We start from the raw sequence: 57,671 nt of genomic DNA, 5'->3' as shown, positions 1-57,671 counted from the left end.
AGAAGCAGCTACGCCTCACGGGGCTGCTCGCCGACGGCTGTTGCACAGCAAAGCGCCCTAGGGCTCAACCACTATTTCGCGCGAAACGCAGTGGCTGGCCACGCACGCCTGCGAGCCGTAGCCGCGCATGCTGAAACGCACCAGATAGGTGCCGGCCCGGCGAAAAACGTGCTGGGCCGTGGTACCTTTTACCACCGTGCCGTCGCGGAAATCCCAGATGTACTGTACGTTCTGGCAGCTCAGGAGCTGGGCTTCGGGGGCGGCGAAGGCGACGGGCTGGCCCACGCGCACGCGGCTGGGCGAGGCCGTGAAATCGACCACGTCTTGCTCCACCAAGTGGACCGGAATGTATTTCTGGCCGCGGCGGATTTCGCCGGTTTTGTCGACGATGACATCAAGCTGGACCACGTAATTTTTGCGTTCCTTGTAGCAATAGGTTACTACCGGGCCGGTAAGGGTGGTGCCGTCGCCCATTTGCCACTGGTAGGTGAACGGCCCGGAAGGCTCATCAATGGACGGCCGGCCATCGAGGTCGACGCACATCATGCGCGCTTGTGGCGGGCCGCAGCTAACACTGGTGGTATCGCCGGCTTGCTGGGCTTGGGCGGCAAAGCCAGTCAGCAAGAATAACCACAGCGCGGAAAAAGAGGACAAACCGCGAGAACTTGCCAAGGAAAAGCGCATAGCAGAACAAAAGCGTTAAAAACGAGAAGTAAGGCCCGCTGAAGGCGAGGGGTAAGCGTTAGAATTTGTTGAGGCGCTGCAATACATCGCGCAGGTAGGTTTGGCCCACGGGGATGAATTTACCTTCTACTACCACCGAATTGTCTTCCAGGGCCTGAATCCGGTTGATGTTGACGATGAAGGAGCGGTGCACGCGCACAAAGCGGGCGCTTGGAAATTTCTCCTCCACGGCCTTCATGGTGCTGTACACAATAAGCTTGCTCTGGCCCGTCACGATGTGGACGTAGTCGCCGAGGGCTTCCACATACCGCACCTCATCGAAAGCCACGCGTACGAGCTTATTATCAACCTTTACGAAGGTGAATTCGGCATCGGCACCAGCGGTTTGGATGGTGTCGGCGCTGCTGGCGTTGGGCTGGCGTTCGGCCGCGTCCAGGGCCTTTTGAGCGGCTTGCAGGAAGCGCGGGTAGCTCACGGGTTTCACCAGGTAGTCGACCACGGCCTGCTCGAAGGCCTGCACGGCGTAGTCTTTGCTGCTGGTGATGAGCACCACAAGCGGCGGGTGCTGGAGGGTGCGGAGCAATTCGATGCCGGAAAGCAGCGGCATTTCCACGTCGAGAAACAGCAGGTCGACGGGGTTGGTGCGCAGCGATTCGGCCGCTTCGACGGGGTTGGTGAAGCTGCCGACGGCCGTCAGAAAGGGCGTATTCGCAATGCAATTAAGCACTACCTGTACCGAAAGCGGGTCATCATCAACAACAAGGCAACGCAAGGAAGCAGCAGACATAGCAAGGCGTAAATTGGAAGTTAAGCAGGCGAATGTAGGCGGTATGGTTTGTTTCTCAAGTTCCGGCGCGCTCCTCCAACTGCGGGTACAGGTCGGCCAGTTGCTGGCGAATGCTGTCGAGCAGCGGCCCGCAGTAAGGCTGGGCCGGGTGGCGGGCGGCGCGCTCCAGCTCGTCGAGCTGGGTATGCAGCACGGGCACACCGAAATAGGCTACCTGCCCCTTCAGCTTATGCGCAGTGCTGGCCAGGGCGGCAGAGTCGTGCGGGAAAGTGGCCGTCATGATTGCCTCCAGGGCAGGCGCTTCGGTGAGGAAGGTGCCAATAATCTGCCGCAGAAAATTCTCGTTGCCACCGGCAAGCTCTTCCAGCAACTGCCAATCGGGCTTCATTTTAGGGGTGGCAGGGTAGGGGGGCGCGAGGGCAGGGGCTGGCTGGGTTTCGACGGCGCTGGCCGGCGGAACCATTTCAGCCGTTCCCGCCTGCTCTGAACCGGAGCGGCCCGTGAAATACGCCAGCCGGGCGTAGAGCACGGCGGGCTCGAAGGGTTTGGCCAACGTATCGTTCATGCCCGCGGCCAGGGCCAGCACCCGGTCTTCGGGCAGCACCGAAGCTGTGAGGCCGATGATGGGCAACTGCGCCTCGTCGGGGAAATGTTGGCGGATGCGGCGGGCGGCCTCGTAGCCGTCCATTTCGGGCATCTGCACATCCATAAACACGGCGTCGAACGGCTCGGTGGCTTCGGTGACGGCTTCCACGGCTAGGCGGCCGTTTTCGGCGATGACCACCTGCACGTTCCAGACTTCCAGGGTTTTGCGGGCTACCAGCTGGTTGAGGGCGTTGTCTTCGGCCACCAATACCCGCAACGCCGGTTCGAAGGGCGCCAGCAGGCCGGCGTGGGCCTCGGGCTGGGCGGCGCTGGCGTCGGCTACTTCGTAGGGCAGCTCGAAGAAGAACTCCGAGCCCTGGCCTTCTTCGCTGCTCACGCCGAGCTGGCCGCCGTGCAACTGCACGAGGTTGCGGGCAATGCTCAGGCCCAGGCCGGTGCCACCAAACTCGCGGGTAGTGGACGTGTTGGCCTGCGAAAAGTCCTCGAAAATAGCCCCCAGCTTGTCGCTGGGAATGCCAATGCCGGTGTCGCGCACGGCGAAACGAACCGGGGCGTGGCCATGCAACTCAGCCGGCGGCATAGCCTCTACCGTGACGGTGACGCCCCCGGTGCGCGTGAACTTGATGGCATTGCCCACCAGGTTTACTAAAATCTGGTTTAGGCGCACCGGGTCGCCGAGCACGGCGGCGGGCACGTTGTCGGCCACGTTGACTTTCAGAAATAGGCCCTTGCTTTCGGTGGCGAACTTGAACATGGCCGAAAGCCGCCGCACAGCCTCGGGCAGGCGGAAGGGTACCTGCTCCAGGGTGAGCTTGCCGGCCTCCATCTTCGAGCTGTCGAGGATGTCGTTGATAATCACCAGCAGGTTTTGCGACGACGACTCGATGGCCGTGAGGTACTCGCCCTGCTCCTGGGTGGGGCGCGTGGCTTGCAACAGATTGGTAAGGCCGATGACCGCATTCATCGGGGTGCGAATTTCGTGGCTCATGTTGGCCAGAAACTGCGCCTTGGCCCGGCGCGAGGCTTCGGCGGCGTCGCGGGCCACCACCAGGTCAGCGTTGATGCTTTCGATGTGGGCCTTTTGCCGGCGCAGCTCAGCGGTGCGCTTGTTCACGGTGCGCTCCAGCACATACTGCGTGCGCCGCAACGCCCGCTCCCGAAACCGCAGCAGCCCATAGCCAAGACCCAGCAGCAGCAGCAGGGCCATCAGCCGGAACCACCACGTGCGCCAGAATGGCGTAGCAATGCCAAATTCTGAAGAAGCCACGGGGCTCCACGGGCCCGCCGTGCCGCGCCGCGCCCGCACCTGCAGCACGTACCGGCCGGCGTCGAGGCTGGCAAACTGCGCTTCGCCGGCGCGACTGGGGCGGCTCCACTCATCGGAGAGGCCACGCAAGCGGTACTGGTACATGAGGTCATCGCCGGTGAGCAGGCTGATGCCCTGGAAAACAAAGCTGACGCGGTGACGCGTGGCCGAAAGCCAGCCCAGCGCCTCGGCGGGCCGGGCCTCGCCGTCCACTTCGGCACTGGTCAGGGCCAGGCCGGGCGGGCGGGCCGCCAGCTGCCGCAGCGCCGGGGCCAGGTCAAGGCGCAGGAGACCGGCGCGGGTACTCAGCCACGCCACCTCCCCAGCCGGCCCGGCAGTGCTGAGGGCAGTCGGGCCGAAGCAGTCACGCACTAACGGGTTGTCGGCAGCCGCCAGCGGGCTAAAGCTCCGAGTGCGAACATCGAGCACGGTGAGGCCCTGGCGGTGCACCAATAGCAGGCGCGGGCTCTGGCCGGGCCGGGTGGGCAGCGGCAGCAGGCCGTAGATGTAATCGGAAGGCAGCTTACTGGCGGCGGTGAACTGCTGCCACTGACCACTGCGCTGGCGGCAATACAGGCTCTGGCCCTCGGTGCCCACCCACAGGCGGCCGTCGGCATCTTCGGCCAGGGCGGTGGCATCGAGGCCTTCGGAACCCAGCCGGTAATGCACAAACTCGTCCATCACGGGGTCGTAAGCCCCAATGCCGGTACCATGGGTTGCTACCCACACCCGGCCGTTGCGGTCGGCCAGCAGGGCGTAAATGGTGTTGTGCAGCAGGCCATTGGCCGTGGTGAAGTGTCGAACGGGCCGCGACGAATCGGCCGGCAGCAGGTAGATGCCCGCCGCCGCCGTGCCCACCCACAGGCCCGAGCCGGGCGCATACGCCAGCGCAGTAACGTCGATTTCTGCATTGTGCGAGAGGCCCGCCACGGCCTGCGCGGGCTGGCCGGGGGCTGCCACGGCCCACACGCCCGCGCCGGTGCCCAGCCAGAAGCCGCCGCCCAGCCGCGCCGGACGGGGCACCAGGGCCCGCACCGGCGCACCCGGCAGGGGCGCATTGCGGCCATTGCCAATAACAATGGGGGCTGCGCCGTGGGCTTTCAACTCCAGGAAGTTATTGCCGCCAAGGGTGCCCCAGGCTTCGGCCTGGCCTTTCAGGTGCACCGAAGCCAGGGCGGGTGCCTGGCTCGACCGGGCGCCGGGCGTGCTTTCCAGCCGCAAAAACCGGTCGGAATGCCGCAGCAGGCCCTGGCCGGCGGTGCCCAGCCAGGCGTTGCCTTCCCGGTCCTCGAGCAAGCAGGTAGGCGCGGTATCGGCGGGCAGGTGCAGCTGGTAGCGGCGCAAGTAGCGGCCGATGGCGGCGGTATCGACAGGCGGCGGGCCGTTGGTGTGCAGGTGCAGGCCGGCGGGCACGGCGGACCGTGAAGCGGGCGCGAAAGAACCGGAAAGCCGTTTTCTTACCGAAATGCTGCCCTGGTAGTGGCCCACCCAGAGCCGGCCGGTAGCGTCCTCGCGCAACGACACCACAAAATCCTCAGCCAGCCCGTCTTTTTGAGTGAAGGTGATGAAATGAGAGCCGTCGTAGCGCACCAGGCCCTCGCCAGTGCCCAGCCAGAGGTAGCCCTGCCGGTCCTGCGCAAGGGCATACACAAACGTTGGCTGGAAGCCTTCCGTCGGCCCGAACTGGCGCAGGTAAGCCTGCTGGGCACCGGCCGGACGCGCCAGCAGGAGCAGACTCAGCAGTGCCAGCAGGAGCAAGCCCGGCCGTCGGGGATGGAAGAGGTGCAGTACGAGTAATTTCAAACTTAGGGCAGCTGTATAGAAACCGCAAGGTAAAATACCCGGAGGCCCCAGTGGCCGGTTTCCGATTACCAGCGTTCAACAGCCGATGAACAGCCGCCTTTGCCCCGCCGGGCTATGCTACTTGGCCGTCACCTTAAACTCGGTCCGACGGTTGAGCTGGCGGTTGGCTTTGGAGGTGTTGGGCACCACGGGCTGGGTTTCGCCGTAGCCGGCCGCCGTGAGGCGCGCGCCCGCGATGCCGTGCTGCGTCAGGTACGTGACCACGGCCTGGGCGCGGCGCTTGCTCAGGTCCTGGTTCATGGCGGCCTCGCCCACATCGTCGGTGTGGCCGGCCATTTCCAGCTTCAGGGCCGGCGTTTCGGTGAGGAGCTTTTGCAGGCGCTCCAGCTCGGCGGTGCTTTCGGGCCGCAGGGTGGCCTTGCCGGTGTCGAAGAAAATGTTGCGCAGCACAATGGTGGTGCCCACTTCGAGGCGCTTCAGGGCAATGTCTTTCACTACTTCGGCAAAGGCGGCGCCGGCGGGCAGGTCGAAGTTTTCGGAGTGAAAAAGGTAGCCTTCCTGCCGCACCACAATGCCGTAATTGGTGCCCGAGGGCAGGCTGACGAGGTATTTGCCCGAGGTGGCGTTGCTGCGGAACGTGGCAATGGTTTGGCCGCTGGCGTTGTCGATGAGGTCGATGGCCGCATCGAGCGGCTGCTTGGTGGCGTTGTCCGTCACGGTGCCTTTCAGAATGGTAACCTGGGCGGTGGCCACGGCCACTGCGGGCGCCAGCACGGTTTGCTTCACCGGGTTCAGGCGCGAGGCCAGCAGCTGGTCTTCTTCGCTGAGCACGGGCTGCTTCTCGGGCCCCAGAAAGGTGATGCGGTAAATGTCCTTAGCGCCCAGGCCGCCGGGCCGGTCGCTGCTGTAGTAGCCGTGCCGCCCCGAGGCCGAGGTCACGAAAAACACGTCGTCGTCGGGCGTGTTGATGGGCCAGCCCAGGTTTTCGGGCTCGCTCCACTTGCCGTTTTCAAACACCGATTTGAAGATGTCGTAGCCGCCCATCGTGTTGTGGCCTTCCGACGAGAAGTACAGCGTCTTGCCATCGGGCGCCATAAAAGCGCCTTCTTCGCCATAGGCTGTGTTGATGGTGGCGCCCAGGTTCACGGGCTGGTTTTTGCCATCCAGGTCCACTTTATAAATGTCGGAGCCGCCCGCGCCCCCCGCCCGGTCGCTCACAAAGTAGAGGTAGCGGGCGTCGGGCGAGTAGCTGGCCGACGTTTCGTGGCTGCTGGTGTTGATGCGGCTGTTTAGGCGGTGGGGCTTGTCCCAGGCCACGCCGCTGAGGGTGGTCTCGAGCAGGTCGCCGCCGTTGGTGCCCACGTACACCAGCATGCGCTGACCGTCGGGGGCCAGGCCCACGGTGGCGTTGTGGTCGTCGGTGTTCACGGGAGCACCCAGGTTGGTGGCCTTGCCCCAGGTTTGGCCGTTCCAGGTGGCCTGGTAAATGTCTTCGAAGTAGCCGTTGCCTTCCGGGTCTTTTTTGCCACCCGTCGAGCCTTCGCGGCGCGAGGTGATGAGAATGGTCGACTCATCGGCCGACACCACCGGCCCGTAGTCCGAAGCCGGGGAGTTCAGTTGCGGCCCGGCGTTGTCGATGAACACGCGGGTGGGGTGGGCCATCAGCTGCCGGCCGTTGAGGCATTCCTGCACGCGGCGCTGCAAGTCGTTTACGGTCACGGTGCCGGCCTCGCCGTTGCGGGTGTTGCTGCCGATGGGCGTGGCCTTCTGGTATTCGGCCAGGGCTTCGCGCCACCGGGCGTTCAGGTGCAGGGCGCGGGCCAGCAGGTAGTGCGTGCGGGCATCGGCCGTCACATCAAGCTTGGCGGCTTTTTGCAGGTAAGGCAGGGCGGCGGTTTTCGAGGCAGAGTTGAGGTAGCAGTCGCCGATTTTGACGTTCAGGGCCGCGTTGTTGGGGTTGAATTCCTGGGCCGCCAGGAAATGGGGCAGGGCCTGGGCATAACGCGGCGGGTCGGCGCGGTATTCGTCATCGCCGGCCTTCAGTTCGCGGTTGGCTTCGCGCAGGCCGTCTTTGTTATTACCGAAATTGTCTTTGGTGAAGGCAATGCTTTGGGCGGCGGCCGGCAGGGCCGTGCTGAGCAGGATGAGCAGCAGACAGCGAGGAAAGGACATAGGGAATTGAATTATAAGGCCGTCATGCTGAGCGTAGCCGAAGCATCTCTACTGCTTCGTTGCAGTCAGCATTGATTTACTACTGCGGTAGAGATGCTTCGGCTGCGCTCAGCAGGACGTTCTAGTATAAATTGCTGCCTAACTATTCCGCGGCCTGGCCTGTGCAGCCGGCGGCGGCGGCGTAGTTATCACAGACTGCGATGCCCAGCTCGGCGGCTTTGCGCCAGTCCTGGCAGGCTTCGTCGGCCTGGCGCAGCATTTCGCGGGCGTGGCCCCGGTTGAGGTAGGCCTCGGCGTAGTCGGGCTTCAGCTTGATGGCCTGGGCAGCGTCGGAGGCAGCGTCGGCGTATTTTTCGAGCTTGAGTTGGGCGGCGGCGCGGTTGTTCCAGGCAAAAGCGTACTTCGGGTCGAGCTGCAGGGCCTGGCTGAAATCGGCGATGGCGCCGGCGTAGTCCTTGTTTTCGAAGCGGGCGCTGCCCCGGTTGTTGTAGGCCAGCGGGTTATCAGATTTTTTGGCCAGATAGGCGTCGTAATCTTTCAAGGCCAGGGGCAGCTCGCCCGTGTGCCGCTCGGCGGTGGCCCGGTTGAGCAAGGCCGACAGCAGCTCCGGTTGTAGCGCCAGGGCTTGGGCATAGTCCTGAGCGGCGGCGGCGTAATTACCCAATTTTCCCTGGGTGCTGCCACGGTCGTGGTACGCATACGCCATTTGGGGGTCGGCCTTGATAGCCCCGTCAAAATCAGCCTTTGCCGCCGGGAAATCGGCTTTTTCAAAGCGCAGTACGCCGCGGTTGTACCAAGCGGGGGCGTAGTCGGGCTTGGCTTTGATGGCCTCGGAATAATCCTGGTCGGCTTCCGGAAGTTGGTTCTGGGCCTCGTGCACACGCCCCCGACCGAAATAGCTGGCGTAGTTGCCGGGTTCCAGCTTCAGCGCTTGGTCGTAGTCGGCCAGCGCCTGGGGGTAGTCTTTCAGCTCGTAGCGTGTGGCGGCGCGGTTGGTGTAGGCCGCTGCGAAATCGGGTTTGGCGGCGATGGCCTGGTCGAAGCTGCGTAGCGCCGCCGGGTAGCTCTGGGCCTGAAAACTGGCCAGGCCGCTGTTGTACGCTTTCTCGGCCAGCTGGGGGCCCGGTAGGGTACTGGCCCGTACCGTGTCGACCTGCGCCTGGGCAAAAGCGGGTATCCCAAGCAACACGAAGAAAAGTAGAGATTTTTGTATCATAGCAATAATGGATACCAAATGCACAGCGTATAGAGCGAAGATATAGGATTTTTTATTTCAGTCAATAGACTGGATGTAAAAAAGAACGTCATGCCACGCTAAGCGGCATGACGTTCCGTAGCCACTGCACCAACCTACTTTTTTTCTGCTTTCGCCTTTCCGAAAATGCTCTTTGGCAATAGCATGTGCGCGCCTCGCGTGCCGTCTACCACTTGCGTGGCATCGAGGTCGCCGGCCACGCTGCACAGCATGTAGGCGTCGTCGCGCGTGAGGTGCTTCTCAGCGACCAAGAAGGCTATCATTTCGCGTACGGCGTCTTTAGCGGCCAGGGTCAGGTCCTCGTTCAAGCCCATGCTAATGTAGTGCGTGGGCGTTTCGGCCCGCGGCAAGGTCAGGTGCATGTCCTTGCGTACGATGAACTGCAGCGTGCCCGAAAGCGAGGTTTCCAGGGCGGTTATGTCGACCTCACCGTTGCCCTGGCCGGCGTGGCCGTCGCCCACAAAAAACAGTGCCCCCGCCGCGTGCACCGGCAAGTACAGCGTGGTGCCCGCCACCAATTCCTTGTTGTCGAGGTTGCCGCCGTGGATGCCGGGCGGCGCGCTGTTCACGCGGCCCGCGGCGGCCGGCGGCGCCACGCCCATGCTCCCAAAAAACGGCCGCAGCGGCACGTCGATGCCCGGCGCAAAGTGCGCGACCATCTTCTTTGCATCGAGCGGAATAATCTTCATCTTGGCATAGCCAAAATCCTCCGGAATTAAGCCGCTTTTGGCCCCAAACGCATTGTAGGCGTAGGGAATGGCCAGCTTAATAGACTGAATGCGTACTTCCAGCACGTCGCCGGGCTCGGCGCCCTCCACGAAAATGGGGCCGGTGAGAATGTGGCCTCCCGGGCCCTTATTGGTCACCTTTTCCACAATCTCGCGCAGGTTGGGCTCCACTTGCGCGGGCGGTACGCCGGCCCCTTCCAGGCGGGTAGGAGTGGAGGTGATGAGCGTGTGCACTTCCACCGTTTCGCCGGATTTGATGCGTAGCACGGGCGGCGCGGCGGCATCGTAGTAGCCCCAGGCGGCGGTGGCGGGCGTGATGGGCAGCTGGTGCGTGGCGTGTTGGGCCTGCGCGCTCAGGGTCAGGCTCATGGCCAGGGCCAGGCCGAGGCTGGCGTGGCGGGCCAGCGGGTTACGGGTTTTCATGACAGCAAGTACGCCACGGACAGTTGATGTCGGGCACGGTGGACGCGGCTTTTTGTGCGCCGCTTGTTATTCGGGGAGAATGCGTAGATTTGGGTATAAACTTTAGGGGTGTCCGGCTCGCTCGGACTGAGAGTATACCCTTTGAACCTGCTCCGGCTGATACCGGCGAAGGGAAAAGTATCGGTGCCCCGGCTGCCTTCTCGGCGGCTGTCACCTCTATTGTTTATGGAATCGATTCGTTGCCAACTTTTCCAGTTGCCATGGTCTGCTACGTAAACAATTCGCCTCAGGAAACCTCCGACGCCCAGACACTTACCCAACTCCTCGCCGACCTGGCTTTGGCCGAGCAGCGCGGCCTCGCCGTGGCCGTGAACGACGAAGTGGTGCCGCGTGCCGCGTGGCCCGCGCACGAGCTGCGCGAGCAGGACCGGGTTACCATCATCCGCGCCACGCAGGGCGGGTAGGGGCCTTGCGTCTGTCATCCTGAGCGTAGCGAAGGACCTTTTCACCGATGAATAATTATTTCTCCAACTGTGATAAGGTCCTTCGCTACGCTCAGGATGACAGCAGTCAAAAACAGCTAATTAGAAACATTTCACCGCTACACTTTTCAATAGATGAAAAAGAAAGACCAGGCCCCGCAGCAGACGCTGGTGGAGCGCCAGCCGCTCACCGGCTCCCGCAAAATTTACGTGCCCGGCAAGCTGCACCCCAATATCCGGGTGGCCATGCGCGAAATCGCCCTGGCCGACACTGAGCGCAAGTTCGATTTCGGCTTCCCCTCCGAGCAGAACGCGCCTGTGACGGTGTACGACACCAGCGGCCCCTACACCGACCCCAACGTCGAAATTGACCTGAAAAAAGGCCTGCCCCGCCTGCGCCAGCAATGGATTCTGGACCGCGGCGACGTGGAGCAACTCACCGGTACCACTTCCGAGTACGGCCAGCAGCGCGCCGCCGACGCCAGCCTCGACCACCTGCGTTTCGAGCACATCGCGGCCCCGCTGCGCGCCAAGCCCGGCTACAATGTGAGCCAGATGCACTACGCCAAAAAGGGCATCATCACGCCGGAGATGGAGTACATCGCCATCCGCGAAAACCAGCGCTTCGACGAACTGCCTGCCGACGACCCGCTGCGCACGCAGCACCGCGGCCACAGCTTCGGCGCCAACACGCCCGAGGGCCACATCACGGCCGAATTCGTGCGCCAGGAAGTGGCCGCCGGCCGCGCCGTCATCCCGAGCAACATCAACCACCCGGAGAGCGAGCCCATGATTATCGGCCGCAACTTCCTGGTGAAAATCAACACCAACATCGGCAACTCGGCCGTGACTTCATCCATTGAGGAAGAAGTAGATAAGGCCGTGTGGAGCTGCCGCTGGGGCGGTGACACGCTGATGGACCTGAGCACCGGCAAAAACATTCACGAAACCCGCGAGTGGATTATCCGCAACTGCCCCGTGCCGGTGGGTACCGTGCCCATCTACCAAGCGCTGGAAAAGGTGAACGGCAAGGCCGAGGACCTGACCTGGGAGCTGTTCCGCGATACGCTGATTGAGCAGGCCGAGCAGGGCGTCGACTACTTCACCATCCACGCCGGCGTGCTGCTGCGCTACGTGCCGATGACGGCCAAGCGCGTGACGGGCATCGTGTCGCGCGGCGGCTCCATTATGGCCAAATGGTGCCTGGCGCACCACAAGGAGAGTTTCCTCTACACGCATTTCGAGGAAATCTGCGAAATCATGAAGGCCTACGACGTGGCTTTCTCGCTGGGCGACGGCCTGCGCCCCGGCTCCATTGCCGACGCCAACGACGAAGCCCAGTTTGCCGAGTTGGAAACCCTGGGCGAGCTCACCAAAATTGCCTGGAAGCACGATGTGCAGGTGATGATTGAGGGCCCCGGCCACGTGCCCATGCACCTCATCAAGGAGAACATGGACAAGCAGCTGAAGGAGTGTCACGAGGCACCCTTCTACACGCTGGGGCCGCTCACGACGGACATCGCCCCTGGCTATGACCACATTACCTCGGCCATCGGCGCAGCCATGATTGGCTGGTTTGGTACGGCCATGCTGTGCTACGTGACGCCCAAGGAGCACCTCGGCCTGCCCAACAAACAGGACGTGAAAGACGGCGTAATTGCCTACAAAATCGCCGCCCACGCCGCCGACCTGGCCAAAGGCCACCCGGGCGCGCAGTACCGCGACAACGCCCTGAGCAAGGCTCGCTTCGAGTTCCGATGGGAAGACCAGTTCAACCTCAGCCTCGACCCCGACACGGCCCGCGAATACCACGACGAAACCCTGCCCGCCGAAGGCGCCAAAGTGGCCCACTTCTGTTCGATGTGCGGCCCGCACTTCTGCTCGATGAAAATCACCCAGGAAGTGCGCGACTACGCGGCGGCCCAGGACTTGACCGCCAGCGAAGTGCTGGCCAAAGGGATGGTGGAAAAGTCGCGGGAATTTGTGGAAAAAGGCAGCGAGATTTATTTCTAACGCTTAGCTACACAAAAAAATATTAGAAGAACGTCATGCTAAGCGCAGTCGAAGCATCTCTACCGCGCAATGCAATCCAATCGACTGAGTTTACTGCAGCGGTAGAGATGCTTCGGCTGCGCTCAGCATGACGTTCAAAATTCGCTCTCTGCATAATGTCCCAACCCTTCCGCCCCTACGCTCTCAGTATTGCCGGCTTCGACCCTAGCGCCGGGGCTGGCCTGCTGGCCGACGTGAAGACGTTCGAGAGCCACGGCGTGTATGGGCTGGGCGTGTGCACGGCTCTCACCGTGCAAAACGACGTGACGTTTGAGCGGGTGAATTGGGTGCCGGCGGCTGAAATCCGGGAGCAGATTCGCATTCTGTTTGCGCGATTCAAGGTCGATTTTATTAAAATCGGACTGGTCGAAAGCCTGCCGCAGCTGCTGGAACTGGTGGGCTGGCTGAAGGTGCAAAACCCGAAGCTGCAAATTGTGTGGGACCCCGTGCTGAAAGCCTCCGCCGGCTACGAGTTCCACCGCAAAACCGACCGCCAACTGATGCAGGCCCTCTGCGCCGAAATGGCCCTCGTAACGCCGAACAAGCCCGAAATGCTGCGCATGTGGCCCGGTGAAGAATCGGCCGAAACGGCGGCCCAGGTGGTGAGTGCCTTCTGCCCGGTGCTGCTGAAAGGTGGCCACGACGAAGGCGAGCTTTCGACCGATGTGCTGTATGCCCGCGGCAAGTGGGACTCGTTTTCGGTGACGCGCCTGCCACACGGCGAGAAGCACGGCAGCGGCTGCGTGCTCTCGGCCGCGGTGCTGGCCCAGTTGGCCAAGGGCGAAACTTTGGTCGAGGCATGCGACGCCGCCAAGGACTACACCACCGCCTTCCTGGCCAGCAACGACACGCGGCTGGGCTACCATTCGAAAAGCTAATAGATATGAAAATCAGCACGCTCCACTACATTGCCACCAATGCCGACGCGGCCGAGCAGGCCTGCCAGGGCGGAGTGCGTTGGGTGCAGCTGCGGGTGAAAAACCAGCCCCCCGCCATCTGGAAGCAGCTGGCGCTCGACACGCAGGCCGTGTGCCGCCGCTACGGCGCCACACTCATCATCAACGACAACCCCGCGCTGGCCCAGGAAATCGGGGCCGATGGCGTGCATTTGGGCAAGGAAGACCTGCCGCCCGATGAAGCCCGCGCCATGCTGGGCTCGAAATTCATCATCGGCGGCACGGCCAACACCTTTGTCGACGTGCAGCGGCTGGCTGCAGCCGGCGTCGATTACGTGGGCCTGGGGCCCTTTCGCTTCACCAGCACCAAAGAGAAACTGAGCCCGATACTGGGCCTGGCGGGCTATGCCGAAATCATGCGGCAGTGCCAGGGTGCCGGCATCACGCTGCCCGTGATTGGCATCGGCGGCATTACGCTTGGCGATGTGCATAGCTTGCTGGCAACGGGTCTGCACGGCATTGCCGTGTCCGGTGCCATTGGCAACGCGGCAGACCCGGTTGAAGAAGCTGCCCTGTTTATCAAGGAGTTATCGGCTGTAAAGGCCATTTAATTATTATGTTAAATAAAAATCTGGTCATTGCCGACCGAACGTTTAGCTCCCGACTATTCACCGGCACGGGCAAATTTAGCTCGTCGGTGCTCATGGAGGAAGCGCTTTTGGCGTCGGGTTCCGAATTGGTGACCGTGGCCCTGAAAAGGGTAGACGTGGCCGATGCGGAGGACGACATTCTGCGGCACCTCGCGCACCCCCAGTTCAACCTGCTGCCCAACACTTCCGGCGTGCGCACGGCGAAGGAGGCCGTTTTTGCCGCGCAGCTGGCCCGCGAAGCGCTGGAAACCAACTGGCTCAAGCTCGAAATCCACCCCGACCCCAAGTACCTGTTGCCCGACCCCATCGAAACCCTGAAAGCGGCTGAGGAGCTGGTAAAGCTGGGTTTTGTGGTGCTGCCCTACATCCACGCCGACCCGGTGCTGTGCAAGCGCCTGGAAGAAGTGGGCGTGGCAGCCGTGATGCCGCTGGGCTCGCCCATCGGCTCGAATAAAGGCCTCCTGACGCGCGAGTTTCTTGAAATCATCATCGGCCAAAGCAAGGTGCCGGTGGTGGTAGATGCGGGAATCGGGGCGCCCTCGCACGCGGCAGCGGCGCTGGAAATGGGCGCTGATGCCGTACTGGTGAACACGGCCATTGCCGTGGCCGGAAACCCGGTGGCCATGGCGACGGCCTTCCGCATGGCGGTGGAAGCGGGCCGCATGGCCTACGAGGCGCGGCTGGCCGCGCCAGTGGCGCACGCCAAGGCAGTGGCCAGCTCCCCGCTCACGGCGTTTTTGGATATGTAATAGAGGTACCAGAAGCACTAAAAAGCACGGTCATGCGGAGCACAGTCGAAGCATCTCTACCTCACGCTTGAGATAGTCATTCAACGAAGCGGGAGAGATGCTTCGACTGCGCTCAGCATGACCGTTCTGGTTTCAAAAAAGATAATCACCATGAGCTTCCAACCCATTTTTGAAGCCCAGCCTTGGGACGACGTAAAGGCCAGTATTTACGCCAAGACGGCGGCTGATGTGGAGCGTGCCCTGGCCGCGCCGCACCGGACGCTGGAGGATTTTAAGGCCCTGATTTCGCCCGCTGCCGCGCCGTATCTGGAGCAAATGGCGCAGCTCAGCCACCAGCTCACCCGCAAGCGGTTTGGCAACACGGTACAGCTGTATGCGCCACTGTACCTGAGCAACGAATGCCAGAACATCTGCACCTACTGTGGCTTCAGCCTCGATAACAAGATTGCGCGGCGCACGCTGAGCAGCGTGGAAATGCTGCAGGAAGCGGCCGTGCTCAAGGATTGGGGCTACGACCATGTGCTGCTGGTGACGGGCGAAGCCAACGTGACGGTGGGCGTGGACTACCTGGAAAAGGCCCTGCGCACGCTGCGGCCGCATTTCGCCCACCTTTCGATGGAAGTGCAGCCGCTGGACCAGGCCGACTACGAGCGCCTGATTCCCGAAGGCCTGAACACGGTGCTGGTGTACCAGGAAACTTACCACCGCGACGATTATAAAAAGCACCACCCCAAAGGCAAAAAGTCGAACTTCAACTACCGCCTCGACACGCCCGACCGGCTGGGCCGAGCCGGCATCCACAAAATGGGCCTGGGTGTGCTCATCGGGCTGGAAGACTGGCGGACGGACTGCTTCTATACCGCGCTGCACCTCGATTACCTCGAAAAAACCTATTGGCAGACCAAATACAGCCTTTCCTTCCCGCGTTTGCGGCCGGCCGAGGGCCTGCTTCAGCCCAAAGTGGAGATGAACGACCGGGAATTGGTGCAGCTGATTTGCGCCTACCGTTTGCTGAACGAGGAAGTGGAGCTGTCGATTTCGACCCGCGAAAACCCCGTTTTCCGCGACCATGTGGTGAAGCTGGGCATCACCAGCATCAGCGCGGGCTCGAAGACCAACCCCGGCGGCTATGCGGTAGCACCGGAGTCGCTGGAGCAATTCGAAATTTCGGACGAGCGCAGCCCGCAGGAAATTGCCGCCATGTTGCGCCGGCAGGGCTACGAGCCGGTTTGGAAAGACTGGGACGCCACCCTGGTGGGCCTAGCCCGCTAATGGAAAGCTAAAAGAACGTCATGCTGAGCGCAGCCGAAGCATCTCTCCCGCTTCGTTGTTATTCCATTGATTGCTGGCTGCAGTAGAGATGCTTCGGCTGCGCTCCGCATGACGGGCTAAATAACTGCTAATGAAAACGACTGAATTCCTTTCCGCTGCCGAAAATAACCGCTATAGTCGCCACTTGCTGCTGCCTGAAGTTGGCGTGGCCGGCCAGCAGAAAATGAAAGCGGCCCGCGTGCTGGTGGTGGGCTGCGGTGGTCTGGGCTGCCCAGTATTGCAATACCTTGCTGCGGCTGGCGTGGGCACACTGGGCTTGCTTGATTTCGACACGGTGGACGACAGCAACCTGCAGCGCCAGGTGCTCTACGCCACCGCCGATGTGGGGCGGCCCAAAGCAGTGGTAGCTGCTGAAAAACTGGCGGCCCAAAACCCGTTTATCACGTTGGCAACGCACCAGGCACTGCTGGCAAAGGACAATGTGCTAACGCTGTTTGCGGGCTATGATATCGTGGTGGACTGTTCCGACAATTTTGCCACGCGCTACCTCGTGAACGATGCCTGCGTCATCTTGGGTAAGCCGCTAGTATTTGGGGCCATATTCAAATTTGAAGGGCAGGTGTCGGTGTTTAACTACCAGAATGGCCCAACCTACCGCTGCCTTTACCCCGAGCCACCCGCGCCCGGCGATGCCCCCAGCTGCGCCGAAATTGGCGTGCTGGGCGTGCTGCCGGGCTTGGTAGGTACCATGCAGGCCGCCGAGGCGCTGAAAATTATTCTGGAGCTGGGCGAGGTGCTGAGCGGTCGCCTGCTGCTGGTCGATGCCCTGAGCATGCGCTTCCAAAGCATTCGCTTCCGTGCCGTGGCGGCCAACCAACAGCTCAGCGAGCTGGCGCCCGACTACGCGGCCTTTTGCGGCGAGGCACCCATGGTAGCCGCGCCGCAACGCGCCCCCGAAATCTTGGCTGATGACCTGAAGGCTTGGCAGCAAAGCGGCCGGCCGCTGCAGTTGCTGGATGTGCGCGAGCCGCACGAGGCTGCCCGGCGCAGCATCGGCGGACAGCTGATTCCGTTGGGGCAATTGGGTGAGAAGCTCAGCGAAATCTCGTACGATGTGCCCGTAGTGGTGCATTGCGCCAGCGGCGTGCGCAGCCAGAAAGCTGCACAGCAGTTGTTGGCGCAAGGGTTCAAAGAGGTGTATTCGCTGCGGAACGGCCTGGCCGATTATTAACCAGCCACGGCTTGCAGCTTGTGGAAAGCGGCCACCGGGTCGGGGCTTTGCCACACGGCCCCCAGCACGGCGGCACCCGCAAAACCCGCTTGCCGCACCGCCGCCAGCCGGTGCGCTTCGACGCCGCCGAGGGCCAGTACCTGAGGGGTGTAGCCGGTGCGCCGTTGCAGTTGCCAAAGTGCCTCAGCCACTGTGGATAACTCGAAGCCGGCCGCGTAGCCGCTCTTGCTCAGGCTGTCGAAAACCGGGCTCAGGAACACATAATCGTACTTTCGGCGGTGCCGGCGAATTTCGGCCAGCGTGTGGAAAGAGGTGGATAACGTTTGGCCGGCGGCTAGTTTCGGCCGGCTGGTCAGGGCTTTGCGGGCGGTAGTGGTGAGGTGCAGGCCGCCCAGCTTCATTCCTGTAACGAGGTCTGGATGCCCGTGCAGCACCAGCCGCGGGTGATACTTGGCCGGCAGCTGCGCTACGAAATTCCGCATTTCCAGCCCGCTGAAATTAGGCTTGCGCAGGTGCAGGCGGGGGAGGCCGGCGGCCAGCATTTCGCTCATCAGTTGCACTTCCTGCGCTACCGCCTCGGGCGACGAAATCACGACAAGCTGCATGGCGGCGGGTGAGGAGAAATCAGGCGGTTTTGTCGGGGGCGGGCCAGTTGGCTAGCAGCGCCAGAATGTGGTCGAGTCGGGCCTGCTTGGGGGCCGCCCGGCGGGCAATGGTGGTGCGCGTCCAGAAGTGGTGGCCGGCCAGGAAGCGGGCCTGCAGCTGAAACCAGGCGTGCTCGTCGGCAATGAGCTGGCGGGCCATCAGCTCATCAAACAGGCTGGTGGAAATGGGCACAAAATCGGGCCGGCCCAGGTAGTCGAGGTCGGCGTCGCAGAGGATTTCGGCCAGGGGGCTGCCGGGCTCCTGCGGGTATTTGGTGGCCGTTATCAGGTCGCAAATCTGCGCAATCTGTTCGGGCGAATACGCAAAATCGGGCAGGGTAGCGCGGGCCAGCGCGCAGCCCTGGTCCTCGTGGCCCTGGTAGCTGTGCAGGAAGCCGGCGTCGTGGTAGAGCGCGGCGGTGCGCAGCAGCGCCAGCGCCTCTGGGTCGGTGATGCCCTCGGCGGCGGCCAGTTCCATGGCTACCTCGGTCACGTCGAGGGTGTGGTGCAGGCCGTGGTAATAGAGCGTGGGGGAGAGGCCGCGCCGCAGCTCGTTCACAATAAAATTTTCGGCGGCCTGGATATTCATGTAAAGGCGCGCAAGACAAGCTGTGGCGTTTGTGTGCTGCGGTAAGGCACGCACAGTGCGTGCAATTAACAACTAGGCAGGCGTTAGATGCATCCCAGGCCGGCCAAGCCAAAATTGATAGTATAGACGGAAGCAGGTTGCCGGTTGCTTGTCGGCATTGGCCAAAATTAACAGGCCTCGCGGTAATGCGCTACCACAAGCAGCCGCGTCCCGCTGCCTTTGCATAACATGCCGACGAACATGACGGGTACCACCGCCTTAACCTGTTAGGCGTGAATAGATTTACCCATCAACAGACAGCCGAAGTTTTTCTTTATTCAGGTTAAAGGCACTGTGACTGCGTCAAGCAGAAAGCTGTAAAGCGATTCTGTAATATTTTTAATATTATTGCAATAAATAAGCTAAAAACTGGCTTAATGAAATTGATTGGCGGCGATTTTTTGCTAATTGTAAATAAAGTGGTTCGGGTTTCGGCCCAAGGTGCCTGGCCGCTGGAAAATGCAGTCTGGCAATACGCAACATGGCGAAAGACGCGTCCGGCGTACCATAAACGAGGGAATTACATCATCTTTGCGGCCGTACTGCCGCTGGTCCTGCGCCCATCGGTTTGGGCGCACTCTTCCAATCCTCACCGCTTTCTATCTACTAAATGATTTTCCGACGCCGACCCCTGATATCTGAGCCGCTGCGGCCAGCCGTGGTGGGCGACCGGAAGTACGTGGGAGGCGCTTATTCTGGCTTTTAAGCGCCCGGCTCTACCATGAAATGGCTTCTTTTGCTGCTTGTCTTGCTCCTGAGTGAGTCGGTGCAGGCCGGGCACCGTTATTGGGATGCCGACTACGACTCGCTGGCCCGTGCCTTGCCGCAGCAACGTGCCGATACCGCCCGCCTGCGCATCTTGGTGCACCTGCTCGACCTGCACCCCACGGCGCCTGAGGCGCTGCCCCAGCTCGACCAGCTGCTGGCGTTGAACCGGCGGCTCCAGCTGCTCGACGACGGCCCCTACCGGCTGCTGCGCGCGGGCGAGGCCCTCTGGCAGCAAGGCACTGCCGATGCCGCCGCCCTGGATAGCATGAAAGCCGCCGTGGCCGCCTTCGACCGGGTGAAGAGGCCCATTCCGTGGTTGCTGATGGATTTGGTGACGCTCTACAACCGGCTCAACCAAATGGATGCGCGCAGGCGCTACTACGAGCAAAAGCTCGCCTACTACCGCCTGCGCGGCGATACGGAGAACATTGCGGCCTGCTATGTGTCGCAGGGCGGCTACTACCGGCGCATGGGCGACTACAACCGCACCATCAACAGCTCGCTGCGGGCCGCCGACATTGCGCACGGCTTTAGCCGGACCTTGTACATCAATGAGCTGCTGGTGACGGGGGCCGTGTACGCCGACTGGGGCAACACCGGCAAGGCTGTGCAGTACTTGGCCCAGGCCCGCGCCCTGCCCGAGTTTCGGCGCGTGCAGGGCCACAACCGGGTATTTACCTTCCTGGCCCTGTCGAAGCTGTACGTGGAGCAAAAGCAATACCCCGCAGCCCTGGCGTCGGCCGATTCGGCCTTGGCCGCGCGCACCGCCGACCCTTACCAACGCTCCCAGAACCTGGCCTATGGCTTGGTACAAAAAGGGGCCGTGCTGCTGCAAATGCAGCAAGTGGAGCCTGCTGGGCAACTATTGCGGCGGGCCCAGCAGCTCGACGATTCGCTGGACCTGCCCATGTCGGGCAAGCCCGGCGAGTTTGAGATTGACGCCGCCTGGGCCCAGTACTACACCGCCCGTCGCGACTACGCCCGCGCCGAACATCACTGGCGCCTGGCTTACCAGAAAGCCACTGCCGCCAAGCTCGACCGCCTGCGCCCGCGCTACCTGCAGCAGCTTGCTGCTTTCTACGACGCGCAAGGCCGGCCCGCCGATGCCCAGCGCTATTCCCGCGCCTACATTGCCCTGATGGATACCTTTCGGACCGCGCAAAGCATTTTCAACGTGGCGCAGTACGAAAGCGAGCGGGTAGAACAGGCCCAAAATGCCCAGATTAACAACCTGCGGCAGGCGCGGGCCGTGCAAGACGTGCGCCTGCGCAGCCGCAGCCGCCTGCTGCTGGGTGCCCTGCTGGCCGTGCTGGTGGTGTCGGGGCTGGGCGCGTTCAGCTACCGGCAGCTGCGCCTGAACCGGCGCACCCTGGCCCAGCTCCGCCAAACGCAGTCACAGTTGGTACAGGCCGAGAAAATGGCGTTTCTGGGCGAGCTCACGGCCGGCATTGCCCACGAGCTGCAAAATCCGCTCAACTTTATGAAGAACTTCGCCGAAGTCAGCACCGACTTGGTGGACGACATGCACGGCGAAGAAGCGGGCCGGGCGGCGGGCCTGGAGCGCGAAATTCTGGTGGGCCTGAAGCAAAACCTGCAGCAAATCAGCCAGCACGGGCAGCGGGCTTCGTCCATCATCAAAGACATGCTGGAGCATTCGCGCTCCGGCACCGGCCAGCGCCAGCCCACCGACCTCAACGCCCTGGCCGAAGAAAACCTGAACCTGGCCTACCAAGGCCTGCAAGCCGCCGACAAAGAGTTTACGGCCACCCTGGGCAAGGAGCTGGACCCCCGGCTGGGCCCCGTGGCCGTGGTGACGCAGGACCTGGGCCGCGTGTTGCTCAACCTGTGCACCAATGCCCTCTACGCCGTGCGCCAGCGCCAGCGCGAAGCCACCGAAGTCGGAGGCCTTGCCGCGCCGGGCTACGAGCCCACCGTGACGGTGAGCACCCGCCGGCCCAATGGCCAGGCCGTCGAAATCCGGGTGCGCGACAACGGCACGGGCATGCCCGAAGACGTGAAAGAAAAGGTTTTCCAGCCCTTCTTCACCACCAAGCCAGCCGGCGAGGGCACCGGCCTGGGCCTGTCGCTGAGCTACGACATTGTGACCAAAGGCCACGGCGGCACCCTCACCGTGGAAAGCCGCGAGGGCGAAGGCACCGAATTCCTTATCATATTGCCAACTTAACGGCGGGGAAGCCCTGGTTTCGCTTCGGCCGCTCCGGCACTTTCTTCGCGTTTACTTTCGCTTCCGCTTTTTTGCCAATGGCTCATTCGGCTAGTTACGGCGACCTCTTTTATCTGGCCCCCATGGCCTACGGCATTGGGCGGGGCTTGAGCAAGTTCCTGGAGCTGCCCAAGCGCCTGCCCCGCGCTCACCAGTTGCTGAACTACGTGTGGGTGCCGGCCGTGCCCATGGTGCTGATAGCCGGCGCGCTTGGGCTTAAAGGGGATAAGCTGGGGGACTACTACTGGGTATTTGTGTGGCTGGCGATAATAGCCACGCTGGCCGCGGTGCGCGACTACCGCCCGGCCCGTACGCTGCTGCTGGCCGTAATTCCCAGTGCGTTGTACAAGCTGCTGGAGGTGGTGCAGAGTGCCTCCGGTTTGCTGATGGGCCGCTTCGATATTGCCAAGGATGTTTCGGTGTCATTTGTCGGCATCTGGCTGATTACGTTTCTGTTCATTGCCCGAAGCCAGAAAAAACAGCTGGAAAAGGAACAGCTGCTGCGCGAAGAAGAAGCCCGGGCCAAGCGCGCCATTGAGGCCCAGAATGCCGAATTGGAGCGCCTGGTGTCCGAGCGCACCGTCGCCCTCACCAACCAGGCCGAGGAGCTGCGCACGGCCCTCAACGAACTCAAAACCACCCAGGCCCAGCTCATTCAGAGCGAGAAAATGGCCAGCCTGGGCGAGCTCACGGCCGGCATCGCCCACGAGATTCAGAACCCGCTCAACTTCGTCAACAACTTCGCCGATGTATCGGCCGAGCTGGTGACCGAGCTGGAAGAGGAGCGGGAAAAACCCGCCCGCGACGTGGAACTGGAAGCCGACCTGCTGGCCGACCTCAAGCAGAACCTGCTGAAAATCAGTCAGCACGGTGGCCGGGCGGCCAGCATTGTGCGCGGCATGCTGGAGCACTCGCGCACCAGCACCGGCGAGCGCCAGCCCACCGACCTCAACGCCCTGGCCGACGAATACCTGCGCCTGGCCTACCACGGCCTGCGCGCCAAGGACAAGAGCTTCAACGCCACGCTGCTGCCGGATTTCGACCCTGCGCTGCCGCCCGTGGCGGTGATTGGGCAGGACTTGGGCCGGGTGCTGCTCAACCTGCTCACCAACGCGTTCTACGCCGTGCGCCAGCGCCAGCTGCGCAACGAGCCCGGCTACGCGCCTACGGTGAGCATCAGCACCCGCAAGCTGGGCGATGAGGCGGAGCTGCGCGTGAAGGACAACGGCACCGGCATTCCGGAGAGTGCCAAGGCCAAAATCTTCCAGCCCTTCTTCACCACCAAGCCCACGGGCGAGGGCACGGGCTTGGGCCTCTCGCTGAGCTACGACATCATCACCCAGGGCCACGGCGGCACGCTGGTCGTGGAAAGCGAAGAAGGGCAAGGCACGGAATTTATCATTCGTTTGCCGGTATAAGACCTGCTTTTTCCTGGTAAAAACTTTGGCTTCGAGCGGCAGTATCATGGGCGGTTTTTAGCTGCCGATGCGCTTCTGTCTGTTGCTTCTGCGTTCTTGGCTGTTGGTAGGGTGGCGGCCAGGGCAGTACGTCGGCCCACGGGCTTCTCAGAAAGGGAATTTCACCGCGTTTGTGGTTAGCTTGCCACTTGATAAAGCCGCCTGACAACCGGCTTGATTGAGTAATGGCCTGCCGAATGCGCTGCGGGTGTGCCGCGGCCCTAACCCCTTCCTTGCCAGTGAATAAATTGGCAGGCCGGGCCACGGGCCAGCGGTGCAAGCCGAAAGCGGTGCAACCGGGTCGGGCCCTACAAAAAGATACCAGTAACTTGTTCCCAAACCGGTACCGAAAGCGGCCTGGTAGCTGCTCAGTTTCCATTATTCTGCATGCTCCCATTGCCCGCGCCGCACTGCAATGCCCCTCTTCTGGCCCTCATGCCGGCCCCGGCACTGCCCCCGGCTGTGCGCGGGCAATGCCGGGGAGATAAGCAGCCCAAGCCACTACGCTGGCAGCACCAGCGCCCCCTCGGCGGCGCAACGAAGTTGCGGGAAGAGGGCAGCCAGTTTTTTCAATCCTTCCGCACCTTCCAAACCTCTGCCCACTGGAACCGGTTTGGGCCTATCGTTGAGCTTTAACATTGTAGCCCAGGCGCTCGACGGCTTTTCGCTGGGAGTAAAATTGTCGGCACAGGCATCGAAATTTAGTATCCGCTTACCTCAGGCTTAGCGCATTGCGCCACTTTAGTACCCGCTCTTTTTCTATTCGCTTTGTTGGCCGGCTGCTGGTTTGCTGGCTGCTGGCCCTGCTGCCTGGGGTGGCCGGTGCCCGGCCGCCGCATGCCTCGGCGGTTGACAGCCTGCGCCACCTGCTGGCCCTGCCCCAAACCAATTACGACCGGGTGCTGCTGCTGTGCCAGGTAAGTGACCAACTGTGGACGCAGAACACCGATTCGGCGGCCGTGTATGCCCGGCAGGCGCTGGCGCTGGCCCGCCGCGCCCACTACCGCCACGGCGAAGGCGAAGCCCTCAACCGCCTGGGCGCCGCCGTGCGCGAAAGCAACCTGGCGCAGGCGCTGGAGGTGTTTCAGCAGTCGCTACGCATTGCCCAAAGCAACCATGACCGCGCCCTGGAAGCCCAGAACCTGCGCAGCATCGGCATCATTTACGTGTACCTGCGCGACAAGCAGCAGGGCCTGAGCTACTACTTCCGGGCCCTCAAAATTGGGGAGGAGCTGCACGACAACCGCCGCCAGGTGATTGAGCTGAGCAACATCGGCCTGGCCTACGACCTGTTCAACCAGCTCGATTCGTCGCGCATGTTTCAGGAGCGGGCCTTCAACCTGGCGCGCCGCCTGCACACGCCCACCAACTACATTCTCTACGGCCTGGGCAACGTGGCCCGCAAGCAGGGCCGGGCCGCCGCTGCGCGGGCCTTCTACCAAGCCAGCATTGCCGAGTCGAAGCAAGTGCACCACTTGCGCAGCCTCAACTTTGCCTACGTGGGCCTGGCCACGCTCTACCAGCAGCTCGGCCGTACCGATTCCAGCATTTATTTCGCCCGCCTGGGCTGCGAGGCGGCCCGGCGCAATGGGTTTCTGCGGGGGGTGCTCAACGCCAGTACGTTGCTCACGCAGGACTACAAAGCCCGCCGCCAGGCCGACAGCGCCCTGAAGTACCAAAGCCTGATGCTGGTGATGAAGGACACGCTCTTTGGCCAGGAAAAGGTGATGCGCCTGCAAAGCCTGGACTACCGCGAGCAGCAGCGCGCCAAGGAAATGGCCGCCAGCCAAGCCGCCTTGCGGGCCCAGTACCGCACCTACGCCCTGCTGGCCGGCGTGGTGGGCCTGCTGGCGCTGGCGCTGTTGCTGGGCCGGCACGCCCGCCAGCAGCAGCGCGCCCGCGAGGCCCTGGAGCAGTCCCTGGCCGAGCTCAAAACGGCCCAGGACCAGCTGGTGCAGCGGGAGAAAATGGCCTTTCTGGGCGAGCTCACGGCCGGCATCGCCCACGAGCTGCAAAACCCGCTCAACTTCGTAAAGAACTTCGCCGAAGTCAGCACCGACCTGGTGGACGAGATAACCGGCGAGCAGCGTGGCCCCGCCCGCGACGCGGGCCTGGAAAGCGAAATATTGGCGGGCCTGAAGCAAAACCTGCAGCAAATCAGCCAGCACGGGCAGCGGGCCACCTCCATCATCAAGGGCATGCTGGAGCATTCGCGCTCCGGCACCGGCCAGCGCCAGCCCACCGACCTCAACGCCCTGGCCGACGAAAGCCTGCGCCTGGCCTACCAAGGCCTGCGCACCAAGGAAAAGGATTTTACGGCCCACCTCACCACCTCCTACGCCCCCGACCTGCCCCCGGTGCCGGTGGTGCCGCAGGATTTGAGCCGGGTGCTCATCAACTTGGTTACCAATGCCCTGTATGCCGTGCAGCAGCGCCAGCGCCAGCTTGCCGACCCAACTTTTCGGCCCGAGGTAACTGTGAGCACCCAAGCCGGGCCGGGGGGCGTCGAAATCCGGGTGCGCGACAACGGCACGGGCATGAGCCCCGAGGTCAAAGCCAAAATCTTCCAGCCCTTCTTCACCACCAAGCCGGTGGGCGAGGGCACGGGCCTGGGCCTGTCGCTGAGCCACGACATCGTGACCACCGGCCACGGCGGCAGCCTGGCGGTGGAAAGCCAGGAAGGCGTGGGCACGGAATTCATCCTTAGCTTGCCGGTTTAAAAGCCGATTTCTTCTCGGATTAATTCTACCCGTGCGTTGCACCCTGCGCGGGCCGACGTTTTCTATGCGCTACTTTGTACTGCTCGCGGCCCTGGCGCTGCTTTTCGGGGTTACCACGGCCGCGCCGCTGCCGGCCGATACCGCCGTGGTGCGCATCAACCGCCTGCCCGAAAAAGGCTTGCTGCTGAAGCAGGGCTGGCGCTACCACGCCGGCGACAACCCGCAGTGGGCCCGGCCCGATTTCGACGCCTCGGCCTGGGACACCCTCAGCCCCACCCGGCCCCGGCAAACGCTGCCCCCGGCCGCCCAGACCGGCATCAGTTGGCTGCGCTTGCGCTTCCGCCTCGGCGACAGCCTGCGTCGGCAGTCGCTGCTGCTGTTCGCGGGCGAGTTCGGAGCCGCTGAATTTTACCTCAACGGCCGGCGGGTGATGCGCCACGGGAAGCTGAGCGCCGACCCGGCCCAGGTGGAGCCGCGCGGCCGCTACCCCCGGCCGGGCGAGGTGCCGGCCGGGGCCCCCGCCGAGCAGGTGCTGGCCGTGCGCTTTGCCCCCTGGCGGCCGGGGCTGCCCAATCGGGTCGGGCAGGCGCCCCAGCTGTTGGTGTCCTTGGTGAGCCCGCAGAACTATTGGCAAACCGTGGAAGACCAGAAGGACCAGGCCCTGATTTTTCTGGTGCTGCTGGGCTTTTCCGGCCTGCTGGCCGTGCTGCACTACGCGTTCTACCACTACAACCCCGCCCGGCCCGCCAACCGCTACTTCGCCCGCTTTGCCCTGGCAGCGGCCTTGGCGGCAGCAGCCGGCTATGGGGCCCGGGCCTTGCCTTTTGCCACGCTAACGCACTATGTGGTGGTGGGCGCCCTAGGCAACATTCTGTCGGTGATGGTGGTCCTCTGGGCCGTGCGGGCACTGTACGCCTTGTTCCACGTGCGTCCGGGCCGGGTGCACGCGGGCCTGTGGGTGGCTTTCGCAGGGTACGTGCTGCTGGCCAGCCTAGGCAGCTGGCTCCCGGTTGCCGGCACGGGATGGGCCGTTATGCTGGTGTTGCTCCTGGCCGAGGTGCTGCGCCTGACTATCCGGGCCGTGCGCCAGGGCCAGCGCGGGGCCCGGCTGGTTCTGGCCGGTTTTGCCGGGAGCGGGGTGCTCGTGCTAGTGGTGGTGGCTGACTTGTTGGTGCCCGGTATGGTGTCGCCGCTGCTGTCAAACGCGGTGTACGCGCTGGGCTTCATGCTGCCGGCCTTGGGCATCTCCTTGTTTTTGGCCCGCGAGTTTGCCCGCGATGCCCAACAGCTGCACGTGCAGCTGGGCGAGGTGGAACGGCTTTCGGCCCAGACCATCGCGCAGGAGCAGGAGAAGCAAGCCCTGCTGGCCCAGCAGAATGAGATGCTGGAGCAGCAGGTGCAGCAGCGCACCGGCGAGCTGCAACGCTCCCTCACGGACCTGCGCACCACCCAGGCCCAGCTCATTCAGAAGGAAAAGATGGCCAGCCTGGGCGAGCTCACGGCCGGCATTGCGCACGAGATTCAAAACCCGCTCAACTTCGTCAACAACTTCGCCGAGGTGAGCGCCGAGCTGGTGGCGGAGCTGCAAGAAGCCCAGGCCGCCGGCGACGCAGCAGAAGTTGCGGCCCTGGCCGACGACCTGAGCCAGAACCTGGGTAAAATCAGCCACCACGGGCGGCGAGCAGCGGCCATCGTGAAGGGCATGTTGGAGCACAGCCGCACGAGCACCGGCGAGCGGACCCCGACCGACCTCAACCCGCTCTGCGACGAATACCTGCGCTTGGCCTACCAGGGCCTGCGGGCCAAGGATAAAACCTTCAACGCCACCCTGGAGACGAACTTCGCGCCGGCTTTGCCGCCGGTCGAGGCGGCTGGGGCGGACCTGGGGCGGGTGCTGCTCAACCTGTTCGGCAACGCTTTCTACGCCGTGCAAAAGCGCCAGCAGACGGGCGAAGCGGGCTACCAGCCCACCGTTTCCGTCAGCACCCGGCGCACGGACAACGCGGTCGAAATTTGCGTCAACGACAACGGGACTGGGATGCCGCCCGAGGTGCAAGCCAAAATTTTCCAGCCCTTTTTCACGACCAAGCCCACGGGCGAGGGCACGGGCCTGGGCCTCTCGCTGAGCCACGACATCATTGTGCAGGGCCACGGCGGCACGCTGAGCGTCGAAAGTCAGCCGGACCGGGGCACCGAATTTGTCATCAGTCTGCCGGCTTAAGCCGCTCCGCGTCCTACCTTTAGGCCCTACTATTTTCCAAGCATCCGCCCCATGCAAATCCTGGTTGTCGACGACGAAGTTGATGTGCGCGACCTGTTTCAGCAGCGCTTTCGGCGCGAAATCCGCAGCGGCGAGCTGAGCTTCAATTTCGCCTTCTCGGGCGAGGAAGCGCTGGCGTTTTTGCGGTCCCGTCCCTCCGAGGTGCTCATTATTCTCTCCGACATTAACATGCCGGGCATGAGCGGGTTGGACTTGCTGAGCCACGTAAAAAAGGAGTTTGCCATGCCGCCCACCACCATGATGATGATTACGGCCTACGGCGACAACGACAGCTACCAGAAAGCCATGGCCTTGGGTGCCAACGACTTCCTGACCAAGCCCGTGGATTTTGCCGTGCTCAAGGATAAATTGCAGCATCTGCTGGCTTGAAGCAGTGGGCAGCTGTTTGTCTCAGCAGGAAACCTTGGCGGCATATCCTGGATTTATAATTCGGCCTGTCTGGTTCGGGGTGCGGGCGAGAGTCCGTCGCTCGGGCCGAAATGAAATTTCGGGGTACTCCGCCTAGCGGTGCGGACCACACCTGTGCCGCATATTTGCTAACTATAATCTGCCATGAAGACAAAAATCCTGGTGGTCGATGACGAAACCGACCTCGAACTACTTATCAAGCAGAAGTTTCGGCGCAAAATCCGGGAGAGTGCCTACGAATTTGTGTTCGCCACCAACGGCGAAGAAGCCCTGGCCCGCATTCTGGAACACCCCGACACGGACGTTATTCTCTCCGACATCAACATGCCGGTGATGGACGGGCTGACCCTGCTCACGCGCACCCACGCCGAGCATCCGGCCATGAAAACGGTCATCGTCTCGGCCTACGGCGACCTGGGCAACCTGCGCACCGCCATGAACCGCGGGGCCTTCGACTTTGTGGTGAAACCCGTGGATTTCACCGACTTGGAAGTTACCATCGAGAAAACGGCCGACCAGGTGCGCCAGCTGCGCGACACGCTCCGCGCCATTCAGGAAAACAACATCCTGAAAATGTACGTCGACGAAACGGTGCTCAACTTCATGACCCGGCCCGACTTCGAAAACCGCCTGCTGGCCTCCGAAACCGTGGAAGCCACCGTGGTTTTTCTCGATATCTGCGGCTTCACTTCCCTGTCGGAAACCCTGGCGCCTACCGACGTGGTGAGCCTGCTCAATACGTACTTCGACCTGATAGTGAAGGAAGTAATTGCCCAGGGCGGCTACGTCGATAAGTTTATGGGCGATGCCGTGATGGCCGTTTTTCGCGGCGAGCACCACCTCGACCGCGCCATTGACGCCGCCCTCTCGGCCCGCACCGCCTTGCAGCAGAACCAGACCCCGCTGCCCCCCGGCTTCGACTTCCGCCCCGAGGTCAGCATCGGCGTGAACACCGGCGAAGTAGTGTCCGGCAACATCGGCTCGGCCTCGCTCAAGCGCCTGGACTACACCGTCATTGGCGACGTCGTGAACGTGTCGCAGCGCCTGCAGTCCGCCGCCAAAGCTGGCCAGATTATCATCAGCGAAGCTGTGTATCTGCGCGTGCGGGAGTCCTTCAATTGCCAGTTTGTGAGCGAAGTGATGCTAAAGAACAAAGCCCTGCCCATCAAAATCTACGAGGTGATGGAGTAGGGTGGAGGAATAGGGGCAAAAAAGCACGTCATGCTGAGCGCAGCCGAAGCATCTCGCTCGGGGCAGTAATCAATCCACTCCAACGATTGAGTTACTGCTGCGGTAGAGATGCTTCGGCTGCGCTCAGCAGGACGTTTTTCTGGCCTTACAATTCCTTACTGCGCCAACTCGCGCATTTTCTCGTTTTGCTGGCGGATGCGCTGGCAAAGCATGCGCAGGATGTTGCGCAGCACCTCGGCCCGCTCCTCCATCACATCGTAGAAATCCTCCTGGTCGATGCGGAAAGCCAGCACCTGGCTTAGCGCGGCGGCGGTAGCGGAGCGGGGCTCGGTATCGAGCAGGGCCAATTCGCCAAAAAAGTCGCCCGGCCCGAAAGTAGCCAGCTGCTGCGGGCCGTTGAAAATGCCCACTTGGCCGTCGTGCACAATGAAGAGCGAAGTGCCGATGTCGCCTTTGGCGAATATTTCCTCGCCTTCCTGAAACGTCACCTCCTTCATAATCGGGACAATGCTGCTGAGCACGTTTTCGGGCGTGTGGGCAAACAAGGCAGTGCTCTGAAGCACTACTACTCGTTCCAGGGCAGAAATGCGGGCTTCGGAATGGGCTTTGTTGTGGCTCATGGGGGGAAGAAAATCGGAGAGGGGCTGGCCCAAGTGGGCCGCCAGGGCGGCTGCGGCCATGCGGGCACTTTCGGCCAGCAGCGCGATGGGCGAAGTGAGGTAGGGCTGAAGCAGCGCGGGCGCATCGGCCTCGGTGGGCTGCCAGTGCCGCAGGGCCACGCTGAGGGTCCAGGTGGTGAAGGCGGCGGGGCCACGCCGGAGCAGCAGCGTGGGCAGCGGTTCGCGCAGGTTGGTTTTGGCCGCGACGGCAGCTTCTTCGAGGTGTATGGCACTGCCCGCCGCTGCGGCATTGCCCATCGGAATAAACGCATGCGCGCGGCTGGCACTGCTGGGCGTAGCAGTCAGCCGGGTAAAAAGTCTGGATTTTTCGTCCAAAGCAGAGTCGTCGAGTAGCGCTTGCAAGCCCTGGTAAATGGGCAGCGGAATCAGGTTATCGAGCATTTCGAGGGCGTTGGCCTGGCGTTCGCGGGCGGCATGGGCCACGTTGCGCTGGGCCGTGGCCACCAGTTCGGCATCGTAGAGCTGGGCCAACAGGCCAAATACCCGCTGGTGCAGCAGCAGCAGCTCGTAGTCGACAGCCGTGCGCAGGTCGGGGCGCGAGTCGGCCACGAGGCCGCGCAGTAAGTGGTTGGCCAAGTTAAATTCTTTGCGGAGCAGCCGCTCAAAAATCCGTGCCTCGGTGGGCACGGCCACGGAATGGCGCAGGGCCCGGAGTGCTTGCCCCCGCGAAAACAGATTGGCGCCTTGCGCCAACTCCACCAGCACCGCCCGGCTGGCGGGCGTATCCAGGCGTTCGAGCACGGTGGTGAGGCGGTGGGTAACGGCGTTGCCGGGATGGCTTTGCAGCGCTTCCCGCACCAGCGGTATCACGGCTGCTCCTAAGGCTATCAGGCTATTGGCGGCCACCTGCCAACGATGCTTATGGTGCAAAGCCTGAAGCAGCCGGTCGGCCAGGTGGGGGGTGCTTAAGGTGCCGATAGCGACCAAGGCGGCGTGCACCACCTCTGGCTCGGCGCTATGCAGGCTGTGGTCGGCCAGCTGTTGTTGGGTATCTTCGGGGAAATAGTGCAGGAGCGCCAGGGCGGCGCAATTGGTTGCCGGGGTCGGCTCCTGCAGCAGGGCCAGCAGGCTGGCCTGCGCCGCGGCGTGCTTCGGTGCGGTTTCGAGGCTGCCCCGAATGGCGCCCTGACGAGCCGGCAGGTCGGGGCTGGCAAGCAGGGCCGCTACGGAAGGAGCCTCGGGCGAGGCGGTGGCCAATTGTTGGGCAGCGGCTTCACGCACGGAGGCGGCCGGGTCGCGCTGCGCCAGCGCTTGCAGGAACTCGGGGGCGAAGGGGCGCGCTTCGGGCGTAGCAAGCAGGGCCAGGCGCACCCGCTCGTCCGGGTGTTCGAGCAGGGCGGGGGCGTGGCCGGCCAGGGCAGCAGGCTGGCGCTGGCGGAGCCAGGCCACCGCATTCAGTACCTCGGTGGGGTGGGGGCTGTGGAGGTGGGCCAGCACCACTTGCAGGGCAGCATCGGGCAGGGCCAGCTCGGCGGTTTCGGCAAAGCGACGGCCCAGGCCCTCCTTCAGCTCGGCCAGGTAGCTCCGGTAGGTGCGGCGCAGAAACAGCAGCGCCAGCAGCAGCAGTGCGCCCATCCAGAGCAACGGCAGGCCGCCATCGAGCAGGCCCGACGAGCGCAGAAAAAAGAACAGCAAACCCGTCAGGCCCAGGCCCAAGGGCTCGTAGAAGCCCTTGGCCAGCGTGTGGGCGGCCAGCCGCTGCGGTGGCGCCAGCGGCTGAAACAGCACCAGAAACACGGGGTCGAACACGGTGCGGCGCAGCACTTCCAGCAGCAGGTAGAGGCCGCAGTAGAACGCCAGCTGCTCGGTCTGGCTATAGCCGGTGGCCACTTTCAGCCCCCCAAACACGGCCAGACACACCAGCGCTACCACCGGCAGCAGCCGCAGCGACCACTGCACCCCGTAGCGCTCCAGCGCCTGCCGGCTCACCAGCAGCTTAAAAAAGGTAGCAGCTAAGTAGGTGGCGCCCAGCACCCAGCCCACCGATTGGGTAATGTCTTCCGATTCGTGAAACTTGTGCTTCACGTTGACAAAAAACATGTACTCTACGCCCGAAATCACCGCCGAAACAGCCACCAAGCTCAGGCACATGGCCAGTACCAGCTCGCTGCCGCCGAAGAGCTGCTGCACGAGCTTTTTGGGCGGCTGCCGCAGCCGGCGCACCGGGCGGGCCACGGCCTCGACCGTGTGCTGCGTGAGCGTGGCGCGCAGCACCAGCAGCGCCCCCAGGTAGGCCACAAACGACACGCCCAGCAGCACCGGCAGCTGCGCATCGCCGTGAATCAGGGCCGCCAGAATGGCGCCCAGGGCCTTGGCCGGCATGTCGCCGGAACTGATGATGCTAAACAGGCGCTTGCTCTGCCGCACATCAAACACCACCGCCGACACGCCCCAGAACTCCAGGTTGGTGAGCAGGTAGATGACGCGGTAGCCCGCCATAATGGCCACCGCCGCCGCCACCGAATGGCCCAGATACACCAGCGCACCCATGGCCACCGTGAGGGCCACCACGGCCAGCAGCACGCGCACCGCCAGCGTTTTGAGCAGCAGATGATGCTCAAAACGCGTGTAAATCTTGCCCACGGCCATCATGGCCAGCGCCCCGGCCACGTAGCCCAGCGGCAGGCTGTGCTCGGGGTTGTGCTCCAGCAGCAGCACGTTGGCCGCCACGTACACCAGCACCGAGCCGATGCCGAGCAGAAAATTGTGCAGCAGAAACAGCCCCACGGTGCGGGTTTCGCTGGTTCTGATGCCGAAGAGACGTTGGAGCGAGGTGGCCGAAATCATGCGGGAAGGAAGCCGGCACCACCGGGCACGGCCGTAGTCAAAGATACAGCCGCTGCGTAGCTGTGTGGCGTTTTTCCCAGACCAAGGCCATATCCTTCAACAGAAAAAAGGTTTTGCTGAGCGAAGTCGATGCATTTTCGTCAGCGGCCGGCCAAAGCTGTTGCTGGTTTCCAGTCGCCGATGGCATTGCGGCCGTCGACTACGTCCCTACAGCGGTTTCGGAGTCGGTATGCAGGCGCTGGAAGTAGCGCGAACTGTGTAGTTCGCGTCCCCGCATCATCTTTAGGACTTACGCAGTTGCAGCCCCAGCGGGGCGCCATATCGATAGTAACTGGCTGATGTTGGGGAGAAAGCCCCAGCGGGGCGACACTCGGTTGAGTGCTTGGCGAGTGTCGCCCCGCCGGGGCTTTACCATTGCATAATGAATAACTTACTACCAATGTGCCGCCCCGCTGGGGCTTCAACTGCGTAAGTCCTAATCTTATCGAAGCGACTGGCGTGGGGGCACGAACTGCAAAGTTCGCGCTACGGTACACCGGCCCCGAATTTGCTCTAACCTTGAACATGCCGGCTGCAGTGGGCTCTCCGTATTGAACGGGCTGGCCTGACAGGGCGGCAAGGGCTTGTGTAGGCTTTGTAAGCAGGCTACTTCGTTTTACCAAGGGGAGGGAAATGCCGAGGTTTCCGGCCGTTGTCACCGGAGCCGTGCCCATGTTTTTCACTATGGCACAGCAGAGCACGGCTTGACTTAGTTTGGGAAAGCATGGCCTGGCAAACACCTGCTTCATTAAGTGTTGCATACAAAAGCCAAAATACAAAAAGCCCATCGGCTTCTCACCGATGGGCTTTTCAGGACAAACCGCAAGGACAATTACAACCGGAACTGCGCGCCCACTTTCACGCCGAAATTGCTGGTGCCGGGCATGTCGCGGTAGGTGAGGCGATGAATAAAATCGACCCGGATGAACTTGAAGATGTTTTCCACGCCGTAGCCCACCTCCACATAAGGCGTCGAGATAGGGCCGGGCAGGTCCGGCGAGTCGCGGTTGATGCGGCGGCTGCGGTCCGAGAGCTTGCCGTAGAGCATGTTGCCGGTGGCCACCAAGCGCCAGTTCAGGGCGCGCAGGCCGGGAATGGAGTTCACGAGCAGGCCCTCGAAATGGTGGTCGAGGCGCAGCGAAGCCGAGCGGTCGGTGATGAACTCGAAATAGTTCATCAGGTTGAAGGCGTTGGCGTTGTAGAACGGGGTTTGGTTGCCGAGCGGCGTTTTGAGGATGAAGTAGGGCAGCGCGGTGGGAATGTAGTTGCCTTCGGCGCGATACGTGAGGCGGCCCAATTGGCCAACCGATACGCTGTGCGTCATCGAGAGGTTGAACTTGTGGTACATGAAGTTGCCCTGGGTCCAGTCGATGGCGCCCAGCGTATAGCGGAAGCCGAATACCGGCAGGCGCTTGAGGCCCACGGCACGGCGGCGGTTTTCGCTCTGCACCAGGTTTTCATCGGGAGCGTAGCGCGATTCTGAAACCAGTTCGCTCAGACGCAGGATGTTGGCTTCGGGCTCGTCGCTTCCCATCCCTCCGCCAGGCATGGGGCGGGTATGAATCTCAAACAGCGGGTTGATGTACTGGTACCGCAACGTCAGCGTCTGGGTGAAGCCGTGAAACAGGTCGCGCTGCACGCTGAAAGCCGTCAGGTCGCGCAGCACAGGCCTGCCCTGCCGGAAGCGGCCCCACCGCGAGGCGGCAATGAACAGGTTGTTGTTGTCCAGAAAGTCGTTGTCGAGCAAGGCGGCCTGCTCCACGTCGTGCTTGAATTCGCCCGTGAACACCGTCCAGTGGCGGCGCTCGGCAATGTAGCTGGTGCGCACGCCGTACTTGAAGCGGCCGTCCTTGGTGCCGTAGGCCACGAAGGCCTGCGTGAGCCAGTTGCGGCTGATTTCGGGCGTGGTGCGGAAACCGAAACGGAAGCGGTTGCCCTCAAAATCGTTGTTGGCGTATATGTTGGCAATGGGGCCAAAGTCCAGCTTGCCCACGCGCTTATAGCCATTCACGAGCAATTCTACCCAGTCGAGCACGTTGCGCACCGAAGGCAGGTGCTTGGCCGAGTCGAGCACGGCAAATGTTTGCTGTTCCGACAAGCTCAGCGTGTCGGGGCGGTGCTGGTCGAAATAGCCGGGCCCGCCTTGGGGCAAGCCGGCCAGCAGGCCGCCGCCCTGCTCCACGGGGTCCATCAGCGACGACACAATGGGCTGGTCGTAAAAGCCGGGCTCGTTGTGCACTTGGTTGCGCACAAAGTTGCTGCTCACCGTGGTGAAGCGCACCAGCATAGCCGCCTGCTTTTCGTAGGGCCGCACGCTGATAACCAATTTGGTGCGCGTTGGCAGACCGGGGCCATCGCCGGGCGAGGTTAGGTCCTGGTAAATGCGCAGGTCGCTCACGAAGTTGATGTTGGCTTCGGGGCTGGCAATGAGGTCGGCCCGGCGCAGGGCGTAGCCGTCGGCCGTAATCCAGACAGTGCCCTTGAACGCCAGGTCGTGGCTGCGCTTGGGCGTCACGGCAATCTTGTAGCACCAGTCCTTGCCCACAAACACGGAGTCCTGCAGCTCGTATTCGTAGGTCAGCCGGCCGCCTTCGGCAATGGGAGAAATGAAGTCCTTGCCCAGCACGTTTTGCCAGTTGGGGTAGAAATCGAAGTTCTGGAAGTTCGAGCCCAGCATTTGCGAAAGCACCGACCCTTCGCGGGGGCCCACGCCGCGCATTTGCTTGTGCAGCAGGTCTTCGCGACGGCGCAGGGGCGAGTTGCGCTGGTACACCCGGGAGCCCACTTCCGAAGCAAAAATGGGCAGCGGCGCGTCGGGGTCGGCGGCGGCGATGGCGCCCTGGCGCACGGCCAGCGCCCGAATGTCCTTCACCACCTTGCGGTTCGACAAAGTCTTGGGCAAGTCAATCAGGCTGGTTTCGATGCGGTTGTACGAGTCGTACTCGGCGGCTTTGAGGGCGCTGCGCTCGTTTTGGGGCTTGTGCTTCTGCACCTCGCGCAAGATGCGAAAGGCGGGGTTTTCGGGCTGGCGCGACGACACCACCACCTCGGCGAGGGCCACGCCGCCGGCTTTCATCCGAAACAGCACCGTTTGCACCGCCGCGTTCGAGAGCTTGCGCCGCTGGGTGGCAAAGCCCATGGCCGAGGCCGCAATGGAATCGGGCGAGCCGGAGACGGCGAGCTTGAACTTGCCGTCGGCATCGGCCGTGACGCCGGCACTGGTTTTGGGGACAAAGATGGAGGCGAAGGGCACCGGCTCGCCGTTTGTAGCTTCCACTACCTGGCCGCTGATAACTATACGCTGGGCTGCGGCCGGCAATGCGAAGAGGCATGCCAGGAGCAGCGGAGCAAGAAATTTCATAAATAGTAATAAGAAGCCAAATGCGAGAACCTGTAGTAGTCCTGCAATTTACGCAAAGCGCAAGTGGCTCCCAAGTAGTTCCGTGCCAAAAACAGGAAAAATTTGGATGAACGATTAAACCTGCCGGGTGAATTGCTGTCGGGGCCGGGCAGAAGCTATGGTCGGGGTAGTGAGGGGACACTTACTATAGCGTAAATCCAGGACGTGTTGGATGTGCAAAACTACTGTTGAGTCCCGCACGGTAGAGCCGTGCTTGCCGGTGTAGCACCTTCGAAACCGCGTCAGCAATGCTGTCGGGTGCAGGACAACGGCCTGTTCTCTAGAACCTGCATCTCCACCTTGAGCGCGGCGGGCGCTTTGTTCCCCTGGAACGACTCGCCGTAGGGTACGATAGTGGTTTGGCTGACTTGTCATAAACAAGGCAGTTCGGCGAGAAATAGGGTGGAAAAATCACGCGGGAAAGCACGGAATTGAAGTATGCCCCCCCCCCCTTATTTATTGAATAAGGTAAAAACATTATTTATATAGTACTAGTTACAATAGCATTGCAACCGTCCTTGCCTGGCGGCGGAGCTGCCGGCACCTTTGGACATTCATCTACCTGGTGCAGGTGGAGCGGTTATCTTGGCGGCTCACTTCACCACGCACTGCACGCATGAGCAAATTCCCCTTAGCGCCCTTGGGCGCTGCCTTATTCGGTCTTTTTGCTTCCTTCTCTGCCGCCGCGCAAACTGCGGCCCCGGCCGATACGGCGCATCATTACCGGCACGAGTTTGGGCTGACGGCCAGCCCGGTGCTCGACCACTTTTTCACGGCTAACCGGAGTTTGCCCGTGGGGCTGTTCTATAAACGGCAACTTACGCATAACAGGTCTTTGCGCTTGCGATTGGTGGGCCGTTATCTGAGCACAGATAGCAGCAATTTTGCCGATATTAAGCCTGGAACAGGCAACTGGGCGTGGCAGGTGTTGGGCTATGTAGGCTATGAGTGGCAGCGGCCGTTGGGGCACCGGGTTCAGTTGTATTACGGAGCCGAGGTGGGCAGCGGAATGGGCCGCAACGTGCGGCGCTCGGTGCGCGATTGGTACAATAGTCAAGGGCCGTTTAACGAAGACGTATCTTATACCATCAGAACATGGCAGGCGCAAGCCCGCCCTTTCCTGGGCTTTCGCTTCCAGTTGGGAACGTACGGCGCCCTGTTTGTCGAAACGTCGGTACCCGTTACTTACGCCTACCAGCGCGAAGGCTATACGGGTTACTTTAACCAAGGAGCTTTCTCTAGTCCGAGCATTTTCACTCACAATACTTATTCGGGCGAAACCACAGCGGGAAAGCTTAGTATCGCCTTATTGGCCATTGATTTAATCGGATTCAATTATCGTTTTTAAGTTTAGGCATTCACTTTTTTACCTTTACCATGGAAACATTTTTCCGCGTGCTCTTAGTATGCTTATTTGGCGGTTTTACCACGCTATCAGGTTGGGCACAGAGTCCCATTCAAATTAGCGACCCGTTCATTTCGCAACCTACTTGCACAAATATTCCCATCACCTACTCGTTAGCTACAACCAGTTCTTCGACCAACCTGCAGGGGTGTAATACCGAATGGACCATTGTTGGCGGCCGGGAGGCAACTAGTGGGCAAACTACCGTGCGCGGCGTGAATAACGTCAGCGTTATCTGGAACGATGTACCTACCACCATAACCAACGGGGTGTATTCCGCCAGCTTAAGAGCGGTCACTACTCAATGCAATAACAGTGCAATTAATGCAACTGCTTCACTCGATATTGTAACCCGTTCGCTAGCGCAATCCACCGCTGGCCCCATTTCCGTCAACGGCACAGTATTTAACGGGCAACTGCCGTTTGGGGATAACGCGCAGATAACTTTGAGTGTGCCGCAAGTGCAGTTGCCTTACCCTAGTGGCGTTAACAACGCAGATTATGCAGGGGCTTACGAATGGACGCTACCCAATGGTTGGACGGCGAGTGGAGTCAATCCAACGGCATCTGGTTCTTATATCACTTACAGCACTTCACTGCTAGTCAATCCTTCGGCAGACGGCGGAGGAAATATAACGGTGCGAGCGTTAGATAATTATTGTACGAGCCGAGCCCCCAGCGGCCAGATTTCTTACGTGAGTAAATCGCCGTTGATGACGTTGGTTGTTATTCGCCCTACCCCGCCCCTGCTCATCGTCACCAATGCCACCCCGCAGGGGGGGGCGGTTAAGCTCTTTTGTGGGCAGGGCCTGGATGGGCTGCAGGCCAAAAGCTCCGCCACGGGGTTCAGCAACTATACTTTCACCTCAACTGGCGTGGTGAGCGTGTCGGGCGGCCAGAATACGGGCGTGCCTACCTCGTCTATCAGCGGCCCCGGCACCGGCACCATCGACCTGAAGGCTTTATACACGCGCAACGGGGCCAGCACCTACGTGGCGGCCCCTACCGTGAGCGTGACCGTATCAAACACCGTGGCCCCGGTGACAATGCAGCCCATCCCCAACTCGTGTGTGGGGCAAACCATCCGGGTGCAGGTAGACCCCGTGCCGGGCGCCACCGACTACACTTGGGATGTGCCCTACCCGTTCAGCCCGCAAGGCAGCACCACTACCACACAGCCTTTTCTGGACATCACGTCGTCGGCCACGGCGCTCAGCCGGTCGTTCACCGTTGGGGTGGCTGCAGGCAACAGCAGCAGCGGCTGCACGGCCAGCACGGCCTCGCGCACGGGCGTCGTGGGGCCGGGCACCGGCGCGGCCATCGTGCCGGATGCCTCGCACACCGACACGGAAATCTGCGCCTACACTACCTTTCAGCTGTCGGCCAACATCGTCGACCTGCGCTACATCCCCAACACCGCCTATACCTACGACTGGACCGTGAACCAGCGCAACGGCCAGACGGGGGCCATCAGCACCACCTACGCTATGGGCCAGAGCATACAGGTGACGTCGCCGGGCACCGGCGACTGGCTCGACGTGTACCTGCAGGTGTATTCGTCGTGCGGCGACTTTTATCCCACCAGCCAAAGCTGGCAATCGGTGTACCAGTTCGCCAACGGGGAGTTCTGTCTGGTGTCGCGCCCGAACCCCGATAAAGCCGCCGCCGCGTACCCCAATCCAGCCGACGAGCGCCTGCACTTGCCCATTGCCGCCAGCGCCTATAGCCTCTACGATGGCTACGGCCGGGCCGTGCTGCAGGGCCAGCCCGCGGGGGTGCTCGATACGCGCCAGCTGCCGAATGGCCTCTACTACCTGGTGCACCAGGACGCTGCGGGCCGGGCCGTGCGCCAGGCCATCCAGGTGATGCACTAGGCGTCGGAGAAGTCCCCCGGCTATTCTACCGCGGAGGCCGCGCTACACCTCCACTTTCAGCGTGGCCGGCGCTTTGGTCACCTCAAACAGCTCGCCGTGGGGCACGATGGTGATTTGGCCGTATTCCTGGAGCAGCATTTTGTAGGCTTCGGCCACGGGGCGGGGTCGGCGGTCGAGGTCGAACAGGCCGCAGGGGTTCACGGTGCCCACTTTGCGCTCCAGGCCCTTGTCCCAATCGAGCTGGTCGATGAGCGAGTACCAGGTGAAGCCCAGCACGGGCACGCCTTCTTTGCGCATGCGCAGGACGTTGACCCACTGCTTCCAGAGCCAGGTGGGGCCGTCTTTGGCGTCGAGCACGTTGGTTTCGGTGTGCATCACCGGCTTGTGGTAGCGCTGGTAGTAGTCGTGGGTGATGTTGTACCAGCCCAGCACGTCCATGCTGGTGCATATTTCGCCGTTGGGCAGCATGATGCGTTCGTTGCGGCCGTAGTAGTCGTTGCCCATTACCTGGTAGCCGGGCGGCTCGCCGGCCATGAACCAGTCGTACTCGCGGCGGGTCAGGCCGTTGTCGTAGAGGTAGTTCAGCACGTCGCCTTCGGGGTGGTGGCCGTAAAGCAGGTCGAGGGCGGCGAAGCGCAGCTTGTTCTGCATCTGCACGGCATAGGTGTGCTCGGCCCGCAGCTCGTGGGTAAATTCGGCCGACTCGCTTTGCACAATAATGCAGTCGGGCCGGTGCTTGGCAATGCGCTGCGTGCCCATGATGCTGGCGGCCACCAGGTGCTTCAGGGCCGTCACAAAGGCTTTGTCTGACTTCAACTGCTCGTTCCAGATGCCGTCTTTGCCGCTCATTTTGGCCGTCACGTATATCTCGTTCACGGGGGTGTAGTAGCGCACCCAAGGGTAGCGCCTGGCTACTGCCTCGCAGTAGGCGGCGAAATGTACGGGCAACTCGGGGTTCTGGAAATTGCCCAGCCAGTCGGGCACGCCAAAGTGCATCAAGTCCAGAATCGGGGTGATTTGCAGGCGTTGCATTTCCGCCATCGCCCGGTCGGCGAATTCCCAGTCGTACTTCGTGGGGCTGAGCTGAATTTTATAGTAGGGCAAGCCGTAGCGCAGCACCTTCAGCCCCATTTCCTTCACCAGGCCCAGGTCTTCCTGGTACCGCTCGTAGTGGCCGCACTCGGCCAGCAGGTCGCGGCGGGTTTTGCCCTTGTCGATGGTCGGGTAGCTGCACTCGATGCCGGTGGCAAACATGAAATTATTGGGCAGGCCCGTAGGCAGACCGTTGCCGTTGTGGCCAGTGGCGCCGCCAAACTCGTCGCCCTCGTAATTGCCGTCGCCGAAATGCTCTTTTATTTCCGTGAGAAAGGACTTCATTAATTGGTTTTTATTTCGAGTGTTAGAACGTCATGCAGAGCGCCGCGAAGCATCTTGCCCGCCATTACTTAATCAATCGTTGCAACGCCATAGGTTATTGACTGCGCGCAAGGTGCTTCGCGGCGCTCTGCATGACGTTCACACAATCACCGCTACCCATCCCGCCGCTGCTGGCCTTCCAGAAACTTATCGGCCGTGCGCAGGCTCAGGGCCATGATGGTCAGGGCCGGATTGACGCTCAGGGCGCTGGGGAAAGTCGAGTTGTCCGAGATGTAGAGGTTGGGCACGTCGAAGGCGCGGCCGTTGGCATCCACCACGGCATCGTCGCCGCTGCGTCCCATGCGGGCCGTGCCGATGACGTGCGCGTAGCGCTGAAACGCCCAGATGTCGGTAGCGCCGGCCGCTTCCCAGATGCCGCGCATGGTTTTCTCGGCGTGGGCGTTCATGCGCTGTTCGTTTTCCTGGGCCGTGAAGTGCAGGCGCGGCTTGGGCAGGCCACGGGCATCCTTCTCGTCGGCCAGTTCCAGGTAGTTGTCGGCGTGGGGCAGGCAGTCGCCCAGGATGTTGATGCCGGCAATGTGGTTGTAGTTGCGCATGTAGTCGCGCAGTTGCTGGCCCCAGTATTTGCGGCCCCGCGCCACCTGTCCGGCAAACGTGACGGGCATCACGCCAATGCTTTGCAAGAGGTAGCCGCCGATGAAGTCGGCATCTTTCGGCCGGTGCGTGTCCTGCGAAATCAGCCCGCCGGGAATGCCCTTGTGGGGCCGTACTTCCTCGGCAAACGTGCCCCACACCTGCAGGCCGGGGTGCGCCATCAGGTTGCGGCCCACCTGCCCGCTGGTCAGCGCCAGCTCATTCAGCAGCAGCAGGCGCGGGGTTTCCACCGAGCCGCCGCAGAGGAAAAGGTGGCGGCAGCGCTGGCGCTTCTGCTTGCCGTTCTGGGTGTACACCACGCCGGTCACGTAGCCCCGCGCATCGCGCTCAATCTCGGTCACGAAGCTGTTGGGCCGAATATCGGCGCCGTGTTGCACCGCTAGGGGAATGAATGTGACGTCCATGCTCGACTTTGCGCCATTCGAGCAGCCGGCCTGGCAGAAGCCCCGGTTGGTGCAGGCCTCGCGCCAGCCCAAGCCTTCCTGGTAGTAGCGGGCCGACAGCGCCGCATTGGCCGCCGGCGAAGTTCGGATACCTAGCTTTTCAGCCCCGCGTACCATCAATTGGGCGGCACTGTTCAGCGGCAGCGGAGCCAGCGGGTAGCCCTTGCGTCGGGCGGGCCCCCACGGGTAGGGCGTGGGGCCTGAAATCCCGATAAACTGTTCAACTTCTTCGTAATACGGTTCCAGCTCCTCGTAGCTCACCGGCCAGTCTTCGCCCTGCCCAAAGTCGCGCCTGATGTGCAAATCATCGGGCAGGGGGCGGGGCGTGTAGGCCGTGTAGTGCAGCGTGGAGCCGCCCACACCGGTGCCGGAGTTGTTCTTGCCCATGGCGAGAGGGTCGTGGCCGGCGGCCAGTCGCTCGTCGTTCCAAAACAGAAAATCCTGCGCTTTTTCGTCGGTGGCAAAGTCTTTTTCCGGGTTGTGCCAAGGGCCGGCTTCCAGAGCTACTACTTTGAGGCCGGCCCTGGCCAGGCGGGCCAGCAGCGGCGCGCCGCCCGCACCCAGGCCAACGACGACGCAGTCTACTTCCGCGGCTTCGGGCTCAACGGCTTGCGGCTGCTCTTTGGGCGTGTCGGCAGCTGCTGGGGCAGGGGCGGGCTCATCGGCCAGCAGCGCGCGCAGCAGCGGGTCCTGTATTTCGGGTTTAACGGGGTTGAGGACGCCTTCTTCGAGAACTTCTTCGTCGGGCATGGTGGCAATGGGTGAATGGCGGTAGAAAATAAAACATCTGTCATCCTGAGCGCAGCGAAGGACCTTATTACGTTTGCGCCGGTTGAATTAGGGCAAGTTATTCTTGCGTGAGAAGGTCCTTCGCTATGCTCAGGATGACAGATTTGGCTCCCGGTCTTCCTTTTCATTCAGCCCTATTTTGGTCCAGGCCGGCAGGTCGGCCATGCCCACGTAGCCGATTTCCTCCTGCGCCAACGGGTGGGCATAGTAGGTTTCGGTTAGCTCGGCCAGTAGCTCCTCGAAGAAGCGGTCGGCGTCCAGCGTTTGCCAGGTGGCGCCGGGCGGGTTGCCGGCGGCCAGCGCCTGAATCACAGCATCCTGCTGGTCGGTAGTAAGCACCGTAAAATCAGCCTGAAACAATGCCTGGGCAATTTCCTGGATGCCGCCCAGGCCCAGGCGGTAGGCTTCGCGGTCGGGGGGCAGTGCGTCGTAGCGCCAGCCATCGGCGCGGCCTTCGGCGAGGCGCTGGTCTACGGCCGGGGCCAGCGGAACGGGCTGCTCCGGCCGGTCGGGCTGGGGGAAGATGCGGGCGGCCACGGCTTCGAGCAGGGCATAACTTTCGGGAGCCAGAAACTGCGGCGTGTAAGCGGTGGGAGCACCGAGGCGGGCCTGCACGGCAGCGCGGGTAGCCTCCGAAACGTGCGAGGTATCGAGTAGGGCGCGTACGGTTCCGCTTGGATAAGAGGGGATGGACATAAACCGGGCTTGGAATGAAGCACTACCGCGGAAAACGGTTCAGCTACTCCTTCCTTACGAGTAAAGCCGAAAGAAAGGGTGCAGGTTTTTGCGGGTATTTCTTAAACAAAACCCACCAAAAAGCCGCCGGCGTGAGGCCGGCGGCTTTGGGGGAAATGATTCAGACGCCTTAGCGGTCTATTTAAACAAGGCCAGCGCCTTGATGAAGGTCTGCGACACGCCCCAAGCCAGGGGGAGGCCCACCACCAGCCAGGCCAGCACCACCGAGCCGCCCGAACCGGCATCGGCAGGGGCCGGCGTGTTGGAAGAGTTTAGTTTTGGATTCATGTTGTAATCGTTTGAAGGAGTGGAACAGGGTTGTTTAGTGGGCGCCGGGCTCTATCGTGACCGGGCCTTTTTCGTAGTACCGCTCGTTCACGGCCGTCACCAGAATGTTGGCCAGGAAGCCCACCACCAGCAGGCCGGCCATGGTGTAGAACACCGTTTGGTAAGCCGCCGCGCCTGCAAAGCCTTCGTGCTTGCGGCTGTCGGAGAGGTAGTGCACGATGAGCGGACCGAGCACGCCGGCCGTGCTCCAGGCCGTGAGCAGGCGGCCGTGGATGGCGCCCACCTGGTACTTGCCAAACAGGTCGGACAGGTAAGCCGGGGCCGTGGCAAAACCGCCGCCGTACATGCTGATAATGACGCAGGCCACGGCCACAAACAAGGTCAGTTGCAGGTTATGGCCCAGCGTCGGAATCAGGGCGTAGAGCACGATGCCCAAACCGAAATAGATGGCATAAGCCACCTTGCGGCCCAGCTTATCCGAAGCCGACGACCAGAAGAAGCGGCCCAGCAGATTGAACAAGCTCAGCAGGCCCACGAAGCCGGCGGCCGCGGCGGCCGTCACGCCCTTGCCGGCGCCCATGGCGGTGTCCGAAAACGTCTCCTGAATGAGCGGCGAGGCGGTTTCAAGTACGCCGATGCCGGCCGTCACGTTGCAAAGCAGCACCACCCAAAGCATCCAGAATTGCGGTGTTTTGATGGCGTTATCGGCCGACACGTTGGCTGTGGTGATGAGGTCGTTGTGCTCGGTGCTGGGCACGTAGCCGGCGGGCTTCCAGTCATCGGCCGGCACCCGGATGGTCCAGACGCCAAACTGCATAAAAACCAGATAAACCAACCCCATCACGATGAACGTGGGCGCCACGCCCATCGGCGCCGAATCCTTAAAATGCGCCATCAGGTTGTTGGCCAGCGGCGAGCCAATCATGGCGCCGCCGCCAAAGCCCATGATGGCCATGCCCGTGGCCACGCCCTTGCGGTCGGGGAACCACTTGATGAGCGTGCTCACCGGCGAAATGTAGCCGATGCCCAGCCCAATGCCGCCCACAAAACCATAGCCGAAATACAGCAGCCAAAGGTTGTGCAGGTGAATGCCCAGCGAGCCAATGAGAAAGCCCCCGCCGAAGCAGAGCGACGCCGCCAGCATGGCCTTGCGCGGCCCCACGCGCTCCAGCCACTTTCCAAAAATAGCCGCCGACAAGCCCAGCAGCACAATGGCAATGGAAAACGTGATGCCGATTTGCAGCGGCGTCCAGTCGTCGGGCGCGGGCTTGGCCACATCGCCGCTGATAAGCGCGCCCAGCGGCTTGTTGAACACGCTGAACGCATACGCCTGCCCAATGGCCAGGTGAATGGCCAGGGCCGCCGGCGGCACCAGCCAGCGGTTGTAGCCGGGCCCCGCCACGGTGCGGCTGCGGTCGAGCAAAGAAGAGGAGTTATCGGCCATAAAGGAGGGGGAAATAAAGGTTTAAAAAACACCTGTCATCCTGAGCGCAGCGAAGGACCTTATGACTCCTGCGCCGCTGTGACATACTTAAACTGTTCAGAAAGTCGTCAAAAAAAGCGATAACGTCCCACGGAGCTGGTCGAAGCCGCGCACAACATGACGTTCTGTTGACTTTCTAAGCAGCTTCACTATAAACAGCTCTTCGGTGAAAAGGCCCTTTGCTGCGCTCAGAACGACAGGCGGGCTCGTTTATAAAAAAGCCTACTCGTCGCTGCTGAGCTTGCCCCCCGTGACGTGTACGAGCGAACCCGTCATAAAGGAGCCGTCCTGCGAAGCCAGCAGCACATAAGCCGGCGCCAGTTCCTCGGGTTGGCCGGGGCGCCTGAGGGCGACTTCGTGCCCGAACTTGGCAATTTCTTCGCGCGGCATGGTGCCGGGAATGTTGGGCGTCCAGACCGGGCCGGGCACCACGCAGTTCACCCGAATGCCTTGCTCGCCCAGATACAGCGCCAGCGACTTGGTAAGCGCATGAATGCCCGCCTTCGAGCAGGCATAGTCGACGAGCAGCGGAATGCCCGTGATGCCCACAATGCTGCCCGTATTGATGATGCAGTCGTCCTTTTTAAGGTGCGGGATGGCGGCCTGCGCCATCCAGATATACCCCAGAATATTGGTGTCGAAGGTGCGTCGGATTTGCTCTTCCGGAATGTCTTCGAACTTGTCCTGGGCCATCTGGAAGGCGGCATTGTTCACCAGAATGTTCAGGCCGCCCAGCTCGGCCAGCGTGCGGCGCACGGCCTGCCGGCACTGTTCGGGGTCGCGCACGTCGAGCTGGAGCAGCAGGCACTTGCGCTGCTCACGTTCCACCAGCTGTTTGGTTTTCTCGGCGTCGTCCACATTTTCGTTGAATACCACGGCCACGTGGGCGCCTTCCTTGGCAAAGGCGAGGGCCACGGCTCGCCCAATGCCGGAGTCGGCCCCGGTGATGATGGCCACTTTGCCCCGAAGCTTGCCGGCTGCCTTGTAGTTAGCCAGGTCCGAGTCGGGTTGCAGTTTCATATCGGCCTGCTTGGCGGGATAGGGCAGCTTTTGGGCAGCCGCTTTCATGTCCTTGGCCGTAGGGCGGCGTTCGGGCTTGGCAGGAGCGGTGCTGGGGGCCGTGGTCGGCTTTTTAGCGGGCATGGCAAAGGAGGATGATGTGTGTGCCTGCTTACGCGGAAAATTCCCGAATGGCTGCCATTGACCCGCTTTTGTGGCCCTGCCTACTTACAGCCGCCGCAGCACCACGCGCCGGTTGCGCGGGCGCTGGGCGGGGTCCGTATTGTCGGCTACGGGCTGGGTGCCGCCGTAGCCCACTGGCCGCAGCTGGGCCGTAGCCACGCCATGCGCCGTGAGGTAGAGGCACACCACTTCGGCGCGTTGCTGGGAGAGCTGGCGGTTCAGTTCGGCATTGCCTACGTTGTCGGTGTGGCCCTGCACCTCAAAGCGTAGCCCGGGCCGGGTGCTCATCTGGGCTGCCAGGCCATCGAGCGTGGTGCGGGCAGCGGGCAGCAGCAAGGCTTGGCCTTGGTCAAAATAAAGGTCAGGCAGCGTCACCGCCTCGCCCACTGCCAGCTTTGTCAGCTGCGCGGCACTGCCCGAGTCGGGGGGCGCCAAGACGGGCGCCCGGGTGCGCGCTGCCACCGGAGCGGTGCGCCTGGCCGCCGGGTTGCCCGCGCCCCATGCCGGCTTTTTGCTAGGCAGTCGCGCCGGCGGTTGCGGCCTGCTTACTACCGGAGCTGTGGGCGTAGGTACCGGGGGAGGCGGGCTTACACGCTTTGCCACGGGCTTGGGGTTTTCCCGGTATAAGTACGCCGAAGAAATGGGGATGGACTTGGAGGCGGGCTTATTATCGGCAAGGCCCCAGAAATTTCGCCACGACGAGGGAGCCGGAGCCGTAGGGGAAACAGGTAGCTCCCACGTCACAAAAACACGGGTGTCCAAGCCGTATTGGCAATAGTCAACCCGTAGGCGGTAAGGCTCGCCGGCCCGGAGCTCAACGGCGGCAATGTAGCTGCTCTGGGGCTGGCCACGCCACTCGTTGAGCAGCAGCCGGTCGTCCAGCCACAGCCGAATGCCGTCGTCCACGGTCACATGAAAAAGGTATTTGCCGCTGGCCGGGGGCACCAGCCAGCCCGTCCAGCGCACCGAAAAATCCTCGGCCGGGAGCCTCGGTGCGGGCGGCTGCTGGCCCCAGTTAAAATTGATGGTGGCGTCGCGGCGGGTCAGGACGTATTTTTCAAAGTCCGTTCCTTCGTAGTAATCGCCTTTGAGGCCATCGCCCGTCGGCAGCGGTGCTTGCGCCAGTGCCGGCGCACCCGGCAGCAGCACCGCCAGCCGCAACAGCCATTGCCCAAGCCATCGGTTGTGTACGCCAGCCATGCCGCAATAACGCTACTTCCGGTACTTTGGTATCAAGTGGTGGTGCAGAAGTAAGCGTATTGAATTTAGCCCGTCCTGCTGAGCGCAGTCGAAGCATGACGGGCTTTTTTACTACGGTTATTTTCGCTCGACTGCTGAGCGCTCAGCACCAATGGCCCATCGGCTGCTTACTTGAACTCGTGGCCGCAATGAAAGCAATGGTAGCGGTTGCCGCGCACCGGAAATCGCAGCAGCACCGACAACAAGGATGCCCAAAAGCCATACGTATTGCGCGTGGCCGGCCCAAAGGCCACATCCGACGAGCCGCAGCGGGGGCAGCGGGGCGTCACCGGGTCGGGGGCATCGGCGGCAAAAGAAGCCACATCGGGGCCGGTAGCCAGGGGCACGGGCTCGTGGTGCAGGATTTCGAGGGCCGTTTCGGCATCGCGCTGCAGCACATACAGCCGCACCCCGCCGGTGATGGGGCTGTAAAGCGGTATCAGCGACACCAGGTTTTCATTGCTCAGGAAGCACGGAATGCCCGCCGCTTCCAGCCGGGTGCGGGCCAGGTTGGCGGCCATCGGCTCGTAAAACGATTCGAGGAAAACAACGGAGTCGGGACTTGGCACGGCAACGGGCAGCAGGAGGTAAAAGCGACGCGTTAAAATTGAGCAGAAATCCCGGTTAGCGCTTCGCTTTCACCGCCTGGCTTACTTCACCTGCTTGGCCGTTTCGTTGATGCCCGCGGCCGTGTGGCCGGCTTGCAGGGCCACAAACTCGGCCTGCCGGGCCCGGATGGGCAGCTCGTAGCGGGCCGGCATGTCCATCCGGATTTGCTTGAGCTGGTCGTTGAGGCGCTGGTACACGGCGCGGGCGTAGTCCCAGTCGCGGTCGGTCCAGGTGGTGCGTTGGGTGCGGGTTTCGCGCACCAGCTGGGCGTAAGCGTTGGGCAGGTCGGCCGGCGTCAGGGCATTGACCTGGCCCGCATACGGCCCCAGCAGCTTGTTTTCCATGGCAATTTGCTGGCGCGGGTCGAGGGGCCGGGCGCGGCGGGCGCGGTTGTTGGCATCGTAGCGGGCGGTGGCTTTGCCTACCTTGGCCAGTTTGCCGGCGGCGGTGCGGGCCAGGGTGTCGAGCTCGCGGCCGGCGCTGCGGGCCACCGTTCGGCGTTCGTTCGGCGTCGAGTCGCAACCGCTGAGCAGCAGCGCCAGCACCGCCGCGCTGCCACAAAGCCGTAGTCCAACCCCGGAGTCTGCAATTCGTGTCATGGCAAAGAAGAATCAATACGTGAGATTGACAAAACCGACGCTGCGGGTTTCGCCAAAATGAACTGTTTACGGCGAAAGCCGCCGAAAGGTAGGCGGCTGCCGGCGCCGGGCTGCCCGCCCGTGCTTATTGAGGAAAGCGGCCTTCTTCCAGCAATTCGCGCAGGGCGCGCTGCTGCTCCTGCAGGCCCGGAAAATGCGCGCAGATGGCGCCCAGTCGGTCGAGCGCGTGCAGGGCGCGTCGGTAGTCGCCCAACTGCCGCAAGATGCTGGCCTGTCCCCACAGCGCCCCAAAGTGCCGGGGCTCCCGCTGCAGCGTCTCGGCAATGTCGTCCAGCGAAGCCCGGTACTCACCCCGCAGATAATAGGCCGTGGCGCGCTTGTTCCAGGCTTCGGTAAACGCAGGGTTGAGTTGAATTATTCTGGTAAAATGTTTAATGGCCAAGCCTTGGTCTTCGGCCTGCATGGCGCGCATGCCGGCTTCCAGCTCTTTGTCGAGGCCTGTGTCGCCACTCGTTAGCCACAATTGCCAAATACCGCTTTGCAGCGCTTCAATCTCGGCCGGCGCCGTGGCCGTGCGCAACTGGGCAAATAGGTCGTCGAGCATCATCAATTAGCAGTTGCAAAAAAGAACGTCATGCTGAGCGCAGTCGAACCATCTCTACCGCGCAACTACTCAATACGATTGAATTGCCATTGCGGTAGAGATGCTTCGACTGCGCTCAGCATGACGTGCTGAATAAGGCAACTAAAATCGCCCCTTAAAACAGCTCCGCTGCCACGCGCCGAATGCTTTCCGACTTGCCCATGCTGTAGTAGTGCAGGCAGGGCACGCCGTGGGCCATCAGTTCGCGGCTCTGGTTCAGGCACCACTCGATGCCGATGGTGCGGGCCGCCTCGTTGTCGCGGCACTGGCTGATGGCTTCCACCAGCGGCTCGGGCAGGTTGAGAAAAAAGGCCCGCGGCAGCATGGTGAGCTGGCTTTTGGTGGTCAACGGCTTCAGGCCGGGAATGATGGGCACCGTGATGCCCGCATCGCGGCACTTCTGCTCGAACTTGAAAAATTCCTCGTTGTCGAAGAACATCTGGGTCACAATGTACTCGGCGCCCCGGTCCACCTTGTGCTTCAGGTAGCGGATATCGGAGGCATAGTTGGGCGCTTCGAAGTGCTTTTCGGGGTAGCCAGCCGTGCCGATGCAGAAGTTGGTGGCCCAGGTATCGTCCTGCTCCTCATCGAGGTATTCGCCCTTGTTCAGGTTGGCCACTTGCCCAATGAGGTCGCAGGCGTAGGCGTGCCCGTCGGGCTCGGGCTTGAAGATGCCTTCACTCTTGATGGGGTCGCCGCGCAAGGCCAGCAGGGAGTCGATGCCCAGGAAATGCAGGTCTATCAGCGCGTTCTCGGTTTCTTCCTTCGTGAAACCGCCGCAGATGAGGTGGGGCACGGTGTCTACATCGAAGCGGTTTTTGATGGCCGCGCAAATGCCCACGGTGCCGGGGCGGCGGCGCACGGTCTTCTTCTCCAGCAGGCCGTTGGGGTGGTGGCGGTACACGTATTCTTCGCGGTGGTACGTCACGTCGATGAACGGCGGCTTGAACTCCATCAGCGGCTCAATGTTCGAAAAGAGCGTATGGATGTTTTCGCCTTTTTTGGGTGGCAGCACCTCAAAGGAAAAGAGCGTTTTGCCGTTGGCGCGGGCCAGGTGGTCGGTAACTTTCATTTAGGCGGAGTAGCGCGAAATTTTATTTCGCGTCGAGCAAAGCGGGATTAATTAATAGGACGGCAGCGCAGGACAGGATGCTCGCTGCGAAATGAAATTTCGCGGTACACGTTCTACGACTTGGGCTCGTAGTTCAGGTTTGGCATCAGCCAGCGCTCCAGTTCGGCCAGGGGCATGTTTTTGCGCTGAGCAATGTCGGCCACCTGGTCTACGCCAATGCGGCCGAGGCCGAAATAGCGCGCATCGGGGTGGGCGTAGTACATGCCGCTGACGGAAGAGGCCGGGTACATGGCCAGGTTTTCGGTGAGGGTGATGCCGGTTTTGGCGCCGGCGTCGAGCAACTGGAACAGGGTAATTTTCTCGGTGTGGTCGGGGCAGCCGGGGTAGCCGGGGGCGGGGCGCACGCCGCGGTACTTCTCCTGCACCAGGTCCTCGGCGCTCAGGTGCTCGTCGGGCGCGTAGCCCCAGAACTCGCGGCGCACCCGCTCGTGCAGGCGCTCGGCGAAGGCTTCGGCCAAGCGGTCGGCCAGGGCTTTCACCATGATGCTGGAGTAGTCGTCGTGGTCGGCCTCGTATTGCTCCAGCAGCTTCTCGATGCCGATGCCGGCCGTCACGGCGAAGCCGCCCATGTAGTCGGCGCGGCCCGATTCTTTCGGCGCCAGGAAGTCGGAGAAAGCAATGTTGGGGATTCTGGGGCCCTTCTCGCCTTGCTGGCGCAGCGTGAAAAACTCGGTGGCCACCGTCTCGCGCGCGTCGTCGGCGTAGATTTCGATGGTGTCGTAGTCCTTCGTGTTTGCCGGCCAGAAGCCCAGCACGGCGCGCGCCGTGAGCAGCTTCTCGTCGATGATTTTGCGCAGCATGACCTGTGCATCTTCGTAAAGCTTGGTCGCGGCCTCGCCCAAGGTTTCGTCGGTGAGGATGCGCGGGTAGCGGCCCTTCAGCTCCCAGGTGTGGAAGAAGGGTGTCCAGTCGATGTACTGGGCCAGCTCGGCCAAGTCGTAGCCCTCCAGCACTTTGGTGCCGAGGAAGCTGGGCTTGGTAATCGGAACCGTGCTCCAGTCCGATTTGAAGCCGTTTTCACGCGCCGCTTCAATGGTCAGGTAGTTTTTGTCGCGCTGGCGGCTGGCGTAGTCGGCGCGCAGGGCGGCGTAATCGGCCGCCACCGTTTCGGCATACGCCACTTCGCCCGAGCCGAGCAAGCCCGCTGCTACACCCACCGAGCGGGAGGCGTCGTTTACGTGTACCACCGCGCCGCTGTAGGCCGGCGCAATTTTCACCGCCGTGTGCAGACGCGAGGTGGTAGCTCCGCCAATGAGCAGGGGCACCTTCATGCCGCGCTTTTCCATGGCTTGGGCCACGTACACCATTTCATCGAGCGAGGGCGTGATGAGGCCGGACAGGCCAATTACGTCGACCTGCTGCTTCTGGGCCTCGTCCAGAATCTTCTCGAGTGGCACCATCACACCGAGGTCGATGATGTCGAAGTTGTTGCAGGCCAATACCACGCCCACAATGTTTTTGCCGATGTCGTGCACGTCGCCCTTCACCGTGGCCATCAGGATTTTGCCGGCCGTCTGGCGGTCGGTGCCCTGCTTGTCGGCCAGGAGGTACGGCTCGAGGTAAGCCACGGCTTTCTTCATCACGCGGGCCGATTTCACCACCTGCGGCAAGAACATTTTGCCGGCGCCAAACAGGTCGCCCACTACGTTCATGCCGGCCATGAGCGGGCCTTCAATCACATCGAGCGGGCGGGCCAGCTCCTGGCGGGCGGCTTCGGTGTCCTCGTCAATGAATTCGGTGATGCCCTTCACCAGCGCGTGCGACAGGCGCTCCTGCACCGGCAGGCTGCGCCAGGCATCGGCCACCACTTCCACCTTTCCTTTCTGCTTCACCGTGTCGGCAAACTCCAGCAGGCGCTCGGTGGCATCGGGACGGCGGTTGAGCAGCACGTCTTCCACCAGTTCCAGCAGGTCCTTGGGCACTTCGTCGTACACCGCCAGCTGGTTGGGGTTCACAATGCCCATGTCCAAACCGGCCCGAATGGCGTGGTAGAGGAAGGCCGCGTGCATGGCCTCGCGCACCACGTCGTTGCCACGGAACGAGAACGAAATGTTGCTCACACCGCCGCTGGTGAGGGCGCCGGGCAAGTTCTGCTTAATCCAGCGCACCGACTCGATGAAGTCGATGGCGTAGTTGCGGTGCTCCTCCATGCCGGTGCCGACGATGAGGATGTTAGGGTCAAAAATGATGTCCGTGGCCGGAAAATCAATGCTCATCAGCAGGTCGTAGCTGCGCTGGCAGATTTCCTTGCGGCGCTCCAGCGTGTCGGCCTGGCCTTCTTCATCGAAGGCCATCACCACCATGGCCGCGCCGTATTGGCGCACGGTGCGGGCCCGCTGCAGAAACAATTCCTCGCCCTCTTTCAAGGAAATTGAGTTCACTATGCTCTTGCCCTGCACGCACTTCAGGCCGGCTTCCAGCACGCTCCACTTCGAGGAGTCAATCATTACCGGCACCCGCGCAATGTCGGGCTCCGAGGCAATGAGGTGCAGGAAGGTGGTCATGGCCTGCTCCGAATCGAGCATGCCTTCGTCCATGTTGATGTCGAGCACCTGGGCGCCTTCTTCTACCTGCACGCGGGCCACGGCCAAGGCTTCTTCATAAGCGCCCGTGCGAATGAGGCGGGCAAACGCGCGCGAACCGGTCACGTTGCAGCGCTCGCCCACGTTCACAAACAGGCTTTCGGGCTTGATGGCGAAGGGCTCCAGGCCGCTCAGGTGCGTGGCAACCGGCACCTCGGCCGGCAGCTGGCGGGGCTTGTATTTCTTGGCCAGGCGGCTGAGTTCGGCAATGTGCTGGGGCGTGGTACCGCAGCAGCCACCCACTACCGTCACAATGCCTTCTTTCAAATACTCTTCTACGAGCGCTGCAAATTCCTCTGCCGACTCATCGTATCCGCCAAAAGCATTCGGCAAACCGGCATTGGGGTAAGCGGAAATGTGCACGTCAGAAATGCGGCTCAACTCTTCCACGTACTGGCGGAGCTGGTCGGCCCCAAGGGCGCAGTTCAGGCCCACGCTCAGCAGCGGCAGGTGGCTGATGCTATTCCAGAAGGCTTCCACCGTCTGGCCACTCAGCGTGCGGCCCGATGCATCGGTGATGGTGCCCGAAATCATGATGGGCACTACGCGGCCGCCCTCGTCGAAGAACTTCTGCACGGCATAAAGCGCCGCTTTGGCGTTCAGCGTGTCGAAAATGGTTTCGATGAGCAGCGTGTCCACGCCGCCGTCCACGAGGCCGCGCACCTGCTCCAGGTAGGCCGTGGCCAGCTCGTCAAACGTCACGGCGCGGAAGCCGGGCCGGTTCACGTCGGGCGAGAGCGAGGCGGTGCGGTTGGTGGGGCCCACGGCGCCGGCCACAAAGCGCGGGCGCTCGGGTGTGGAGTACTCGTCGGCGGCTTCGCGGGCCAGCCGGGCCGATTCGTAGTTCAGCTCATACACCACGTGCTCCAGGCCGTAGTCGGCTTGCGCGATGGTGGTGCCGGAGAAGGTATTGGTTTCCACCATGTCGGCCCCGGCGGCAAAGTACTCGGCATGAATGCCCTTGATGATGTCCGGGCGCGTGAGGCTCAGCAGGTCGTTGTTGCCACGTAGGGGCTTGGGGTGGTCGGCAAAACGGGTGCCGCGGAAATCCTCCTCCGTGAGTGGATGACGCTGAATCATGGTGCCCATGGCGCCGTCGAGAATCAGCAGGCGCTGGCGGAGCAGCTCGGGAAGCAAGTAGCGCGAACTCTGTAGTTCGTGTTCCGAAGGGGCAGTAAGCGTGGCGGTGGGCATTTCTTTCAGGGTCGAATAGCTACGTAAGCGCGTATCCAGAAAGAAACCCGAACAGTAAGGTTCGGTTCCGGCTGTCATCTTCTTTCACCTCAAAACGCGGTGAAACGGGAGTTGGCACCTACTCGCGGTAGGTTGCCAAGACGTCATCGGGCCCGGTCCCTCGGTCTTTCTGGATAGCAGCGTAGGGCGAAGATACAACGGAAGCGCAATAGCCGCCGCATGCGCTGGCCAGCGGAAAAAGCGAGCGGGCTATATCCGGCTCTGTCGATGGACAAGCTATGCATGCCCACTCCGCGAACAATTTTACTGCATTGGCCAGGGATGAAATGCAATATAAAATTTAATTTAAATATTAATTTTATATTATATTAGCCGGGCCTATCTGTTTTCCGACATGCGGGCAAGCGTGCCGCGGGTTGTGGTGCCCACCGCCTACTTCCTCCTGATTCGCAAGCTGCTCCGAATCCACATTTAAGTTGGGTAGGTGGCCTGCTAAGATGTTTAACCTCATAAAGCCTTCTGACATGCATGCACTCGTAGTTAATTCCAGCGGCCGGACCGACCTCTCGGTGAGCCGGAAATTGGTGGTTGAATTGGTGGATGAGCTCAAAGCCAAGCACCCCGGCCTAACGTTCTGTTACCGCGACGCGGCAGCGGGGCTGCCGTTCGTCAACGAACTGATGATAAGCGGGTTTTACCTGCCCGCCGAGCTGCGCACCCCGGAGCAGACCCAATCCTTGGCTTTCTCCGACCAGCTGGTGCAGGAACTGCAAGCTGCCGACGTGCTCATCATTGGCGCGCCCATCTACAATTTCAGCATCCCGGCCTCGCTCAAGGCCTGGGTCGATTTGATTGCCCGCGCCGGCCTCACTTTCTCATTCTCAGAAATGGGTTTCCAAGGCTTGCTGCACAACAAAAAGGCTTACCTGGTGGTGACTTCCGGCGGTGTGGAAGTGGGCAGCCCGGCCGACATGGCCACGCCCTACCTGCGCTTGGTGCTGGGTTTCGTGGGCATCACCGACGTAGAGGTTATCAGTGCCGACCAGCTCAACCTTCTCGGCGAGCAGCCCATTGGCGCCGCCCGCGATGCCATCCAGCACATCCACGCCGTGGCCTGACAGCCGGTAGGAATGGGTCCGTGACTGACGCATTCGGCGGCGGTTTCAGTCGCTTCATGGCGGGGCGCCAGCCGAAGCAGGCGCTACAGCGCCCAGGCCGGCCATACGCTGCCCGCCGCAAAAACGGCGGGCTCCGGTGGCAGCTCCAGAAAGGCATTAGCCCCTACCAAGCCCATCAAATCGCCGGAGCCGCCCACGCGCAACGGCGTAGCCAGGCGTCGGCCTTCAGCGTCCACGGTCAGGCGCACGGGCACGAAGTGAGCCAACTGGGGCTTGAAATGAATGTCGACGGCAAGGATAGCGGGCTGTGGGCCCTCCGAAGCAGCCGAAGGCAGAGTGGCCGTCCCTTCGGGCTGCTGCACGGCGCGCAGCCAGGGGCGCACGTAGCGGCAGGCGGTGATGAACGTGGAAACCGGATTGCCGGGCAGGCCAAACACCACCGGCCCATTGGCCCGCGCCCCAAACCAGAGCGGCTTGCCGGGCCGCTGGTTGACCTCGTGGAAGATTTCGGCCACGTGCAGCTCGCGCAGCAGGCCCGGCAGGTGGTCGGCGCGGCCCTTGCTCACGGCCCCGCTCAGCACCACGGCATCGAAGCCGGCCCCCAGGATTTTGGTGAGGCCGTCGCGCAGCTCATCCAACGCATCGGGCAGGTGAAAAAGCGAAACATCGGCCCCCGTTTGGGTGAACAGCGCCTGCAACGCATAGGCATTGGAGCGCCGAATCTGGTGCGGCAGGGGCTGCTCGTGGATGCCCACCAACTCGTCGCCGGTACTCACCACGGCCACGCGGGCGTTGCGCGAAACGGCTATTTCAGCGGCGCCCACGGTGGCAGCCACGGCCAGCTCGGCGGGGCCCAGGCGAGTGCCGGGGGGCAGCAGCGCGTCGCCCGCGCGGCGGTCGGCGGCCTGGCGGTGGATGTTGACGCCGGGCGCTTCGGGCGGCGGAATCTGGATGGTGGCGCGGTTGTCGTGCAGAAGCAGGTCCTCGTAGCGCACCACCGCATCGGCGCCGGCGGGCAGCACCGCGCCGGTCATTACTTCCACGGCCTGCCGCGGGTTGAGCAGCGGCCGGGCCAGGGCGCCAGCGTACTGCGTGTGCTGAATTTGAAACACCGACTGCCCGCCGGCCCAGGCGGCGTGGGCCACCGCAATGCCGTCCATGGCCACCCGGTTGAAGGGCGGGAAATCGCGGTCAGCCGTCAGCGTCTCGGCCAGGATGCGGCCGGCAGCGTGGGGCAGGGGCACCGTCTCGGGCGCTAGTGGGCGGGCCGTGGCGAGGACGCGGGCGGTGGCTTCGGCGGGAGAGAGCATGGGGGAAGGTTATAAAACTCGCATCGGAAAGAACGTCATGCTTCGCTGCGCTCTGCATGACGTTCAATCAGTGCCTTACGGAATCAGCCGGTCTTGACGCAGCTGGGCAAACAAGTCAAAAAACGAGTCCTCCGTGCTCTGGAACACCGTGAAGCCCCGGCGGCGGCTATTGGCCATATCGGTCATCACCTCAATGGGCCGGCCCAGGTCCAAATCGGTGTGCCAGGGCGAAGCCAGGCGACTCAAATCGGCTTCGGCCAGGCCATTCTTCGCAGCAATGTCGCGCCACAATGCTGCATCGCCGGCCATCTCGGCTTCCAGCGGGTGAAGGGTGCCGTCGAAGCCCACCGCCTCTACGCCAAACCATTCGGCCAGGCGGCCCCAGAGCTGGCTCCAACGGAAAACGTCACCGTTCACCACGTTGTAGGCTTCGTTGCGGGCGGCGTCGGTGGTGGCGGCCCACACCAGCTGCTTGGCAATGACGCGGGCATCGGTCACGTCCGACAGGCCTTCCCACTGCGCCTGCGAGCCGGGCCAGCGGAAGGGCCGCCCCGTGGCCTTGCAGATGCTGGCGTACACGGCCAGCGTGGTGCCCAGGTTCATGAGGTTGCCCACGGCCTTGCCGATGATGGTGTGCGGCCGGTGGACGCTCCAGGTGAAGCCGTCGCGGGCAGCGGCGGCGTACACTTCGT

At 62.3% G+C, this 57,671-nt stretch carries 40 protein-coding genes and 2 riboswitches (1 of these 42 running past the window's edge); of the genes, 16 read left to right on the top strand and 24 right to left on the bottom strand.

Going from position 1 to position 57,671, the window contains the following annotated elements; translation table 11 throughout:
* Positions 1-57: 57 nt before the first annotated feature.
* The 6 genes from JKL48_RS00445 to JKL48_RS00420 all read right to left on the bottom strand — a co-directional run bounded on the left by JKL48_RS00445 (position 58) and on the right by JKL48_RS00420 (position 9,764).
* Positions 58-654, bottom strand: coding sequence for a PKD domain-containing protein (locus tag JKL48_RS00445; protein WP_201977282.1), 597 nt, complete (start codon positions 652-654; stop codon positions 58-60).
* Between the two features lie 88 nt (positions 655-742).
* On the bottom strand, positions 743-1,471 hold the full coding sequence (locus JKL48_RS00440; RefSeq protein ID WP_201977280.1) for a LytR/AlgR family response regulator transcription factor: 729 nt from the start codon (positions 1,469-1,471) through the stop codon (positions 743-745).
* A gap of 55 nt (positions 1,472-1,526) precedes the next feature.
* Positions 1,527-5,186 (bottom strand): hybrid sensor histidine kinase/response regulator, encoded by a 3,660-nt coding sequence (locus JKL48_RS00435; RefSeq protein WP_201977278.1) that lies wholly within the window; start codon positions 5,184-5,186, stop codon positions 1,527-1,529.
* 117 nt (positions 5,187-5,303) lie between these two features.
* Positions 5,304-7,358, bottom strand: coding sequence for an OmpA family protein (locus tag JKL48_RS00430; RefSeq protein ID WP_201977276.1), 2,055 nt, complete (start codon positions 7,356-7,358; stop codon positions 5,304-5,306).
* A 142-nt stretch (positions 7,359-7,500) separates the two neighbouring features.
* Positions 7,501-8,574 carry a tetratricopeptide repeat protein gene (locus JKL48_RS00425; protein ID WP_201977274.1) on the bottom strand — a complete coding sequence of 358 codons (1,074 nt, stop codon included), beginning with the start codon at positions 8,572-8,574 and terminating at the stop codon, positions 7,501-7,503.
* 134 nt (positions 8,575-8,708) lie between these two features.
* Positions 8,709-9,764, bottom strand: a complete 1,056-nt coding sequence (locus JKL48_RS00420) for an acetamidase/formamidase family protein (RefSeq protein ID WP_201977273.1) — start codon at positions 9,762-9,764, stop codon at positions 8,709-8,711.
* A 94-nt stretch (positions 9,765-9,858) separates the two neighbouring features.
* Positions 9,859-9,955, top strand: a riboswitch (TPP riboswitch).
* Positions 9,956-10,024: 69 nt separating this feature from the next.
* On the opposite strand from JKL48_RS00420, the gene thiS reads away from it, so the two are divergent.
* The 7 genes from thiS to moeB all read left to right on the top strand — a co-directional run bounded on the left by thiS (position 10,025) and on the right by moeB (position 17,096).
* Positions 10,025-10,228 (top strand): sulfur carrier protein ThiS, encoded by a 204-nt coding sequence (thiS, locus tag JKL48_RS00415; protein ID WP_201977272.1) that lies wholly within the window; start codon positions 10,025-10,027, stop codon positions 10,226-10,228.
* Positions 10,229-10,381: 153 nt separating this feature from the next.
* Positions 10,382-12,259: a phosphomethylpyrimidine synthase ThiC gene (gene thiC / locus JKL48_RS00410; protein WP_201977271.1), complete on the top strand. Its 1,878-nt coding sequence runs from the start codon at positions 10,382-10,384 to the stop codon at positions 12,257-12,259.
* A gap of 155 nt (positions 12,260-12,414) precedes the next feature.
* On the top strand, positions 12,415-13,176 hold the full coding sequence (gene thiD, locus JKL48_RS00405) for a bifunctional hydroxymethylpyrimidine kinase/phosphomethylpyrimidine kinase (RefSeq protein ID WP_201977270.1): 762 nt from the start codon (positions 12,415-12,417) through the stop codon (positions 13,174-13,176).
* Between the two features lie 5 nt (positions 13,177-13,181).
* A complete protein-coding gene (locus JKL48_RS00400; RefSeq protein WP_201977269.1) occupies positions 13,182-13,805 on the top strand; it encodes a thiamine phosphate synthase in 624 nt (207 codons plus the stop codon).
* A gap of 5 nt (positions 13,806-13,810) precedes the next feature.
* The gene (locus JKL48_RS00395) at positions 13,811-14,593 is read left to right on the top strand and encodes a thiazole synthase (RefSeq protein WP_201977267.1); all 783 of its coding nucleotides are present in this window, start codon (positions 13,811-13,813) and stop codon (positions 14,591-14,593) included.
* A 150-nt stretch (positions 14,594-14,743) separates the two neighbouring features.
* Positions 14,744-15,865, top strand: a complete 1,122-nt coding sequence (thiH, locus tag JKL48_RS00390; RefSeq protein ID WP_201977265.1) for a 2-iminoacetate synthase ThiH — start codon at positions 14,744-14,746, stop codon at positions 15,863-15,865.
* Between the two features lie 130 nt (positions 15,866-15,995).
* Positions 15,996-17,096, top strand: a complete 1,101-nt coding sequence (gene moeB, locus JKL48_RS00385) for a molybdopterin-synthase adenylyltransferase MoeB (protein ID WP_201977263.1) — start codon at positions 15,996-15,998, stop codon at positions 17,094-17,096.
* On the opposite strand, the gene JKL48_RS00380 is transcribed toward moeB, so the two are convergent.
* Together JKL48_RS00380 and JKL48_RS00375 are read right to left on the bottom strand one after the other, a co-directional pair.
* Positions 17,093-17,701: a thiamine phosphate synthase gene (locus JKL48_RS00380; RefSeq protein ID WP_201977262.1), complete on the bottom strand. Its 609-nt coding sequence runs from the start codon at positions 17,699-17,701 to the stop codon at positions 17,093-17,095. The two genes, moeB and JKL48_RS00380, sit on opposite strands and share 4 nt — an antisense overlap.
* Positions 17,702-17,720: 19 nt before the next feature.
* The gene (locus tag JKL48_RS00375; RefSeq protein WP_201977260.1) at positions 17,721-18,329 is read right to left on the bottom strand and encodes an HD domain-containing protein; all 609 of its coding nucleotides are present in this window, start codon (positions 18,327-18,329) and stop codon (positions 17,721-17,723) included.
* A gap of 760 nt (positions 18,330-19,089) precedes the next feature.
* Here JKL48_RS00375 and JKL48_RS22915 point away from each other — a divergent pair.
* From JKL48_RS22915 to JKL48_RS00345, 6 genes are all read left to right on the top strand, one after another.
* Positions 19,090-21,321, top strand: a complete 2,232-nt coding sequence (locus tag JKL48_RS22915; RefSeq protein ID WP_236668528.1) for an ATP-binding protein — start codon at positions 19,090-19,092, stop codon at positions 21,319-21,321.
* A gap of 77 nt (positions 21,322-21,398) precedes the next feature.
* Positions 21,399-22,778: a sensor histidine kinase gene (locus JKL48_RS00365; RefSeq protein WP_236668527.1), complete on the top strand. Its 1,380-nt coding sequence runs from the start codon at positions 21,399-21,401 to the stop codon at positions 22,776-22,778.
* 770 nt (positions 22,779-23,548) lie between these two features.
* Positions 23,549-25,537 (top strand): tetratricopeptide repeat-containing sensor histidine kinase, encoded by a 1,989-nt coding sequence (locus JKL48_RS00360; protein WP_236668526.1) that lies wholly within the window; start codon positions 23,549-23,551, stop codon positions 25,535-25,537.
* Between the two features lie 64 nt (positions 25,538-25,601).
* The gene (locus JKL48_RS00355) at positions 25,602-27,758 is read left to right on the top strand and encodes a sensor histidine kinase (protein WP_201977258.1); all 2,157 of its coding nucleotides are present in this window, start codon (positions 25,602-25,604) and stop codon (positions 27,756-27,758) included.
* Between the two features lie 51 nt (positions 27,759-27,809).
* A complete protein-coding gene (locus JKL48_RS00350) occupies positions 27,810-28,187 on the top strand; it encodes a response regulator (protein WP_201977256.1) in 378 nt (125 codons plus the stop codon).
* A gap of 183 nt (positions 28,188-28,370) precedes the next feature.
* Entirely contained in the window at positions 28,371-29,417 is a 1,047-nt protein-coding gene (locus JKL48_RS00345) for an adenylate/guanylate cyclase domain-containing protein (protein WP_201977254.1), read from the top strand.
* 155 nt (positions 29,418-29,572) lie between these two features.
* Here the strand turns inward: JKL48_RS00345 and JKL48_RS00340 are convergent, their stop codons facing one another.
* Together JKL48_RS00340 and JKL48_RS00335 are read right to left on the bottom strand one after the other, a co-directional pair.
* On the bottom strand, positions 29,573-32,884 hold the full coding sequence (locus JKL48_RS00340; protein ID WP_201977251.1) for a cyclic nucleotide-binding domain-containing protein: 3,312 nt from the start codon (positions 32,882-32,884) through the stop codon (positions 29,573-29,575).
* A gap of 871 nt (positions 32,885-33,755) precedes the next feature.
* Positions 33,756-36,284, bottom strand: coding sequence for a DUF5686 and carboxypeptidase-like regulatory domain-containing protein (locus tag JKL48_RS00335; RefSeq protein WP_201977245.1), 2,529 nt, complete (start codon positions 36,282-36,284; stop codon positions 33,756-33,758).
* 655 nt (positions 36,285-36,939) lie between these two features.
* Between JKL48_RS00335 and JKL48_RS00330 the strand changes: the two genes are divergently transcribed.
* Entirely contained in the window at positions 36,940-37,671 is a 732-nt protein-coding gene (locus tag JKL48_RS00330) for a hypothetical protein (RefSeq protein ID WP_201977243.1), read from the top strand.
* A gap of 770 nt (positions 37,672-38,441) precedes the next feature.
* Complete coding sequence (locus JKL48_RS00325; protein WP_201977241.1) at positions 38,442-39,602, top strand: hypothetical protein; 1,161 nt, start codon at positions 38,442-38,444, stop codon at positions 39,600-39,602.
* A 42-nt stretch (positions 39,603-39,644) separates the two neighbouring features.
* Here the strand turns inward: JKL48_RS00325 and JKL48_RS00320 are convergent, their stop codons facing one another.
* The 12 genes from JKL48_RS00320 to metH form a co-directional block, all read right to left on the bottom strand.
* The gene (locus JKL48_RS00320) at positions 39,645-40,979 is read right to left on the bottom strand and encodes a family 1 glycosylhydrolase (protein WP_201977239.1); all 1,335 of its coding nucleotides are present in this window, start codon (positions 40,977-40,979) and stop codon (positions 39,645-39,647) included.
* A 152-nt stretch (positions 40,980-41,131) separates the two neighbouring features.
* Positions 41,132-42,826 (bottom strand): GMC family oxidoreductase, encoded by a 1,695-nt coding sequence (locus tag JKL48_RS00315; protein ID WP_201977235.1) that lies wholly within the window; start codon positions 42,824-42,826, stop codon positions 41,132-41,134.
* A gap of 129 nt (positions 42,827-42,955) precedes the next feature.
* Positions 42,956-43,561 carry a gluconate 2-dehydrogenase subunit 3 family protein gene (locus tag JKL48_RS00310; protein ID WP_236668525.1) on the bottom strand — a complete coding sequence of 202 codons (606 nt, stop codon included), beginning with the start codon at positions 43,559-43,561 and terminating at the stop codon, positions 42,956-42,958.
* Positions 43,562-43,738: 177 nt separating this feature from the next.
* On the bottom strand, positions 43,739-43,888 hold the full coding sequence (locus JKL48_RS00305) for an MFS transporter small subunit (protein WP_201977234.1): 150 nt from the start codon (positions 43,886-43,888) through the stop codon (positions 43,739-43,741).
* Positions 43,889-43,922: 34 nt separating this feature from the next.
* Positions 43,923-45,332: an L-lactate MFS transporter gene (locus tag JKL48_RS00300; protein ID WP_201977233.1), complete on the bottom strand. Its 1,410-nt coding sequence runs from the start codon at positions 45,330-45,332 to the stop codon at positions 43,923-43,925.
* 261 nt (positions 45,333-45,593) lie between these two features.
* Positions 45,594-46,514: an SDR family oxidoreductase gene (locus JKL48_RS00295; protein WP_201977232.1), complete on the bottom strand. Its 921-nt coding sequence runs from the start codon at positions 46,512-46,514 to the stop codon at positions 45,594-45,596.
* 84 nt (positions 46,515-46,598) lie between these two features.
* Positions 46,599-47,753, bottom strand: coding sequence for a PA14 domain-containing protein (locus tag JKL48_RS00290; RefSeq protein WP_201977231.1), 1,155 nt, complete (start codon positions 47,751-47,753; stop codon positions 46,599-46,601).
* 167 nt (positions 47,754-47,920) lie between these two features.
* Positions 47,921-48,361, bottom strand: coding sequence for a putative signal transducing protein (locus JKL48_RS00285; protein WP_201977228.1), 441 nt, complete (start codon positions 48,359-48,361; stop codon positions 47,921-47,923).
* An 81-nt stretch (positions 48,362-48,442) separates the two neighbouring features.
* The gene (locus tag JKL48_RS00280) at positions 48,443-49,000 is read right to left on the bottom strand and encodes a hypothetical protein (RefSeq protein WP_201977227.1); all 558 of its coding nucleotides are present in this window, start codon (positions 48,998-49,000) and stop codon (positions 48,443-48,445) included.
* A gap of 124 nt (positions 49,001-49,124) precedes the next feature.
* Positions 49,125-49,607, bottom strand: coding sequence for a tetratricopeptide repeat protein (locus JKL48_RS00275; RefSeq protein ID WP_201977225.1), 483 nt, complete (start codon positions 49,605-49,607; stop codon positions 49,125-49,127).
* 151 nt (positions 49,608-49,758) lie between these two features.
* Positions 49,759-50,715, bottom strand: a complete 957-nt coding sequence (gene metF / locus JKL48_RS00270; RefSeq protein WP_201977223.1) for a methylenetetrahydrofolate reductase [NAD(P)H] — start codon at positions 50,713-50,715, stop codon at positions 49,759-49,761.
* A 113-nt stretch (positions 50,716-50,828) separates the two neighbouring features.
* Positions 50,829-54,551, bottom strand: a complete 3,723-nt coding sequence (metH, locus tag JKL48_RS00265) for a methionine synthase (RefSeq protein ID WP_201977222.1) — start codon at positions 54,549-54,551, stop codon at positions 50,829-50,831.
* Positions 54,552-54,622: 71 nt separating this feature from the next.
* A riboswitch (SAM riboswitch) is annotated at positions 54,623-54,731 on the bottom strand.
* 344 nt (positions 54,732-55,075) lie between these two features.
* Here metH and JKL48_RS00260 point away from each other — a divergent pair.
* Positions 55,076-55,669, top strand: a complete 594-nt coding sequence (locus JKL48_RS00260) for an FMN-dependent NADH-azoreductase (protein ID WP_201977216.1) — start codon at positions 55,076-55,078, stop codon at positions 55,667-55,669.
* 83 nt (positions 55,670-55,752) lie between these two features.
* On the opposite strand, the gene JKL48_RS00255 is transcribed toward JKL48_RS00260, so the two are convergent.
* Both JKL48_RS00255 and JKL48_RS00250 read right to left on the bottom strand, forming a co-directional pair.
* The gene (locus tag JKL48_RS00255; RefSeq protein ID WP_201977215.1) at positions 55,753-56,979 is read right to left on the bottom strand and encodes a molybdopterin molybdotransferase MoeA; all 1,227 of its coding nucleotides are present in this window, start codon (positions 56,977-56,979) and stop codon (positions 55,753-55,755) included.
* A 75-nt stretch (positions 56,980-57,054) separates the two neighbouring features.
* On the bottom strand, positions 57,055-57,671 hold the 3' portion of the coding sequence (locus JKL48_RS00250; protein ID WP_201977214.1) for an SDR family oxidoreductase. It continues 451 nt past the right edge of the window; only the last 617 of its 1,068 coding nucleotides appear in the window; its start codon lies beyond the right edge, outside the window; its stop codon occupies positions 57,055-57,057.

Source organism: Hymenobacter rubidus (genome assembly GCF_016734815.1).
GTDB lineage: Bacteria > Bacteroidota > Bacteroidia > Cytophagales > Hymenobacteraceae > Hymenobacter > Hymenobacter rubidus.
The sequence above is the reverse complement of the archived record's forward strand: the minus strand, read 5'-3'. Positions and strand labels throughout refer to the sequence as shown.

What these genes read in the sequence shown, in the direction of transcription:
- JKL48_RS00320 (WP_201977239.1), bottom strand. Translation starts at nt 40,979, where the DNA reads ATGAAGTCCTTTCTCACGGAAATAAAAGAGCATTTCGGCGACGGCAAT.
- JKL48_RS00440 (WP_201977280.1), bottom strand. Translation starts at nt 1,471, where the DNA reads ATGTCTGCTGCTTCCTTGCGTTGCCTTGTTGTTGATGATGACCCGCTT.
- JKL48_RS22915 (WP_236668528.1), top strand. Translation starts at nt 19,090, where the DNA reads ATGAAATGGCTTCTTTTGCTGCTTGTCTTGCTCCTGAGTGAGTCGGTG.
- JKL48_RS00425 (WP_201977274.1), bottom strand. Translation starts at nt 8,574, where the DNA reads ATGATACAAAAATCTCTACTTTTCTTCGTGTTGCTTGGGATACCCGCT.
- JKL48_RS00305 (WP_201977234.1), bottom strand. Translation starts at nt 43,888, where the DNA reads ATGAATCCAAAACTAAACTCTTCCAACACGCCGGCCCCTGCCGATGCC.
- thiH (WP_201977265.1), top strand. Translation starts at nt 14,744, where the DNA reads ATGAGCTTCCAACCCATTTTTGAAGCCCAGCCTTGGGACGACGTAAAG.
- JKL48_RS00355 (WP_201977258.1), top strand. Translation starts at nt 25,602, where the DNA reads ATGCGCTACTTTGTACTGCTCGCGGCCCTGGCGCTGCTTTTCGGGGTT.
- JKL48_RS00280 (WP_201977227.1), bottom strand. Translation starts at nt 49,000, where the DNA reads ATGACACGAATTGCAGACTCCGGGGTTGGACTACGGCTTTGTGGCAGC.
- JKL48_RS00275 (WP_201977225.1), bottom strand. Translation starts at nt 49,607, where the DNA reads ATGATGCTCGACGACCTATTTGCCCAGTTGCGCACGGCCACGGCGCCG.
- JKL48_RS00365 (WP_236668527.1), top strand. Translation starts at nt 21,399, where the DNA reads ATGGCTCATTCGGCTAGTTACGGCGACCTCTTTTATCTGGCCCCCATG.
- JKL48_RS00375 (WP_201977260.1), bottom strand. Translation starts at nt 18,329, where the DNA reads ATGAATATCCAGGCCGCCGAAAATTTTATTGTGAACGAGCTGCGGCGC.
- JKL48_RS00340 (WP_201977251.1), bottom strand. Translation starts at nt 32,884, where the DNA reads ATGATTTCGGCCACCTCGCTCCAACGTCTCTTCGGCATCAGAACCAGC.
- JKL48_RS00400 (WP_201977269.1), top strand. Translation starts at nt 13,182, where the DNA reads ATGAAAATCAGCACGCTCCACTACATTGCCACCAATGCCGACGCGGCC.
- JKL48_RS00420 (WP_201977273.1), bottom strand. Translation starts at nt 9,764, where the DNA reads ATGAAAACCCGTAACCCGCTGGCCCGCCACGCCAGCCTCGGCCTGGCC.
- JKL48_RS00255 (WP_201977215.1), bottom strand. Translation starts at nt 56,979, where the DNA reads ATGCTCTCTCCCGCCGAAGCCACCGCCCGCGTCCTCGCCACGGCCCGC.
- thiC (WP_201977271.1), top strand. Translation starts at nt 10,382, where the DNA reads ATGAAAAAGAAAGACCAGGCCCCGCAGCAGACGCTGGTGGAGCGCCAG.
- JKL48_RS00310 (WP_236668525.1), bottom strand. Translation starts at nt 43,561, where the DNA reads ATGTCCATCCCCTCTTATCCAAGCGGAACCGTACGCGCCCTACTCGAT.
- JKL48_RS00430 (WP_201977276.1), bottom strand. Translation starts at nt 7,358, where the DNA reads ATGTCCTTTCCTCGCTGTCTGCTGCTCATCCTGCTCAGCACGGCCCTG.
- thiD (WP_201977270.1), top strand. Translation starts at nt 12,415, where the DNA reads ATGTCCCAACCCTTCCGCCCCTACGCTCTCAGTATTGCCGGCTTCGAC.
- JKL48_RS00335 (WP_201977245.1), bottom strand. Translation starts at nt 36,284, where the DNA reads ATGAAATTTCTTGCTCCGCTGCTCCTGGCATGCCTCTTCGCATTGCCG.
- JKL48_RS00350 (WP_201977256.1), top strand. Translation starts at nt 27,810, where the DNA reads ATGCAAATCCTGGTTGTCGACGACGAAGTTGATGTGCGCGACCTGTTT.
- JKL48_RS00345 (WP_201977254.1), top strand. Translation starts at nt 28,371, where the DNA reads ATGAAGACAAAAATCCTGGTGGTCGATGACGAAACCGACCTCGAACTA.
- JKL48_RS00325 (WP_201977241.1), top strand. Translation starts at nt 38,442, where the DNA reads ATGACGTTGGTTGTTATTCGCCCTACCCCGCCCCTGCTCATCGTCACC.
- JKL48_RS00330 (WP_201977243.1), top strand. Translation starts at nt 36,940, where the DNA reads ATGAGCAAATTCCCCTTAGCGCCCTTGGGCGCTGCCTTATTCGGTCTT.
- JKL48_RS00290 (WP_201977231.1), bottom strand. Translation starts at nt 47,753, where the DNA reads ATGGCTGGCGTACACAACCGATGGCTTGGGCAATGGCTGTTGCGGCTG.
- JKL48_RS00300 (WP_201977233.1), bottom strand. Translation starts at nt 45,332, where the DNA reads ATGGCCGATAACTCCTCTTCTTTGCTCGACCGCAGCCGCACCGTGGCG.
- JKL48_RS00395 (WP_201977267.1), top strand. Translation starts at nt 13,811, where the DNA reads ATGTTAAATAAAAATCTGGTCATTGCCGACCGAACGTTTAGCTCCCGA.
- metF (WP_201977223.1), bottom strand. Translation starts at nt 50,715, where the DNA reads ATGAAAGTTACCGACCACCTGGCCCGCGCCAACGGCAAAACGCTCTTT.
- JKL48_RS00295 (WP_201977232.1), bottom strand. Translation starts at nt 46,514, where the DNA reads ATGCCCGCTAAAAAGCCGACCACGGCCCCCAGCACCGCTCCTGCCAAG.
- JKL48_RS00380 (WP_201977262.1), bottom strand. Translation starts at nt 17,701, where the DNA reads ATGCAGCTTGTCGTGATTTCGTCGCCCGAGGCGGTAGCGCAGGAAGTG.
- metH (WP_201977222.1), bottom strand. Translation starts at nt 54,551, where the DNA reads ATGCCCACCGCCACGCTTACTGCCCCTTCGGAACACGAACTACAGAGT.
- thiS (WP_201977272.1), top strand. Translation starts at nt 10,025, where the DNA reads ATGGTCTGCTACGTAAACAATTCGCCTCAGGAAACCTCCGACGCCCAG.
- JKL48_RS00315 (WP_201977235.1), bottom strand. Translation starts at nt 42,826, where the DNA reads ATGCCCGACGAAGAAGTTCTCGAAGAAGGCGTCCTCAACCCCGTTAAA.
- moeB (WP_201977263.1), top strand. Translation starts at nt 15,996, where the DNA reads ATGAAAACGACTGAATTCCTTTCCGCTGCCGAAAATAACCGCTATAGT.
- JKL48_RS00260 (WP_201977216.1), top strand. Translation starts at nt 55,076, where the DNA reads ATGCATGCACTCGTAGTTAATTCCAGCGGCCGGACCGACCTCTCGGTG.